Source organism: Moorena sp. SIO3A2, assembly GCF_010672265.1.
Lineage (GTDB): Bacteria > Cyanobacteriota > Cyanobacteriia > Cyanobacteriales > Coleofasciculaceae > Moorena > Moorena producens.
This window is the reverse complement of sequence record NZ_JAAHHC010000002.1, coordinates 1-57,671: the sequence shown is the minus strand read 5'-3', so window position 1 is coordinate 57,671 and position 57,671 is coordinate 1. Positions and strand designations below refer to the sequence as shown.

Genomic DNA, 57,671 nt, shown 5'->3' with positions numbered 1-57,671 from the left:
AAGCCACTCTCACAACCCCCCAATCGCATTCTTGGCAATTAGCAATCTGGCACTCCATAGCGCTGCTGAATTTCCAGCAATTTTACCCTGGCCTGCCCAGCATTATCCGCCAACTCAGCAAACTCCAAAAATCGCTTCAATTCCTTTTTCAACAAACTCCGTTCCACTTCCCAAGTTTCCCGTCCCAAATCTGGGGGCAAAACAATCATGTCAAATAACGTTGCCCGTTCCTTACCTGGGTGCGGTCGCAACACTCGCCCCCGCCGCTGAATAAATTGGCGGGGATTGCTACTACTTGCCAGAATTACCGCAGTTTCAATGGATGGAATATCCACCCCTTCATCCAAACATCGAATTGCTACTAACCCCTGCAACTCCCCCCGCTCAAATTGACGACGTAATTCCTCCCGTTCTGCCAACGGTGTCTGGGCAGTGTACGTGTTGACCCGATACCCCAGTTGAGAACCTAGTAACTGGGTTACTGCTGCTAACTGACGGTTGCTTTCATTACTCACTTGCCCATCTACCGAACCATCCCCACAATAAAACAAGGTATGGTAGGTGTTCAGTCGCTTAGCCATTAACCGCTGCAACGCCCTTAACTTGTTTGCCGCCGCCCCAACTAACCGAGCTCGTTGCATCAATAACGATGTTAAAGTAGTGTCATTTTCTATATCGTCTGCTTCCCCTAATGCCCAACCAATCCGTTGAGTTAACTTAGCATAGGCAATATTTTCCGCCTCTGTTAATTCCACGAACACCGGATAGTAGAGGTAACGCACTAGCGCTCCTTGGCGAATAGCATCGGCTAAGGTCAGTTCTGGTTGTAATACCGAACCAAAATAGTCAAACAATGCTTCTGTTCCAGCTTCATCAAAATACCGTTCCGGTGTAGCTGACAGACCAAGGCGCAGTCCAATGTTACGGGGTAAACTCTTTTCGATGCGGGTAGTCCCGAAATTATGGGCTTCATCTCCCACTATCAGGGTTTTTTCAGGAAAATACTTCAGCTGAGACTGGAAACCCTCCTTGATCAGGGTAGAATTGGTAGTGATTATGGTAATAAACGATTGTTTCCCAACCTGGAGGTTGTATAGCTGGGCAGATAGTTGACTCTGCCAGCTGTAGACACTCTCGAAGGCTAATATCGGTTCTAGATTAAAGTGTTCGCATTCTCTTGCCCACTGGGTGACCAAGTGGCGGTAAGGGCAAACTACCAGCAACAGCTGTAAACCAATTTTTTGATACAGTTCCGTTGCGATCGCTAAAGCAGTAATAGTTTTACCACTACCCGTTGCCATTTTCAGGGTTCCTCGTCCCCGATGGGCAAACCAATTTGCCACCGCTTGCCGCTGATACTGCCGCAGCTGAATATCCGGTGGTATCCTAGGGCATCCCTTGGGTGAGTGAGTCTCAAAGGAGAGCGGTAATTGGTAAGCTCCCCCCGATTCAGCTACTGTGATGTTAGGGGAGGGCTGATAGTATCCTCGTGCTGCTACACTTTCCCAGTCCTCTGATACCACGAATGGGAATTTGTTGTTCCTCATTGGTCATTGGTCTTTTGTTATTTGATAATTGGTATTTAGTATTTGCTATAGCATTTTTATTTGAGTTGTGAACATAGGATTAAAGTAACAAGGGAGCAGGGAGCAGGGAGTAGGGAGCAGTAGGAAAGAGCTTGGAGGATTTTTTTGTGTTCTTAAAAATCAGCAATATTGTTCGTGTCCTATTTATAAATCCTAGATTTCCTAGTTGCTATTTCCTAGTTGCTATTTTCTATTTTGATGTAAGCAAGTCTTTTTAATTTTACTTTTTACCGTTTTCCTTGGTCAGCAAACACCTCAATTTCCCCTGTCCTAGAGGGTTGGCATTCCACATTACCAATTGCTTGAGAACCTAACCCTGATCGCCCATCCACCTGCTTAATTCGACAAGACTTGGTGAAGGAATAATACTCAGGTTTGGTGTCAGGGCTTGAACGGGGACCGTTCCAATTGGCCTGCAAGTCTAAGTTATAGTCATACCCAGACTCCCTGGATGAAAATTTATAGGTTACTTTCCATAGAGGATCTTCAGCAACCGGTGAGCTTTGCTTGGCTTGATATTCAATCTCCTTCAGTAACTTTTGGTGATTTACCTTAAGCAGGGATTTCTCAACCTCTGACCAAGATTTTGCATTCAACTCTTCTTTCAATTGAACTTCCATCCCCTCTAATATCGATACACCTCTAGATAGCATAGTGACTTGGGCAGAGGGCAATTTCCAGACAAAGGAACTATGGATAAAATCATCACTCAGTAAGCTAGGATATTGCACTAGCCAGTTTTGAATCACGAAATAAAACTGTATCCAGCAGCTAATCAAGAGCTGGCTACCGAATAATATAACTAGATATTGACGTTCTGCTGGAGATGGTTTTTTTAGCTCCAATCTTACTGCTAAAATATAAGGTAAAGTCGCAATTACGGCTGATATCAATGGCCAACTAATGAACGTCCAGGATGATACGTCCCTTGAGTCGATGCCGAATAAATAGGTACTGATACCCTGAATTTCGGGCTGGTATTCTCCAAGGTTTAAATTGATGCCGAATAGATAAATACTAGTTAATGCGCCGGTAATCCAGGGACCCAGGGGCAAGCCTGTCTTGGCGTCTTTGTTCTTCTTGGCAATTCTTAGCTTAGCCGCCGCTGCCGTTACCCAGTAGACAAATAAAATAAACAAAATACCACCACAGCTTGCTATCAGCCGTTGTACAAATCCCGTGGCTAACCCTGCCATTACATAGGAAAACACAGTTAGCCACATTAGAGCCTGCCAGGAAAATGCCTTGGGAGGTTTCAGTACCTTTACCACCCAGTCTACCACCGCTAAGCCAATGACAAATTCGAATAGGGATGTGAAAAATTTCACGACGCTAGTTATCCACTAATGGGGTTGACATAAAGGAAACGCAGAAACAAAAGCAGTAAGATAGCGCTATAGCTACAGGAATTAGCAATGAGGACGACCATAGCTCGATTTTCCCCACCCGATCCTCTCTGACCAGAGCGCCTCAAGGATAATGACTTTTCCTCGTCGGAAGCCGATGTGGAACCAGTTGCCTGATCTTCAGCTAGTTCTAAAAAGATTTTGAGTAACCTCAGCCCTGCCAGCTTAATAATAAAGGAAAGAAAGAAAATTGTGATCACACTCATAGCAATAAGAGTATAAAAATTGTCAGGCTTATCCTCTGAAAAGTGATCGAAAAAGATATAACTAATCATCTGGCCTTGAAATTCCGTAGGGAGTTGGTCGTGAAGGGCAAAAAAACAGCACCAACCTACAATAGTGGAAAGTAGATTAATCGATGCTGCTTGCTGCATGCTGGTTTTGCGGTTGAGTTTTAGCCCTCGTTGTAAGACTATCCCTTCCACCGCAATTACCACCAGCAGGAAGAGAGTTTGAAACACGACCGTCTTTAGGGGCCATACAGGTGCCATAATTTTAAGTTTGCTCCAACGTAAGAATTTGCATTAAAAACCCGTTTGAGCCACATTTTACCTGCACGATTCGGTGAAACTTGGTTTTGTTGACACTTTATGTTGACACCTTATGTTGACACTTTATAGTTGCTTATTTAGTGCCAACCGTCAACAGAAATGGAGCAACTAAACGGGAGCAGGTCTAATGTTCATTAAATTAGACTACCAGTAATTTTCGGATACTGGTAGTTAATTTGAATGAGGGGTGTTACCCCTAAGCCTCTTCGGGCGGGTTTCCTGTTAAACTCCTTAACCACAGGCTATACATTGAAGCACTACAAGGAACATCTGTAAAGATGCGATTGACCGTAGGCCACGCTACGCGATGCTCCTAGGTCGCCGCTAAGCGATCGCATTTTGTTACATATTTTGTTTTTTAGATACCTGTTTGACCTGCCGTCACCCTTCGCGAACATAATTTAGGGTTTAGGCTCTAGGGTTTAGGGTTCTGTTGAAACTTGGCTAGCTCTCTTAGGACGGAGGTGCTCAAGTGCCCCTGTTGTAGCTCATACCTAATACGATTAGCCTAATACCTATAATTTCTCGATTATTGCTCTATGGCTTTGCCGTCAGTGTCTGGTAGTTGACTCCTGGGGCAATGCTATGGTTGATGGGTGTACCCCACACCTGACAGACAAGCCAAAACTTTATCTTTACTGTATCTTTGCAGATCAACTCCCATCACCATAGCGCAAACCTATGACACGAAATCACTATGAACCTGAACTCAAACTGCGTTCTGAAAAAGGAGTAGACTACACTAAACTGCGAGACTTACTAGCAGCAGGCAAGTGGAAAGAAGCTGACCTAGAGACAGCCAGGGTACTCTTGGAAGCAGCAGGTCGAGAAGCTGAAAAATGGCTAGATATAGAGTCGCTCAAAACATTTCCCTGTGCTGACCTGCTGACCATTGACCAACTTTGGGTAAGATACAGCCAAGGACACTTTGGGCTTAGTGTTCAGCAGTCCATTTATCAAGAGGTGGCAGGAGACTGCGTCAGGCTAGGTGAACGCATCGGTTGGAGAGTGAGGGGAGATTGGATAGCCTATAGTAAAATCAAATGGAATCTAGATGCCCAGATGGGACACCTACCCGTCTGTATGGCATTCATCTGGAGTAATCATCGGTCTGTATCCGGTATCGTGTGGTTATCTCGGGTAGGGTGTGAGGCGTGGTATACTTCATTTATGCAAAGACTTGTAGAGTGTAGCATATAAGCGTTACAGCCCAAGGAAATAATTCTTTAAACAAAAATTTTAAACAAAAATATTTGCTACGAATTCTATAAACATTTTAGGGATTTCAAGGTTAGTTTGATAACTCAAAACTACCAGGTCTATTGTTTGGAGCGCGCTTTGTACAAACTAGGGATGATTTGTTAGTCTATGGGTTACTCCCCATGCCCTACTGCTGGTGCTGGAAGTCGATAAATCTTTTGGGTAGTTTACCATAAATAAACATAATTCTCTACAGCTATGAGATAGGCTGTATCTGGATAGACAACAATGCAGTATTGAAACTCTGCGCTCTTCCATAGGCGCAGATTCTTCGGAGGAGTTAACTAACAAATGTTAGCCATTGCTCGAAACAACCACATCAACCTCACCTTCCGTAAAACCAATAGGCTTGCAGTCCATCAGGCAGTGCCAATTACCGCTACTCTCTCACGGTGGTGGGGGTTGAGGTTACCTTTAAGTATGTGGTTTGTAAGTATGTGGTTTGTAAGTATGTGGTTTGATTCACTAGCCTTAAAGCCTTTGCTTGCAGGGGCTAAAACTAGACTACGTGGCTGTAGCCAATCAATCATTTCGATTGATTGTCTTTTCAGTGGAATTTCCCACCACTGGGAGTCCCAGCCAACCTTAAAGTTTTTTTTGTATAACTATTATTGTAGTACTTTGACAGCAGTTAAAATCGCCTCCTCGCGTTTCCTCCACCACATAAATGACCACATAAATAATAGTAGTTTCCACTCTCCCGTGAGGCTTTAGATGACCAGCGCTTATATCCTGATTGCCTCAATTTTGGTGTTGGGGGGGTTACTCGCTACCTTAGGCGATCGCATGGGTACACGAGTAGGAAAAGCACGGCTGAGTTTATTTAATCTACGTCCCCGTACTACTGCCACGGTAGTAACAATTATCACCGGTGGCTTAATTTCTGCCTCGACCTTGGGGATTTTGTTTGCCACCAGTGAGTCTCTACGAGATGGGATTTTTGAGCTTGATAATATCCTCAAAAAACTTAGAAGTGCTCGCCGGGAGGTCAGCCAATTAGAGGATGAGAAAGATCGAGTAGAGCAGAAGTTAGCCGAGGCCAAAGCAGAGCAAATAGAGGTTCAGAAGCGTCTGGATGAAACTAATCGAAATTTCCAACAGGCTCAAAATCAACTGAAAGACGTCTCTGCTCAGGTTGGGGTGCTGCGTACTGAAATTAAGTCACTCCTCAGGGAACGTCAGCTGCTAATCCAACAGCGGAATCAACTCAATGAACAAATTACCCAACTCCAGAGCCAAATCACTCAATTAAAAGAATTGGTGAAGAAACGGGATCAGGAAATGCTGGAGCGAGACCAAGCTATCCAAGAGCGAGACCAAGCTATCCAAGAGCGAGACCAAGCTATCCTCAAACAAGACCAAACGATCCAACAGCGGGATCAGGAGCTGGCTGAGAAAGACCAAGCTATAAAACAATTTGACCAGAAAATTGCTGAACGAGATCAAGTCATTGCTCAGCGTGAAACTTTCCTAAAAGAACTCGAACAAGAACTTAAAGAACTTGAACAAAAACTTAAACAAAAGGAGAGTCAACTTGCTAAACGTAATAAACAACTTGAATCACAAGAAAAACAACTGGCTTTTTTAAAACGGGAACTCGCAATTCTAGAACAGTACTATCAGAATTATCGAGTACTGCGTCAGGGAAATGTTGCTTTATTTCGTGGTCAGGTACTCACCTCTGGAGTAGTACGAATTGTCGATCCAACAGCCGTAAATCAAGCTGTTGATCAACTGTTGAGCCAAGCTAATAAGACAGCTGTAGACATTACCCGTGCTAGTAGCAGTAATTTCCAAGAGCCACTGGTGCAAATTACTCAAGCACAAGTAGATCAGTTAATCCAGCAGATTAAAGATGGTAGAGACTACGTGGTGCGAATTCTCTCAGCGGGTAACTACGTTGAGGGGGAAAAATCAATACAAGTATTTGCAGATGCAGCCCTCAATCAGGTTGTCTTTAAGGGGGGTGATGTCCTTGCTACCATCTCAACTAATCCCTCAACTATGACCAATGAGCAAATTCGGAAGCGGCTCGATCAGTTGTTGGCAGCCTCTGAGTTCCGTGCTCGTCGCGCTGGGATTTTGGGTGATATCCAAGTCGGAGATGGTCGGCTGACCACCCTAACCAACTTTATTGAGCAGCTGGAGCAGTATAGTCAACCCCTTAATGTCAAAGCTATTGCGCAAGAAACTGCCTACACAGCTGGTCCTTTAAAAATGCAGCTGGTAGCGAGCTACAATGGAGAAGATGTTTTTAAAACTATTGTTAACTAGCTAGGTTGTTAACGTAAGCATTCAGCGGTCAGCGCTCAGCGGTCAGCGCTCAGCCGTCAGCGGTCAGCCGTTGGCCACGCTACGGGAATGGCCAAGCTACTTGAGCTGCTTAAAATAAACCTCTTTTATTCAAAAGCTATTCAAAAACTGATAGCTGATAGCTGATTGCTGATTGCTGATTGCTGATTGCTGATTGCTGATTGCTGATTGCTGATAGCTGATAGCTGATAGCTGATAGCTGATTGCTGATTGCTGATTGCTGATAGCTGATAGCTGATAGCTGATAGCTGATAGCTGATAGCTGATTGCTGATTGCTGATAGCTGATAGCTGATAGCTGATTGCTGATAGCTGATTGCTGATAGCTGATAGCTGATAGCTGATAGCTGATTGCTGATTACTGATTACTGATTACTTACTTGTTAAGTAGCTAGCTCCTCCACAATTTGCCAATCGGGATTGTTATTAACTGCCTCTTGAAGTAGCTCAAACATTTGCCGACAATGGTTATTAACCTGTAGAGGTAACTCTTCATTTTTGACGACAAAATTTATGGGCACTTGTTGCTCAGTGGCTTTCGATTTGTCAATCAATACGTCCACTGTAACCAGCTTGGTAAAGGATATATTATCCGGACTCTCTCTTGCCATTATATAGTCATCACTCTCGTAGAGAATCTCAAAATGGCAGGATTTTAGAACCTCAATCAGTAACGGTAGAAGACGATCAAGGGAAATAGTGATTTTAATGGAACGAGTGTAGCGAGCCATATAGACTTGGGGCTTGCTGATAGCTAAATTTTTCTATCTTGACATTCCCCCGTGCGAGGGATTGCTCGCACGGGGGATTCTCGGTTCATCGACTCGCCATAAGCTGATAGGTTTATACCAACCAAGCACTTAGGGCAAATCTCCCGAAGGGTTTTAGGTCTTATTGACCCAGTTTTCCGCATTCCCTGCTGTAACTTGTTTCTCCGGCTGTTGATAGCTAACTAGTTGTTTGCTTCTAAGCCGACCTAGGTGACCAAATTGTTAGGCAAGGATTACGCAGTACCCTATCTCTGGCGATACTTTTTACTTTACTCTACGGAGGAAGGATTTGGGCAATAATTTATTGTTTTTTTAACTTATTTTTAAATAATTGGGCTCTTCGGTCCCTGTGGTGATAAGCTAAGCTTATTTATAGCGTTTATCGCAGTTATGAGGTACAGTATTCTTTGACGTTGATTCCCTGTCTTGATGTAGCGCATCGCTATTCCTTATTCCCTCTTCTCTCTTCTCAGATCCGCTGTTCCCAGATCCGCTGTTCCCTAAAATCCCGAAATTGTGTACCTCATAGCTATGATAATTGCTATAAACAAGCAAGCTAACAGCTTTTCCCTCAGATTATAAAAATTTCTAAACCCATAGCTTTGACGAATAATCAATTTCATCTTATTATTTAATACTGCCATTACTCCACTAGTTGTTTTATTGATCAAATAATGACAAATTTATGGTAAATTTTATTGGCCTTTGGCCACGCTACGCGAACAATAGTCTCAGCTACTTGACCTAAAATAATTAAACCGCCCTACACGCTCACGTTTCATCCCCCCTTGAAAAAGACGGGGTTTTCAAGGAAAGACCCAAGGGGTAAAGCGGGTGCATCTCATATTTGTAAAAAAGGAGGGGAGTGTGGGGCGGGGGCGCGGGAAGTGTGGGGCGGGGGCGCGGGAATTTTTGCCTAATTTCATGCATTGAGATACACCCGGGTAAAGCTTGCGCGAAGGTAAGATTTTTTATAATAATCGAATTTTAAAACATACGAGCTATGAATGTAGCAATCATTGGTTGTGGATACGTGGGTAGTGCTGTTGCTCACCTTTGGCATCAAGAGTTAGGGTTATCCACTACAGTAACCACTACTACCCCTGAGCGGGTCCGAGAACTAGAAACAATTGCTGACCGAGTGGTTGTGGTTAAAGGAAACGACCCTATTGGTCTCGAATCGGTAGTGAAAAACCAGGAGATTATTCTTCTGTCTGTGGGTGCTGCCAATGGCAAGGTCTATCAAGAAGCCTACTTAGACACAGCCCAAACCTTAGTTTCTGTGCTCAAAAACGCTCCTACGGTACGACAGCTAATTTACACGGGAAGCTATGCTGTGTACGGTGATCGACAGGGAGGCTGGGTAGACGAAACATCACCGATTGCTCCCGCGAGTCCAAATTATGAAATTCTGGCAGAAACTGAGCAGGTATTACTATCAGCATCCAATCCTAATCTGAAGGTTTGTATCCTGCGTCTGGGAGGAATTTATGGTCCGAAGCGGGAACTAGTCAAAATATTTGGTCGATTCGCAGGTACTACTCGTGAGGGTTCGGGTCAAGAAGTCACCAATTGGATTCATCTAGATGACATAGTGGGTGGGATAGAATTTGTCCGTTCTCACCAACTGCAAGGGATATATAATCTAGTAGATGATCAAATCCTGACTTATCAAGAATTGCTTGAAAAAGTATTTAAACAGCACAACTTACCCCCCGTATCCTGGGATTCATCCGTTACTAAAGCCCGACCTTACAATGCCCGAGTGTCAAATAAAAAGATAATTGATGCAGGTTACCAGTTTATTCATCCAGAAAAAATTTTCTAATCTGATTACTCGGTGGGTAAGCATTCAGCTATCAGCCATCAGCTTTCAGCTTGCATAGGTAAGCTTCGTTTAATCTCTGTACGGAAAGCTGTTAGCGTAGCGTGGGCCTATGGGCAATGGGCAATGGGCTTTTCCCCAAACTTTCAATTCTGTAAAATCTCGAACTATTAAATTCTCACGAAAGAGGTTTATTTTAAGCTCACGGCTGACAGCTGACGGCTGAATGCTTACCTCGGTGGGATTAGTTGACTGAAAACTAGCCTAAATATAAGTAACGAGGCGATTGGTGCATGAATCGCCTCTAGCCAAGATTCAACAAATACACTATCTAAAACAAGTGTGAATTTTTTGTGACTGAAGTTCCCCCGTTCATTTGTACTACTATACTAGTTAAAAGCTCTCCCCATAAGGGATATAGCGATTGAGCCCAAAAATTGTGTACCCATGTTGGTTCTTGAAGTATGTCTGCAATTGGAATATAATCCAACTATAGGCACTGGTCGCATTTTTATTTGAGAACCAAATCGCTTCTTGATGCAATAGCGAGTGGGGGAAACCACGCCAGTTGCTCATGGGGGAGACCCCCAAGACCGCACTGGCTCCCCAAGACCGTAATGGTGCGCTTTCCGTAGGCGAATTAAATTCGCCACGGGTCGCACCTCTGCATCGCTCAAACGCCCTTCAGATAAACGTTGTGAGCATTCTCAATAAGACTGTACCCAGTAGCAATAAGTACCGACAAGCCTAGGAACGCCACAGAGCTTGGGATTGAGGTTTCGAGTAGTTCAAACTTTGGGGGAACTTCAGTTGTGATATGTAGGATTTGGGATTTTAGGGAATCGGGAATTGGGAATCGGGAATCGGGAATTGGGAATTGGGAAAAAATCTTGTTTACCTGATTACTATGAGAACCGATAATTACCCTTAATAAAAATCTCCCCATCTCCCCGCTCCCAGCGCTATTAGCTGATCGGTGGTACCGTCAACCCCTTAAGGGCCACCCCTTCTGCTGATGGCGTTAATCCCTTACTTTGAATTAAAACCCCAAAGCCACCCAATCCGGTTGGATCGATCAACTGGTGTAACCGTTGGCGACGCTGCATAATCTTGATCACATCCTGTGCTGTTGCGTTCGCATTTCCCCCTTCTCTAGGCTCAGAAAGAGCAGCTATGCGATCGCCTAATCCCAATGCCATTAGAAACAACCCTTGCTTGGTCAAACCTACCTTACCCAAACCACATAACTCTCCTTGTTGCTCTAGGGCAGTAAAATCCACATGAGCCGTAATGTCTTGTTCGCCGATATAACTATAGGGGTTATTGTGGTGCCGGTGGCGATAATAACACTGTAATGTTCCCTGATCACGGGCTGGCAAATAATACTTTTGGGCTGGATAGCCATAATCAATCGTTAGGACAAATCCCTGGTTTAACCGTTTCGCAACAGTTTTAATCCAATCCAGTGCAGCGAGATTCACCTCACAGCGATAGCCCTCTGGATAGGAACCAGAGAACAAATCAATACCTACCAAATCAAAATACTCTCTCAGTTGGGGTGTAGAAGGGGTATCTAAAACTTCTACAAACTTAATGTCATCGTCATCCTGATCAACAGTTGCGATATAAATTTCTTTGAGATCTCCTGCTTGCAGCACAACTTGATGTACCGGTAATGCATCAACCAATTCGTTAGAGAAACAGCAACCAGTCAGGGAATTGTCTTGTATTTCTTCCCAAGAACACCACCGTACAGGTAACGAGGGCTGGTGATTGTCGAGTCTGGGTAGGTTTAGTTTCAACAACAGCTGCTTCTGTTGAGCAATCATTGCTGTTGCCTTTTCCACAATGATGTAATTTACCGCACCATAGCAATCTGGGTAGTGCTGGTGCAAGTAAACTAGAACATCTGCTGCTAGGAGGCCCTGTCCCGCTCCCACTTCCATCAGGGTAAAGGGATTAGGTTGTCCGAGGATATCCCACATTTGGGCAAACTGTTCAGCAAGTAATTCCCCGAAGTCTTTTCCTAAGTGAGGTGAGGTGAAAAAGTCTCCTGATGAACCAATGTTAACTGCACCAGAAGCGTAGTAACCTAGCTGTGGATGGTATAGTGCTAAGTCCATGTACTGGGCAAAGGTAATTCCCTGGTTAGGTGCTGTAGCAATGTGATTAGCAATTACCTTGGATAGAGGTTGAGTAGATGGAAGGTTTGAATTCAAGAAATTAGTCATTAGACTTCTTGCAGAAGGTAAGCATTCAGCAGTCAGCAGTCAGCAGTCAGCAGTCAGCAGTCAGCTTTGTGGCACAGGCTTTGGCCTTGGCCTTTTGGCCTTTTGGCCACGCTACGCGAACGGCCACGCGTGCGCGTTTGGCCACGCTGTGCGAACGACGCTGGGAGGTAACTCAGCATTATTCGAATGCTGACCTGTTGTCTTGATGCAAAGCGCGAGTGGGGGAAACCCCCGCAGGTCGGCGCTGCATCGCTTATTCAAAAGCTGTTCGCGTAGCGTGCGCGTAGCGCATTAGCACCTCAAGTAGCGTGCGCATAGGCTGATAGCTGATAGCTGATAGCTGATAGCTGATAGCTGATAGCTGATAGCTGATAGCTGATAGCTGATAGCTGATAGCTGATAGCTTACGTCAATTTTATTCTCCCTACTCCCTTTTCTATAGCTTACGTAGACACTTTTTTATTAGCCGTGAATACGCCATTGGGTTGAGTAATCACTGCTTGAGTCACAACCCCACCATTATCGGTAGTGAAGTTAATACTATATCCTGCTGGGGAATCCTTAAAATTAAATTCGGTTCCTTGGTAACGAACTAACTCTATCTCTGGCTGACCAGCTAATGACACAAATAGTTTATTATCTTTGATAAAGATAGTCATAGATTGACCAGAAATGTCATATTCACCCACAAATTTTTCCATAAAACTAGTGGTTAAAATGCTTTGGTCAGGGATTCGTTCAAATACAATATCCTTCACCTTCGGTTCTAGAGGTATGGACAGTCTCTGAATAATTCCTTTGGGGTCATTAAAGAATGATAATAGTTGAAAATTATCAGAACCCTCTGATAGTAATTCAAAACTATCATAGTGGTAGTGCTTTAGTTCCGCAACGATGGAATTATAAGTTGCCGTTAACTGCTGATCTTTGAGCGCAATGGAAACTATTCCGTATCCGGGATGCTCAAAATCTCCTGTGTAATCTTCTAGGGGATGTGATGGTTGAGTGCCAGTTTTAGGCTGTGGTTTGGTGTTCTGTTTGCCTTGTTCAGCCGCTTGTTTAGCTTCCTCAACCTTACTCTTCTGCCTTTCATTCCAAGGAACTTCGTCGAGACCAAGCAAGCGATCGCAAATGTGATAAGTTATAATATCTGGCAATGGGGTTCCTTGGAGATTGGTGAGAACTACCACACCAATTTTATCTTGAGGCATCAACGTTGTCAGGGCAGAAAATCCGTCAATACCACCCCCATGCTGGACGTGATTATGACCTCGGTAGGCAGTGAGAAACCATCCTAATCCATAAGAGTAATGCCAGAATTCCGGATACTCAAGGGATGACGGCTTCACGATTTGTGGTGTATACATCTCAGTCAGAATACCAGGGTTGATAATCTGCTTATCCTCATAGTTTCCCTGGTTTTGATGGAGTAGAAGCCACTTCGCCATATCAGTAACATTGGAATTAATAGAGCCAGCAGGACCAATAGTGTCGATATTGCGAAATGGGATGGCTTTAACTACGTCATCTTTCTCTCGATAAGGAAGGGAAAAATCCTCAGTCTCCTGGGATTTGACAACGGAAAAATTGCTGTCTGCCATCGACAAAGGATTAAAAATTTCCTGCTGAACAAATTCTTCCCAGCTGCTCTCGGCAATTTGACCGACTAAGTAGCCAGCGGTCATGTACATCAAATTTTGATACTGATAGACACTCCGCAATTCATGATTAGGTTCGAGATACTGTAAGCGCTCAACTATTTCTTTACGAGTGAAAGGACTGTTATACCACATGAAACCGTGACGGGGTAAGCCAGAACGATGAGTGACCAGGTCACGGAGAGTCATGTGTTCACTAGCATAGGCATCGTATAGTTTAAACGTGGGCAGATAATGTCGAACTGGTTTATCCCAATCTAATTTTCCTCGCTCAGCCAAGATGCCCATAGCCATTGTGGTAAAGGCTTTAGTGCAAGACCCAATCGCAAATAGGGTTTTAGAGGTTACTTTTAAGCCTTTTTCTACATCCCTAAAACCAAAGCCTTCACAAAAGATGATTTCGCTATCGTGAACAATAGCGACTGCCAGCCCTGGGACTTTCCACTCTTCCATTCTCTGGTTAATAAAATCACTAAGACCTTCCATTAGTTGCTCTCCATTCATGTGAATTTCAGAAGTTTCGACGTAAGCATTCAGCCGTCAGCCGTCAGCCGTCAGCCTTGGCCACGCTACGGGAATGGCTGAAAGCTGTTCGGTGTAGCGTGCGCGTAGCGCATAAGCTTACGTTTCGACGCCAGTTGCTGATCTGACTCCCCACGCTTACCACACTTACCACGCTTACCATGCTTGCCACACTCCTGCCACACTTCCTATACTCTTCCTTGTCCTGTTTATTGATAATCACTTAATTTCCCCATGGCAAATTAAGTGAAGCGGGTCACCATTGGCGGTAAAATCAGATAAGATAGGTATATCTACTAGAGAAAAATTACTTATGGCTAGTGGTAAATCCCAGAATCATGCAACTCTGTCTTACCGCGAATTGCAAATCATCGAACATGTAGCGGCTGGTTTAACCAATCTCGAAATCGCCCAGGAGCTGGCAATCAGTAAGCGCACTGTTGATAATCATATCAGTAACATTCTGACCAAAACTTCCACTGATAACCGGGTGGGTTTGGTTCGTTGGGCCTTAAAGTGGGGCAAAGTTTGCTTGAATGATGTCAATTGCTGTCCTTTACCAGCCCCTGGTCAAACTCAGTGATACCACTGACTTATCCAGTCCCGGAGATTATTGAAATTACTGATAGTTTTCAGAGTCGGCTTGAAGCTAGGATTAGGCAATTTTGCTCAGGTTGCTTTGCTCAGGTTGCTTTGCTGAAGCCACCAAGCACCTCAGTGGCACTGGCAACCCCCCAGCTAAACACCAAGAAACCCATGATTATCTAAGTCCCACTGGCATAATTAGTTTAGTTGTCCAGAGTGACTTCTAGGCTTTTGGCTGACTGCTGATAACTCAAAGCTGATAACTCAAAGCTGACAACTCAAAGCTGACAACTCAAAGCTGACAACTCAAAGTTGACCGCTCAAATTATATCTTAAGTATATCTTAAGATATTTTTAGCATCTTTAGCGATCGCAGGCAATCTTTCTCTAGGATGTCCCATACCTGTTTAGGGGTTAGGGTAGATATCTACGATATATCGACCGCTATTCCTTTCGTTCTACCACTACTTTCAATCGAGCCGCCAATGCCCCGATCGCTCCCAGGGGGAGTAACCAAGGAGCCCAGAAAATAGCAGTAAATCCTCCTAATACGCCAAAAGTTAGCGGAATCTCCAACAAAATCCGATCCTGGTCATTTTTGATCATAATTCGGCGAATATTCCCCTGATTAATTAGGTCTTTAACTTTGTCAATCAGGTCATTACCACTAATACTGAATTCTTCGACACTGACCTTTGGCTGAACATCTGTCTCTACCGAATTGGAGTGATTGTTTATTTGTTGATCAGTTGGTTCATTCATGGTAAGCTGCTAAGGCACCGGCTTGGTAATTATGGTCATTACTTTTCTACAGTAGCTCAAAAATAATTGTTAATGTTGATACAAAATCCTATGGGACTGGTGGTAAGGGATTTTGGGTTTTATAATAAATAGTCGAGATGTTCGTTCTATAATTGCTTGACACCGCTGTGACTAAAACCCCCCTACCCCTTAGTATCGGTGACCATAGGGATCACCACACCCAACAACCGGACGCTTTGGGACGTTTTGGGAAATTTGGTGGTAAATATGTTCCAGAAACCCTGATGCCTGCTCTGAGTGAACTAGAGCAGTCTTTTGAGCAATACCGTAATGACCCGGATTTCCAACAGGAACTACAACAACTACTGCGAGACTATGTGGGACGTCCTAGTCCTCTGTATTTTGCTGAACGTCTGAGTAACTACTATACCAAATCTGATGGTAGTGGACCACGAATTTATCTAAAACGGGAAGATTTAAATCACACCGGTGCTCACAAAATTAATAATGCTCTGGCTCAAGTATTGCTAGCCAAGCGCATGGGTAAGGGGCGCATCATTGCTGAAACGGGAGCGGGTCAGCATGGTGTGGCTACCGCAACAGTATGTGCTCGATTTGGTCTCGAATGCGTCATTTATATGGGCGTTCAGGACATGGAACGGCAATCCCTGAATGTGTTTCGGATGCGGCTACTGGGAGCAACGGTGCAACCGGTATCGGCTGGAACCGGTACTCTCAAGGATGCGACCTCGGAAGCGATTCGAGACTGGGTGACAAATGTCGAAACCACTCACTATATCCTTGGGTCAGTGGCAGGTCCTCATCCTTACCCAAAAATGGTACGGGATTTCCATGCTGTGATTGGCCAGGAAACTCGCGCTCAATGTTTGGAAAAGTGGGGCGGTTTGCCGGATATATTGTTAGCTTGTGTGGGAGGTGGCTCCAATGCCATGGGCCTGTTCCATGAGTTTGTTAATGAACCCACTGTGCGGTTGATTGGCGTGGAAGCAGCAGGCGCTGGTGTGGATTCTGCTAAACATGCGGCTACCCTCACTCTTGGACGACCAGGAGTGTTGCACGGGGCAATGAGTTATTTGCTCCAAGATCATGATGGTCAGGTGCTCGAAGCTCACTCGATTAGTGCTGGATTGGACTATCCTGGTGTCGGTCCAGAGCATAGCTATTTGAAAGATAGTAGTCGGGCAGAGTATTATAGTGTTACAGACCAAGAAGCGGTGGCTGCGTTTCAACGGTTGTCTGAGCTGGAGGGAATTATACCGGCACTGGAAACATCTCATGCGATCGCATATCTCGAAACTCTGTGTCCCCAACTCAGTGGTAATCCCCAGATCGTGATTAACTGTTCCGGTCGGGGTGATAAGGATGTGCAAACTGTTGCTAAATTTATGTCAGCTCAGACCTCGAAAGATTAAAAAAATAAAAAATAAGTAGGACATGTGGACTGTCAAGGGTAAATTGTAAACTACGATACAGTAATTCCCAGAAATTAGAAATTCCCAGAAATTAGAGCCCAGGGTTTAGCCAGCCTGCTCATGCCAAAAGCATTGCTCAAGATTAGTTTGGGAATGCTTATCTTTACTGTGGAATTAACTCAAGTTTTGATCAAGGGTCCTTAACTCTAGTAACCACTGTGATTTAGTTGCTAGTTATGGTGCTATAACATCGCTTTAAAGCGATAACTAACACTACCGCTAGTGGTTAGTATCAGTGGTGACTGTCATCTTCACGAATAACTGTGCCTTTTCCGTTCTCCTCATGGGAACAGAAACGGTACCCCATAGGAGCATCGAATCAACCAAATCCTGGGAGTTCTCCCTAAGAATATTATCCCATCAAAACTATCGCATCAAACACTATCCCATCCAACAAACTTCTAGAACCTACAACCTATAACCTTTGAACCAATGACCAACACAACTGTAATTGAAGAATTGAAGGATTTTCAAGTTTGCGATCGCGATTTACCCGAATCTATATGCCAAGAGTATCTAAGGGCAGATTCCCTCGCCGTGGATACCGAAACCATGGGACTGATTTACCAACGCGATCGCTTATGTCTTGTACAGCTGTGTGATCCACTAGGACGAGTCACCTTTGTCCGCATTGACAAAGGACAAACCGAAGCACCCCGATTAAAACAGTTGTTAGAAGCGACTAATGTGCTCAAAGTATTTCACTTTGCTCGGTTTGATGTTGCTATGCTCAGGCAAAATCTCGGTATTGAAGTCAATCCTGTATTCTGCACCAAGATTGCTAGTAAGTTAGCCCGCACTTATACTAGTAGCCATGGTCTCAAAGAATTGGTCAAAGAGCTAGAACGGATAGATTTGGATAAAAGTGCTCAGAGTTCTGACTGGGGTAATGTCGCTAACCTGTCCGATGAGCAGTTGGAATACGCTGCTAATGATGTACGCTACTTGTTGAATGTGCGGCAAAAACTGATCAATATGCTGCAACGGGAAGACCGTTGGCAACTAGCTCAACAGTGCTTTGAAGCGTTACCGACTATGGTATCTCTCGATTTGTTGCACTATCGAGATGTATTTGAACATTGAAGAATCAGAGACTGGTAAGTAAAGTTTAACAAACAGTTTCCAAGCTCCAAAATCCAACTTAAACTAGTAGAGGAGGGGTGTTACCCATAGCCCCTCCAGGAGATACCAGTGAAACGTATGTTTAGTTGGAAACGTGCCCAAATCCCCTTGTGTTTGGGTGCTTTTTTGATATCAGTACTGATTAGCCTATTAACCATAGCACCTAGTCAAGCACAATCTCAGGCATCTAAAACCTTGCCACCATTGAAGATTACCCAAGGATGGCACTATCTCTGGGGTGATGTTTCTATGAATAACCTCCGTCATGCCAAGCTTTGTACTAAGGTCGAGATTGCCAAGGGCGAGCCTTGCTGGAAAGAATTTACGTTTCCAAAAAGATTATGGAAGTCACCGGCAGATCAACAGCAAAACAATGTTTGGTTAAAGGTTAAGTTACCAGACGGTAAATGGCAATCTCCCACTCTTTATCTCGGAGCAGTTCCGAATATACTAGAAGCTTATTTAGATCAGGAACTGATTTATACCCGATTATCCCCTAACTCATTGCCTCCAGCTAATGGTGACGGGTATCAATGGCCAATTGTTCCTCTTGATTCAAATTTTTCCGGCAAATCATTGTTCATTAATGTTTATGTAGGGACTGAACAGTCTATTTACATCGGATTTTTCGACCGGATAGTTATTGGTTCTAAACTTAAGGTAATTCGGTGTTTGTTCAAAGACGAAATAAGCACCGTTTTAGGATGTATTTTTATTTTAATTGGCCTATGGTTTAGTTTAACCTGTTTATTCCGGTCTCAAGATAAACGATTAATTCTAGCCTTTGGATTATTAGCCATAGCTGGTGGGGTTTACAACATTAGCCAATCAACCATTATTCCCTTATTATTTAAGGATTCACTGAATTGGGAGCATATTCGATATACGGCTTTTTGTTTTCTTCCTATTCTCACTCTTATTGGTTTTGAAGAAATATTTGGCTCAGGCTACTTTTCCATCATCCAGCGGTTATGGCAAATTCACCTAATTTATTCGGTCATTTCTTTAGGATTAATTGTTATCTACAAAAGTTCCTGGTTGTATGAGATATCTATTGATCACTACTTGCTCCTGGGTAGTACAATAATTTTATTGCTCCATGCGATTCCTATAGCTATCACTCAGAAAAACTATTATGCTAAACTATTTAGTTTCGGATTATCTATCCTGGCTATAGGAGGAATGCATGATATTTTAGTTTATCGCTTTGAACCGGAAAATTGGTATCAACGATTGTATCCTTGGGGAATGTTGCTGTTTATCCTATCCTTAGCATTAATTTTAGAACGACGATTTGCTGAAACCAGGCAACTGCTACAGGAGTATAACCAGAAACTAGAAACTAAGAATGCTGCTCTTCAGGAAATGGATCAGCTCAAAAATGAATTCTTAGCCAATACATCCCATGAACTTAAAACACCTCTGAATGGCATTATCGGCATTGCTGAATCCCTGATTGATGGAGCAACAGGTAAGTTATCCCAGTCAACAGCATCTAATCTTTCTCTGATTGTCTCTAGTGGCAAACGGTTAACTCAGCTTGTTAACGATTTACTGGATTTTTCTGCCCTCAAGCATAAACAAATCAACCTGAGAATTAAGCCAGTGGGGATGCGAGAAATAACAGAAGTTGTTTTATTGCTATCCCGTCCCCTTGTGGTTAATAAAAACCTACAACTGATTAATCAAGTTTCCTCATCGATTCCCCCAGTCGATGCTGATGAAAACAGACTCCAACAGATTCTCTATAATTTAGTGGGTAATGCCATTAAATTTACTGAACGTGGTACGATTAAAGTGTCAGCAGAGGTGGTAAATTCTTATCTAAAAATTACCGTTTCTGATACAGGTATTGGTATACCACCTGATAAATTAGACCGAATTTTTGAAGCTTTTGAACAAGGGGATGGCTCCATTAATAGGAAATATGGAGGAGTGGGGTTAGGTTTAGCGGTTACTAAAAAACTGGTGCAGCTCCACGGCGGAGATATTGATGTGGAGTCTACCCCAAACCTTGGCTCACAGTTTAGTTTCACCCTACCGATATCAACAGGTAAAGTAGAGAGGAAACAGCAAGAGGAAGTTTCCCAGGTTCAGAATTATTTGGCGATGGCAAATGACTCTGAACCCCTGATATCTGATCACCTGATGTCTAATCACCTGATATCTGATCACCTGATATCTGATCACCTGATATCTGATCAGAACCTATCATCACCAACCGTCGAAGCATTTAACATCTTGATTGTAGATGATGAACCAGTAAATCTTCAGGTTTTGGTCAACCATCTTTCTCTGCACAACTATAATATTATTCAAGCAGTTAATGGCCTAGATGCATTCACAAAAATTTGCCAAGGATGCAGACCAGACTTGATTTTACTGGATATTATGATGCCGAAAATGACCGGCTATGAGTTCTGCAAAAAAATCCGTGATAAATTTCTACCGAATGAACTACCCGTAGTATTGTTAACTGCTAAAAATCAGATCTCAGATTTGGTAGCAGGATTTGCAGCAGGAGCGAATGATTATTTAACTAAGCCCATATCCAAGAATGAATTGCTAGCAAGAATTAAGACCCATCTTCAGTTAGCCAAAATTAATGTAGCTTATGGACGCTTTGTGCCTCGGGAGTTTCTGCAATTTTTAGAAAGGGAAAGTATTCTTGATGTCCAATTAGGGGACTATGTCCAAAAAGAGATGACGGTACTTTTTTCGGATATTCGCTCCTTTACTAGTTTATCAGAGAGGATGTCACCGCAAGACAATTTTAATTTTATCAATGACTATTTAAGTCGAGTCAGTCCAGTGATTCGTAATTATAACGGCTTCATTGATAAATATATTGGTGATGCGGTGATGGCGTTGTTTCCCGAAAAGGCTGATCATGCCCTAAAGGCAGCCATTGAGATGCAAAAGCAAGTTTATAGTTATAACTCCCATCGGAACAATAGTGGTTATGAACCGATTGCGATTGGTATTGGTTTGCACAAGGGGAGTTTAATTTTAGGTACAGTGGGGGAATCTGAACGGATGGATACAACCGTGATTGCTGATACTGTAAATTTGGCCTCCCGTTTGGAAAGTTTAACCAAGATTTATGGAGCAGAGATTTTGATTAGTAAACCCACCTTGACTGATCTGGATAATCGAGACAGTTATCATTATCGGCGTCTAGGGCGAGTCAATGTGAAGGGTAAAAGTCAACCAGTGGAAATCTTTGAAGTGTATGATGCTAATCCTGAGGATTTGATTGCTTTCAAGTCCGACACGACTCCTCGGTTTGAGGAAGCAGTTTCCTATTATGTAGAAGAAGACTTTGCTCAGGCGCAACAGATTTTTGAGGAACTTTTACAGAGTAATCACCAAGACCGGGTGGTTGAACTTTATATTGAACGGTGTGCTAAAGCCCGGGAGTATGGGGTTTCGGAATTGGATATTGTGATTACTTGAATTGGTTATTAAGGGAATAGGGAATAGGGAGTCGGGAGTCGGGAGTCGGGAGTCGGGAGTCGGGAGTCGGGAGTCGGGAGTCGGGAGTCGGGAGTCGGGGGAGAGATGTAGGGTGGGCAGTGCATCAGACAGGAACTTCCAGGACAACTATTCCCTGGTAAATCTCGGCAGATACTAGCAAAAGCTATAAGTGTATCCATCTTTTCGGTATATTGCCGATATATCTTGAGGTTTGCAACTTTTGTAGCCCTTGGTTCCTAACGGGGTAAATCCAAAGCTTCCTTTGCTTCTAGGGGTGACTTTACCTATTCCTAGTTTTTGATGCTTGGCTATGTCCCCAGTAACCCAGCCTTTGATTGGTTTTAATGGATTGTGTCTGATGGGGTAACCGTATTTGTTAAGTGCTGCTTTCTGTCTCCCTCCCTGTCCCTTGCAAGTGACTAACAGCGGCTGAGAGGTTCTCAACACTAAGGTCTCAATATCCCCAACACAAGCGGCATCAATCCAGTGCTGCTTAGGTAGTTCTAATCTAGTCCGGTTGTATTTGGTTTGCGCTCCCGTTCCGGTGACCACAACCTTGATTAATTGAAGTACCTTAACTAACTTGTTCCGAGTTGCATTTACTGCTGTTGCATCTTTTAATGGCTGCTTAGCTTTAGATTTGATTTTTTGCAGTAGACTTGGCTTCTTTTTTAAGAAGTCTTCTATAGGCTTGTTACCTTTGCGTTGATTACACTTTTCACAAGCCAAACAAAGATTACTTACGCGTTCGCGTAGCGTCGGCAAAGCCGAATCGCTTCCACCAAGTGACCTTGGGTGAATGTGTTCGATTTGCAATGGAACGGATTGCTTACCACAGTAAGTGCATTCTCTTCCCCATTTTTCAAGTAAGTACTCTCTAACCTCATATCCGGCTAACTCTCCTTGCTGGTACTGAATGCCACTGATTTCAGGATTTTGCATTTTTTGGGTGTCAAACTTAACCCTTTCGACCCAAATCTCATTGACTGGGCAGAATTTAATCAATCGTTTTACCCAAGTCTGAATAGTCAAAATTCTGTGTTCTAGACTAGGTGGAAGCCATCCCTCTGGACGCTTACGGTTAAGGAATATGGGTTTCCTGTAGCGGGTGTTGCGGTTACGTCTCCCACGCCTTACAGCGCCTCTAGACTCTAGTTTTTTCTTAATTAATCCTCCTCTGTGCTCTAATTCCATTCCCCAAATAACTTGGTTGTTTTGGACTAGGGCAAATCCAGTTACCTTACTACCAGGGTCAATCTTTATTTGACAAGGTGAGATGCTTGGATTATTGTTCGCGCAGCGTCGGCTTTGCCGAATCGCAGTCTTTAAGATGATTGTGAACGGGTACATCCTAAAAACGGCAGCCTTACCTTTGTTTAATAACCGGCGAGCTTTCTTTGGTGGAATAGGGTTTAATGGTTGCTTGTTTGTGTCAATAACGAATACGTAATTCTGCATGATTAGTGCAACTCAATTCGGTAATGTGTTCCGGACTTCGTCCCGCTACGCGAACGACAATGTTGAAATGGCTTGTTAGGCTAATCACACATTTTGCCTTTGTCTTAATGATTAGCGACAGAGCCAAGAGCTGGAGTTCACTCTTGGGTGTCATAACCAAACCAACGTAGAAAACTAAGTCTGCATCCTAGCTGGCGATTTCCAGGAGTTACCGGGAATTGCCTAGGCTTTGACTAGGAGATTGATGTGCTTACCATCGGGTTGCTAGGCACTGCCCACCAAGGATTAATCACTGTTAATAACCGATACTTTTTAGCTACCAAAACCTACCAAAGGCAAATTCTGGCTCGCCAATGCCAGATGCAATAGCATCCAGGGGGTATCTCCGCGCTTCTCTGACGGAATATCCCGCGAGCGCCATAAAAATGTCAAAAAAGTCTAACACCGGGATAGAGAGCGCAACTACTAAACCCTTGGTTTTCGGCTTTAATTTAAGTTACATAATAATCCCTGTCGGTGTTACCCTAATTTAAGTTTAACAAATAATCAGAGTTTTTGGTAGACTCTGCGACATTTTCTCTAGCTGTTTACTAACCTTCAACTTACTAACCTTAAACCTTCAACTTACTAACCTTGGCCAAAAGGCCACGCGATCGCTGAAAGCGGGACGCGCGTCCATCGCGTTCAACTTTCAACCTCATAATCTTCAACTTACTAACCTTCAACTTACTAACCTTCAACCTGATAACTTTCAACCTGATAACCCCAAAAAAAAATAGCCGCAGAAATCATTTCCACGGCTAGGAATTTTTACTTATGTCTCAACGTTGTAAACCCATCCAGATGTGATCCGATGTGATTAGACCGTAAGCTATCAGCTATCAGCTATCAGCTATCAGCTATCAGCTATCAGCTATCAGTTTATGCGCTACACGAACAGTTTTCAGCTATTAGCTATAAGCCAAAGGCCAAACGCTGACCACTGACCACTGACCGCTGACCACTGACCGCTGACCGCTGACATCAGACCTGATGCTTTGGCCAGGGGGCAAAGCCCCCTGAAATTTAAGCCCTTAATCCAGAATTAAATACTTCGTCATTACCGTGATGAATTCGCCAGGAATGTCAGTCGGCTGAAGGGGGCTCCACTCGTCAATTTGGGCGTAACCCCGTGCATAAAGGGTATGCATGGTGTTGGTTATTGCCCGGCGGGAGCCTTTCAAAATGTGCTTAATGGGGTATTTTTTTGGGGAAGGTTCCTGAGGAGTATTACTAGGAGTAATCTCATCAGGATTGTTTTCTGGGTTAGGGCGGAAGTTGTCAGACATAGTAAAAAAAACGTTTTAAGGCTTACAAATATAATCATAACGATTATAAATTAACTTGTCAAGGGTTTTTAGATTTTTTTTTGAGAAGGGTAATTGAAAGAAAATGTACGGATTAAGGAATGCGATCGCGTTTTTTTAAAGGCAACAGGCAACAGGGAACAGGGAACAGGGAAAATCGTAAATATTAGTTAGCGTTCCCGTAGCGTTACCATAGGTCAATCGCATAGATATATTTCAGAGAGTACCATTTTTTTGGGAGTAATTTTATCGATAGCGCTGGTAATATTAAATCGGTAAAGTAATAAATTGTGATATTTTTTTTCCCTACTCCCTGCTTCCTACTCCCTGCTCCCTGCTCCCTGTTCCCTACTCTCTACTCCCTGCTCCCTATATTTTCCTGTGTTAGAATAAGTCCAGATTGGGTTTGATGCATCTACATAGATTAAATACTATTTAGTTAAATAAAATATATTCGGTGAGTTATTCAACGGAATTAAACCAAACCTCAGATCACAGGGAGGTGATCTTTAGGTGGTTACATCTGACTGACCTCCATTTGGGTATGGATGGCTTAGAGAATCTCTGGCCAAATGTTGAGGAAATTTTCTTCAATGATTTAGAGTACCTTTGTGAACAGGTCGGCCCTTTGGATTTGGTAATGTTTACTGGGGATATCACCCAGGGCGGCAGTGAATCAGAATTCCAACAGGTAGACAAACTGTTAACTAGTAAGCATTCAGCTATCAGCCAAAGGCCTTTGGCCACGCTTTCGGCAAAGCCGACGCTTCGCGAACGCGAACAGCTATCAGCCAAAGGCCTTTGGCCACTGGGCATAGCCCACGCTACTTGATGTGCTTATGGGCTATGGGCAAGCTACACCGAACAGCTTTTGAATAAGCGATGCAGCTTCGGAACAGGGGAGGCAGTGCCGACCTGCGGGGGTTCCCACGGGGCAAACAGCGGTGCGGACGCAGGTTCCGCACACAGACCCATGCGCCACTCGCGGTCTGCCGTGGTTTCCCCCACTCGCGCTTTGCATCAAGAAAACAGGTAAGTATTCGTTTAATCTGTGTTACGGAAAGCACCTCAAGTAGCGTGAGCTTTTAGCTCACGGCTGACCGCTGACGGCTGAATGCTTACGCTCATTATTGTTACTGTACTTCTTAGTTATACAAACCGCCGTAAATTAAATTAACTTAATTTTTATGAATAAAAATTAAGTTAATGGTACTATAAATGAAATCTAGATTCAATTAGATATTATATAAATGTGTTGGTCATCTATCAAACACGGTGTGCCACACGGAAACAGGATTCAATATCTAAATACTGGCGGAGATTTGACCTCTACTGTGCTTCGTGTAAACCTGTCATAGCAAGTCGAATCCTTGAGCCAAAAATCCCCGTTTTTTAAGAGCGGGGAGTATCAAAGTACGATTGCCGTACTGTATTTATCGTGTCAATCATATGACAGGAGTGCAAGTTAAATGTTTTCTCTAGGTTCAACAACTCCAGTCGGGGACTTTCGAGTCGATACTAATTACTTAGTTACCGATGTAAATGGTGATGGTCAGTCTGATCTAGTCGAGATTTGGAATAGTAACAATAGTTTCTTTGCTGCGACTTGGATTAGTAATGGTAACGGTGGATTTAACTTCGGCGGTAATACCAGAGTCGGGGATTTTCGAGATGATACTAAGTACTTAGTTACCGATGTCAATGGGGATGGTGACTCTGATCTAGTCGAGCTTTGGAATAGTAACAATAGTTTCTTTGCTGCGACTTGGATTAGTAATGGTAACGGTGAATTTAACTTCGGCGGTAATACCAGAGTCGGGGATTTTCGAGCCGATACTGATTACTTAGTCACCGATGTCAATGGCGATGGTGATTCTGATCTAGTCGAGATTTGGAATAGTAACAATAGTTTCTTTGCTGCGACTTGGATTAGTAATGGTAACGGTGGATTTAACTTCGGCGGTAATACCAGAGTCGGGGATTTTCGAGACGATACTGATTACTTAGTTACCGATGTCAATGGCGATGGTGATTCTGATCTAGTCGAGCTTTGGAATAGTAACAATAGTTTCTTTGCTGCGACTTGGATTAGTAATGGTAACGGTGAATTTGACTTCGCCGGTAATACCAGAGTCGGGGATTTTCGAGAGGATACTGATTACTTAGTCGCCGATGTCAATGGCGATGGTGATTCTGATCTAGTCGAGGTTTGGAATAGTAACAATAGTTTCTTTGCTGCGACTTGGATTAGTGATGGTAACGGTGGATTTAACTTCGGCGGTAATACCAGAGTCGGGGATTTTCGAGACGATACTCAGTACTTAGTTACCGATGTCAATGGAGATGGTGACTCTGATCTAGTCGAGGTCTGGAATAATAACAATAATTTCTTTGCTGCGACTTGGATTAGTGATGGTAACGGTGGATTTAGCCTCGGCAGTAATACACAAGTAGGGGATTTTCGAGAGGATACTGATTACTTAGTTACCGATGTCAATGGTGATGGTCAGTCTGATCTCGTTGAACTTTGGAATAATCAAGATAAGTTCTTTGCTACTACTTGGTTAAGCTAAGTTAGTAGGTACTGCCCACCGAGGATTAATAACAATAGTAGTTCACGTAGGGTGGGCAGTGCACCAGACAGATCAAATCAGCCAGCCAATCAAGTTACTAGACACTGCCCACCTAAGATTAATCAAAATAGTAAGCTAACGTAGGGTGGGCAGTGGTTGAGACAAATCAGATCAGCAAACCAATCAAGTTAGTAAACACTGCCCACCTAGGATTAATCCCAATAGAACAGTAAACAAATCTACGGTGGGCAAACAACATTTACTGTAAGCATTTAGCTAATGCGCTACGCGCACGCTACGCGAAAAGCAGTCAGCAGTCAGCTAATCAACGGGAGGTAGTAAAAAAGCTGCGGGATGCTGCTACGGCTGCTTGAAAATTCCTGCTCCTTTTACTAATCCGACCCCCTGGAGTTCTCTCGCCTGATAGCTGATAGCTAATAGCTGATAGCTGATGGCTTAAAAAACAAACGATAAAACTAAATACTACTCCCGACTCCCTACTCCCTACTCCCTACCCTAATGCTATAATACTAAAAAGCCAAAGGAGTAAAAGAGGCGAAAGCGATGACTAAATTAGAAATTGGTCAAGAAAACGTACCGCCCGAAGAAGACGAAGCTACTCGTGAAATTGCCCAAATCAGTGAACGACTTATTGACAAACATCCTCCTGTAAAACGGGGAGAACATCCCAAAGCTCATGGTTGTGTTAGAGGAGAATTTATCATTGACCCTAACCTCCCTAAGGATGACAAGATTAGAGTTGGTATTTTTAAAGAACCAGGTAAGCGTTTCCCCGCTTGTATTCGCTTCTCAAATTTCAGTGAGCAGAAGGATACCAGAGGTGATGCCCATGGTATGGCGGTTAAACTGATGGGTGTACCAGGAGACAAAGTCTTGGAGGATGAAAAATATGAGGAAACCCAAGATTTTTTGCTAATAGACCACCCGCTTTTCGTAGTTCGCAATGCCAAAGACTACATTGAGTTTTTTGCAGAAATTGAACGTTCTGGAAGCCGGAACCCCTTAAAGTTTTTCATAACTGGACTTAATCCATTTAAATGGCGCTGGCGTGAGATCCAGATCGGACTACGGATTCGGTTGTCCAAGATTCGCAGTCCATTAGAATCTCAATATTGGAGTACAACTCCATACAAATATGGATCAGGAGCGATTAAATTCTCCCTGAAGCCTTCTCCTGATAATATCTCAACTAGTTCTAAGTCGATTCCTAAAACAGAAAACTATCTCCGCGACGCAATCCGAGAACATCTCAACAATAAAGAAGCTTGCTTTGATTTCTTAATTCAGTTTCAGACCGATGCCGATAAGATGCCAATTGAAGACCCCACCATCGATTGGAAATCACCCTATCAAAAAGTAGCTACTCTCAAGATTCCTGCTCAGGCTTTTGAATCTCCTGAGCAAATCAAATTTTGTTAAAATTTGTCCTACACCCCATGGCATTCTCTACCAGAGCATAGACCTTTAGGGGGAATTAACCGTCCTCGCAAGCAGGTTTACGAGTTAATTTCTCGGCTACGAAACCAACTGAATAATGTCCCCCATAAAGAACCGACAACAGAAGAATTTTTCTCGATTTTTCCCCTAGATGTCTTGCCGAAGTAGGGAGCAGGGAGTCGGGAGTCGGGAGTCGGGAGTCGGGAGTCGGGAGTCGGGAAAGATAGAGAAGTGTGGGAAATGTGGGGAGCAACTGGCTTGGAAACCCCCAAGACCGCACTGCATCGCTGCTCCGAAGCTCCCTTTTCCCTCTTGCCTATTGCCTATTGCCTATTGCCTATTGCCTATTGCCTATTGCCTATTGCCTATTGCCTTCCCCTCCTGGGAGGGGTTAGGGGTGGGTTCCTCTTGCTAGCATGCCTCTTGCCTTTTGCCTACTCCCTACTCCCTATTCCCTCGATCTGGGTGACCAAACCATGTCCATTGGCGATCGCTAGGCATATTGTCTTCTATTGTTTGTACAACGTCTGCCATGGTGCCGTCTTTGGCAACCCAACCGCCATCGATATCTGGGAAATCGAGCCGACAGTTCTCGCACTTTTTGTCATTGTAAAAGCGGATCGGACACCAGAAAGATTCCACATTCCTCAACATTTCAGCACCAAGGGAATACACCCCAGTCATCCAGTCACAGTAAAGGCACCAAATTAGATCATGACCAACTAAGCCTTCAAACTTCTGGCGACTGACATTGACCCATTCACTGTGCTTGTAAGTTGGGAAGCCCAGTAACCAGATTAGGAATGGATACAAGGCTATTTCAGCAAGGCGAATCAAAAAAAACACTGGCACACTGACAGCTGTCACCCATAATGCCAAGTGGTTTCGCCACCAGCCAAACCGCTGATTGAGGTAGCTAACAATTCTCGGTCCTTTTACTGCCTCAGAATGGACTAATTCATGAGCAACAATCCACAACTGTAGCGCTAATAGTTGACCCACTAGGGCAGCCAAAACCCCCACCCAGCCTACAAGTAGTCCACTGATCAGCCAAGGAATCCACACTATTACTGATAAGATCACGTCCAGCCCAGGGGCTTGGGTAAAGGATTCCGAGATAGTCTTGCCTAGCTTACCGAGCTGAGGCATTACAGTTAACACGGAGATCAACCCAATTTCCAGGGAAAAAACTGCTGCAAAGGTTAGAGCAAATGGAATCATCATAGTTTAGATGCACTATTTAGATGCACTGTAGTAGTTTTGAACAGGTCTGGCATTGGACAATTTAACCACAATTAACCATAAATTGCATGGCGGTGATACTTGGCATAAAAAAGTATCCACCCCCCTTGACGGTTACAAATCGAGGTAGGTTATTAATTCGTTTACGAATCAGTGAACGCTGAATGGTCATATGACCAGAACCGTCATTATCTCCGATGATCGGGTCTTTGCTATCATATAAACTGTTAAATCGAGGATTGTTACACCAAGTTTCCTGAAGAAACTCAAATTGACGCCTAATATTAGCATTAATACTGAAGAAATGTAGTCCTCTGGGCTTGCCATCATCCTGAATATCCACAGGCAACTGACCGTTTTCGATATCGCCGATGGGGAATAGAGGTTCTCCGTAAAGGGCTCCCCGTCGAATAATCCGATGCCGATTGGATAGTTTGAAGGAATCCTCTGGGGTGGCATCTAGAAAGGAATCCCTGGGGTTGCTACGACGGATGTGAGCACCGATGGGGCAACGATAACCCTCCTTATCTTCTGGTAAGTACTTGAACTGATTCTTATCCTGAATCTCTGGGTTATCCTGGTCTGGGGCAAGCACTAGGGGGGTACCACTGGGCCAACGTCCTACGAACTTAGCGGCAAGCAAGCTCATGGTTGGAGCATGGGGACAACCCTCGCCATCATGTCCTTGTTGGGCAATATATTGCCAAAAGCCAGCTACATCCTGGGCTAGCTTCCGGTATACCAGGTAAGTTCCATGACGCCCGAAATCTTTCAACTCTGACAGCTCTGTACCTGGAAAACTGGGCAAGATATTATCACTATCCTGGTCTACTGGCACAGATGGGGTAGCAGGCAAGAAATCGTATTGATTTGGATAGCCCAGGATAAACTCCCCAGTCCTAACCACATCTGGATTAGGGTTTTGGTTGTTTCGACTCCCCTCAATGATCGGCTGAGAAATACTGTCGTTAAAGCCGAAATGCTCCTTATTACTAGTACCTCTAAAGCCAGGCTCTTCTGCCACAACCACTAGACTATCCTCTTGATCTTGAAGCAATTGGTTGCGCCGCTGGGCGAGGCTTTCGGGGTCTAATCCATAAAGGATCAACAGCATATGAATCTCTTCATTATTTGAGCCACCGACATCCCATTGATCTGGAGCACTTTCTTCGGTATCTCCTAATAAACGAGAACGTTTTGAAGTAGCTATCCCTTCTATTAATTCCCTGGAAAAGGTTTCGAGAGTGTGCTGTGGTAGGTTAAGAGCCTGCAATCCTTTGTGGGTAAAGGCAATGTTCAAGGTAGATTCAGGTTTTTCGGTGGTTCCATCTGGTCGTTTTGGCCACAATTTACCTGTGGTGATTTCCGGGATAATAGTATTTAACCATGCCTGAGCTTGTTTAGGGTTCTTGATTTGAACAAATAAATATAAGGCATAGCGCAGATGCCCATAACCACTCAATATAATTCCCTGAATATCTTCCCGTGCTTCTGGCGTTAATTCTGACATGGTCACTTCCCTCGTTTCTGGGTTTAGAGTTACAGAGTTATCTCTGAGTTATCGCTGCATCCAGCTGACGATTAATTCTTCTATTCAGTACCTGTTTCAACAAACCGTTATCAACAAACCTTTAGAGCAGTTTTAACCATTCTTCAATCGCAGCTCGCTCAAAATTTGTCCCGATCATTTTGCTGATTTTTTGGTCTCTCAAACTAGTTTGTACAGTTTGCTCAGGATAAGCGCTGTAGTAGACTAGGGATGGGGTTTGGTAATCGCGGAAATATTGTTTGAACGCCCCAATATCCTGAGCGCCTCCCTCTGGATAAGTCATTGTGTTGTTCCAAATGGAGTTTAATCCGTCGCTGGATCGATCAACAAAATCATTCAGATAATTATCCCAGGAGCCATCATAATTACTTAAAAATAGTAAACGCTTCCCTTCATCAATAATCAGCCAACGGGCAAAATGAATTGTAGTGATATTAACTAGGGATGCTGGTGGAAATAGATATTGTCCAGCCCAATTAACTAGAAACAAAACTATCTTCAGACGCTGCCTTCGCTCAGGCTTAATGTCTACAAGGTGATTCATTGAGTTCTGGACAAAACGATCTTCTGCGTTGGCCAGAAGCTGACTTTGAGCGAGATCAGCTTTTACACTAGTATATTGTCCAATTTCACTTCTATTTTCCGGTTTGCCCAGTATGCTAGCCAGAAAATTTATTATAACCAACAGGATTTCGCGAATTAGGTTCAAGGGATATTGAACCATATCTACCAATCCTCTCAATATCTTTAATCCATTCAATCTCACAACTTCCCACCAGGTATTAGTTTGAGAAACCTGGGCAACTTTATCTGAAAATGGATTTACTCCTGAACAATCTAGGTAGTTAGCTACATCCTTAAGATCTAATAAATTTTCAATATGTTTCCGAATTGCGATGTAGTTCTTGAGGCTCGCGACTGTTTCGTTACGGAAGGCGATGTAGAAGGCTTCGGGCTGATAGGAGTGTTGGTTATTGACACTCCCCGGTCTAAAGACGCGGGGATTCTTCGCTCAACGACCCGACTTGCTGAACCTGGTCGGAACCAAGAACAGTAGAGGCCAGATCTCCCGAAGCGTTGGGATCTATGATCCAGGTTCCGGTGTGCCCCACCGTACCCAAGGCTCTTTTTAAGATATTGACTGCGGCGTTGTGGTCTCGGTCTAATTTACAACCACACTTACAGACGTGAGTTCTAGTTGATAGTGACTTCTTCACGACCTCGCCGCATTCTGAGCAGTTTTGGCTTGTATAGGCAGGATTCACTGCAACCGTGACTCTGCCAAACTTAGTTCCAAAATGCTCTAACCATTTCCTAAATTGATACCAACCTGCATCATTAATAGACTTAGCCAGACAATGGTTTTTAACCAGGTTTTTAACCCTCAAATTTTCATAGGCGACCAGGTCGTTAGACCGGATTACGCAACGTGCCAGTCTCTTGGCATGTTCTTCACGCTGCCTACTTATTTTAAGGTGCTGTCTACCTAATCTATTGACGGCTTTTTTACGGTTAGATGAGCCTTTCTTTTTACGAGAAACTCGGCGTTGATAAAATCTTAGTCGCTTTTCTCCTTTGCGGTAAAATCTGGGTAAGGGTTCAGTGTTACCCCTAGAATCGGTGTAGAACTCTTTTAGGCCTACATCTAATCCTACAGTGGCGTCAGCCGGATCTAGTTGTTCATTCACATCGACAGAGATGCAAAATTGAACATAGTACCCGTCAGCTCTTTTAACAATACGAACCCGCTTGATGTGCTTCTTGTCGAAGCGCCACAAGTCCCAAGTACCCTTGAGTTTTAGTTTTCCGATTCCTTTCTTGTCACTGAAAGTGATTGATTTCTTGTCAGGTGAAAGCTTCCATCCTGATTGCTTGTACTCAACTGATCTACAGCGCTTCTGAAAGCGAGGATAGCCCTTCTTTCCTGGCACCTTCTTCTTGCAGTTTTCAAAGAAGCGAGAAATTGATGACCACGCCCTTTCAGCCGCAGCTTGTCGAGCAGTAGAGTTTAGTTCATTAGCAAACGGGAACTCTTTAGCCAGTATCTTGCAATATTTATTTAGGTCATATTTGCTTAGACCTTTGTTGTCCATCCACAGACGAAGACAGCTATTCCTAACAAATTTAACTGTCCGAATCGCTTCGTCTATTGCTTGATACTGGGAAGACTTAACGTACGCTTTAAACTCTAATATTATCATCAGAAATCGACCTCTTCTGTTATGTTATTATGCTAACAACTTTAGCACAAATTAGCAAGTTTTTGATTATATTTTTTTCAAGGCGACTAAAGTCGCTAGGCACTTTCATCTCCGCTCTAAAGAGACGGAGTTTTCAGTGTTGGCATTTCTAATAAACTCAGAGAATTGTGGCTTTCCAGTATAGCCTTGGCATTTTTCCCATAGGCTATCCATTCCTGGTGATATCTGAATTATTTCATTTAGGTAGCTATCTAAGTCACCATCATAATTGCTCGAAAAGAGCAAGCGCGGTCCATTATCGGGATCATTGAGGATGGCAAAACGCGCCAAGTGGGTGTTACGGCTCTCAGGAAAGCGAACATAAGGATTATTTTCTGGATCCGAGTCAATTGCTTCGAGAATTGATTTTAGTTCTGCCTCTTCTCCAGGCTTTATCTTGACAATAACAGTCAGGGGGTTTGGGGACATTTTGCCCTCCATTTAATTAATAATGGGGTTTTGGCGAAACTAAGTTTATGGTTTAGTTTACGGTTTAGTTTACGGTTTAGTTTACGGTTTAGCGATCGCGTTTAACCCTATGTAGCTTTAGACTATAGAGCATTGACGGGTTGGTGTGACTGTAACTTGATGACAATCATCATTAATTATACCCTATTTATTTTATCAAAATTAGTTTTCACTGTCAAAATATAAACATTGTTTACATTACTGTGCTCTGGTCCCTGCCCTCTCCTTGCTAGGGCTCCATTTTCTACATATTTCTTAATATGTTTAGTTGATTGTTTCTGCTATAGTGGGTAAAGTTTGTGGAAAATCCAATGCTCTCAAAGAGCCGCTACTGGATGCTCTAAAGAGACCCTAAGCGAACGCATGTTTCACTATCAAACCAGTGAATCAACTGGGGTGATATAGCCAGGGTCACTTCTTCGGTTTCCCAAGTTAAATTATTAGGTAATAACCCTCGGATACTGAGAGAGTCTGACCCCTTCACCCGAACACTAATTAAATTATGCATGCCTAGATTTTCCACGAGGTAGATGCGACCCTCAATCCTATATTTATCCTCTGGTTGAGCTAAGGCCACATCTTCTGGGCGGATACCTAGGACAATCTGTGGCGGCACTTTAGGCAAATTTGGCAAAGGAATTTTGACCTCACCCAAGATGGCATAATTCCCCTGACAGTGAAGTGTCAGTAAGTTCATTTGGGGAGAACCGACAAAACTAGCCACAAACTGATTTGCTGGCTGCTTGTAAATGCCCTGGGGTGTATCTAGCTGTTGCAGCTTACCCTCAGATAACACCGCAATCTTGGTTGAGAGGGTCATCGCTTCGGTTTGGTCATGAGTAACATAAACCACTGGTGCCTTTTGAGCAACAAATAGCTGCTTCAAATCCGCCCTAACTTGCTCTCGCAGCAAAGCATCCAAGTTACTCAGAGGTTCGTCTAACAAAAACACAGCCGGTTGCCGCACCAATGCCCTGCCCAGAGCAACCCGCTGGCGCTGACCACCAGATAGCTGACTAGGCTTACGCTCCATCAAATTTTCCAGTCCCAGTTTACCAGCTACTTCCTGCACCAGGCTCCGAATTTGGTCAGAAGGGACTTTATGGAGTTTCAGACTAGCGGCCATATTGTCATATACGGTCATATGAGGATAGAGAGCATAGCTTTGGAAAACCATAGCGATATTGCGATCGCCTGGTCTAACATGAGTAACATCCCGTCCATTGATAACTACTTTGCCATGGGTGGGTTGCTCTAACCCAGCAATTAGTCGCAGCATCGTAGATTTACCACATCCCGATGGCCCAAGTAGGGTCAGAAATTCTCCTTCATCCACTTCTAAGCTAATGTCGTTAACTGGGATGACGTTACCCTTGTTAGTCTTGTAGATTTTATTAATATTATGTAGTTCTAGTTTAGGCATACTATCTGGAGGTTTGGAGGTTTGGAGGTTATTTGGTTGAAGGTTATTTGGTTGAAGGTTGAAGGTTATTTGGTTGAAGGTTATTTGGTTGAAGGTTATTTGGTTGAAGGTTTTTAGGTGAAAAGTTGAGCGTGGATATCACTGTCTTGATACAGTCGCTGATGATTTTGGAGCTGTGTGCGAACGCGATCGCATTACCTTTCCAAGACCGCACTGCCTCCCCAAGACCGCGCTACATCGCTTTTGCAATTAGGCAAAATTCGCGGTAAAATTCCCCTCTCCCTCCATCTACCCATCAATGTTTACAATTCAGATGCAAATAGAAACGATCTTAGGGGGGTCAAGTTTCAAAACTGTCAATCAATACGATAATCTCCTTCATCCTCGCGGAGTCGGTTTTGCTCAGGGTAGGTTTTTAGATATGCCATGAATCCTGTAATTTGTCGGCTGCACTTCTGGCATAGATCAAATAGTTGTGTAAACTGAGATTGATGAATGTAACCAGCATCAAGAGCAACATAGGCTTGAGAACGTAATTCACCCGCAGAGCCTCTAGCTCGACCTAAAAACTCAATAAAAAGACGTTGTGTCCGACTCTCAAAGCCCTCAGCAATATTTGACATGATAGAAACCGCTGCACGACGCATCTGGTTGCACAAACCAAAATCACGGGAAAACGCTCCCTCCTTTGAAAGTGCGTAAACCAACCTTGTCAACTCCCGTGCTGTCTGCCATCCCTGAATTTCTTCAAATCGTTTTATCGTTCCCATACTCTTCCAAACTCAAAAGATTCAATCTTAAAAAATTCAATCTTAAAACCTTCCCTACAAAGAACGCCAAGGCCGAACAACCTCCAACCTCCAACCTCCAACCTCCAACCCTCCAACCCTCCAACCCTCCAACCCTCCAACCCTCCAACCCTCCAACCCTCCAACCCTCCAACCTCCACCCCTCCAACCCTCCAAACCTCCAACCTCCAACCTCCAACCTTCAACCCTCCAACCTCCAACCTCCAACCTTCAACCTTCAACCCTCCAAACCTTCAACCCCCAAAGAGTCAACCCTTAACTGCTCCCGATGTTAAACCTTGGACAATTTTACCTTGGAAAAACATTACTAATACCACTAGGGGAAATGTTCCTATAACTGTCATAGCCGCAATGGAACCGTAGGGAATCTCTTTTCCCAGAGAACCACTTAACTGAGCCGCAGCAACGGGCAGGGTTTTCAGAGATTCTTGGCTAATGAAAGTGAGGGCTAAAATAAATTCATTCCAAGCAAAAATAAAGGTAAGTATTCCTGTTGTTACTAAAGCTGGAACGGTTAGGGGTAATAGAATTTGGATTAGCATTTGCCAGGTGCTATAGCCATCGACTTTAGCAGCATCTTCTAGCTCTGGCGGTAGCTGTTGAAAAAAGCTGCGCATCACTAATAGGGTGAGAGGAAGGTTGATAGCTGTATAGGAAATAATCAGGCTTAGATAATTATTCCCTAGTTTAATAATTTTGATAAGTTCCAGGAGTCCTAGGAATATCAAAATAAAGGGAAATAATGTGATAATGATAATCCCAGCAATGATGATTTTTTCTCCCCTTAGGGTTAACCGTGCTAAGGCGTAAGCAGCGGGAGTTCCTATCCCTAAACACAATAGTGTGGAAGCGATGGATACAAAGGTGCTGTTGAAAATATAGTGGACTAGGGGGCGCAGGGTAAATAAGTTTATATAGTGGTCAAGTGTATACCGCTTAGGGAAATAAATATTGGGAAGGGAAGAGATATCTTGGTTGACTTTGATGGAAGTGAGGAATTGCCAAAGGAGTGGTGCTAGGCAGAAAATTATCAATAAGATGATTCCTAGGGGCAGGATAATTAGTTTGATAATGTTAATTTGTTTTGTTTTCGGTTGAGGGGATGATGAGTTAGGCATAGGACTTACGAAGTTGAGTTGGTTTTGCCCCCCTAACCACCCAATTTGGGGGGGAATGATGTCAAAGTCCCCCAGAATTGGGGGATTTAGGGGGCTTTGCGTAACTCCTGAGGCAGAATAGTCATTAGTTGCGTGAGCCTAGGGCTATAATTACCACCGTGGTTACCAGTATCAAAAAGGTTACTACCACAAGGGCAGCACCATAACCAAAGTCTAGATAATCCATGACAGTGGTATAGATGTAGAGAGATACAACTTCTGTAGCTCCTCCCGGACCACCTCCAGTCATCACTTTGATCAGGTCGAAGACTCCGAAAGCTTGGGCAAAGCGGAACAGTAGGGAAATTAGGATTTGGGGCGTCAATAGCGGTAGAGTAATTTGCTTGAAACTTTGCCAGGGGGTAGCACCGTCTAGGGCATGGGCTTCGTATAGGTCTTGGGGAATAGACTGCAAGCCAGCTAGGAGCAAAATGCTGATGAAGGGTGTAGTTTTCCAAACGTCTGCGGCAATCACTGCCATCATCGCTGTTGTAGGGTATCCTAGCCAGTTGATTCCGTCTTGAATAATACCTAGACGCAGTAAGATATCATTCCAAACCCCAAACTGGTCATTAAACATCCAAGCCCATACTAGACCGATCAAAGCAGTTGGCAAGGCCCAAGGCAGGATAGCGATGGTGCGCACAATACCCCGTCCTTTAAAGGTTTGATTTAAAATTAATGCGATCGCAATTCCTAACACCAGTTCCAGAGCAACAGATACTGAGGTAAAAATCACAGTATTCCAGAGACTCTGCCAGAAGCGACCATCCCCAATCATTCGCCCATAATTATTCAGACCAGAAAAGACCGGTTGTAGCTGTGTTCCTAGGTTCTTAGTGAACAAACTTAACCAGAACGAACGCAAAATAGGATAGCCATAGACTAGCAGCAGTAGTAGCAAGGCTGGTGTTACCAACAACCACCCTGTCCTTTGCTCCTGTGCTGCTATCGGATCAGTTTTCATTCAACAATTTAGAATTTAGAATTTAGAATTTAGAATTTAGAATTTAGAATTTAGAATTTAGAATTTAGAATTTAGAATTTAGAATTTAGAATTTAGAATTTAGAATTTAGAATTATACATTCTGCCTTCTGCCTTCTGCCTTCTGCCTTCTGCCTTCTGCCTTCTGCCTTCTGCCTTCTGCCTTCTGCCTTCTGCCTTCTGCCTTCTGCCTTCTACATTCTACATTCTACATTCTTCCTTCTACATTCTTCCTTCTACATTCTTCCTTCTACATTCTTCCTTCTACATTCTACATTCTACATTCTACATTCTTCCTTCTTCATTCTTCCTTCTTCATTCTTCCTTCTTCATTCTTCATTCTAAATTCTACTGACAACAGTCTACGGGTTTGATCAGCTGCTGCTTTCATCATTTTTTCAGCACTGAGTTTGGGATTAGTTAGCACAGCATTGAGGTACCGTTGTAAAATATCAGATACCTGAGAATATTGGGGAACTGGTGGACGCAAGACAGCCCCCTCTAACACCTCTAGCATTTTTGGATAGTGGGGATATTTCGCAACAATCTCTGGGTCTGCAAACAGCTTCCGTCGGGTTGGCAGATAGCCAGTTTCCAGAGTATACTGACGCTGGGCTTTCTCACTGGTGAAATACTCAATAGCTCTCCAGGCTTCCTCAGGATGTTTGGAAGATTTAGCAATTCCCAAACCCCAACCTCCTAAGCAAGCACCAGCTTTGCCACCAGGACCATGAACCATAGGGCTAATGCCAATCTTGCCTTTGACCTTTGAACCCTCTTGATTTGCCAATGACCAAACATAGGGCCAATTCCTCAGAAATACTGCATCCCCATTTTGAAACAACAGTCGTGTTTCTTCTTCCTGATAGGTAGTGACGCCAGGGGGTGAAATCCCTTGTTTGATGGTGCTGCGCAGAAATTCTACAGCTTTAATCGCTTCCGGTTTATCCAAACCCACTTCCAAGGTTTCCGGGTCAACCCAGAAACCACCAAAGCCTGCAAGTATCTCCACAAACATGGCTGATAACCCTTCATATTGACGACCTTGCCAAAGATAGCCCCATTTGGGATCATGGTTTTCCTGCAATTGTTGGGAAATGTTGACCAACTGCTCAAAGGTTTTTGGGGCTTGGAATCCAGCTTGCTCTAGCAAATCCTGACGATAGTAGAGGATACCACCATCGGAACGGAATGGTATGCGGTATAGTTTCCCCTGGTAGCGTCCTGAATCAACTGCTTTATCCAGAAATTCGTTTAAATACTCCTTACTAACTCGCTCCGATAAATCTAGTAACCACCCTGCAGCGGCAAATTTAGGAGCCCAAATCACGTCCATGTTAATCAGGTCATAGGGTGAGTCTCCTAAAATGAAAGCAGAGGTATAGAGGTCTTCTGTTAAGTCAGAGTTTAATGGTCCTTCGATCAGTTCGATTTGAATATCTGGATTCTCTAGCTCAAAATTCTTGACCAGTAGTTCCTGCCAATAAGCAAATTCCCCCGCTCCCATCAATAGGGTGAGTTGAACAGGGGGCTGGGTCAGTGCTGGTAGTGCCCAAAACTGGGACAGGAGCACACTGGCAACCAGCATTCCCAAAAGAATCAGGATTACGAAAGGTCTAAGCAGTTTAGTGAAACCTTAATCAGCGCGTCGCAGCATTCATCAGTTTAGCATCAACTATCCGACTCTCTAGGAACTTCATACAGATCGGCTTTGCCCCGAGCATAACTATGGGCAAGCTCAGAAGAGCAAAGATAATTGTAGATAACACGATTGGTCTCAGGAAAGATTTATCGATTGTAGATTGGTTCATGATTAAATGCTTACCTTAAACAAGTTCTAGTACTGGTGGTGAACTCAATGGCTAGGTAACGTTACAGGCTCCGTAGCCGGTATTGTTCCTGTTTTTGCTCCGTACACAAATAATCTACCGATCTCACCAAGAGCAGTCGATAACTAAAAGTTAAGGAAAGTTATGGAGTTGCCCTAGGATTGGACTTAAATCAAACATGAGGTATACCCAATCGCTAACATAACGCAAATGCGATCGCAAACCCCTGAGGTTCAAACTAGGACAAAACGCTGGAAATAAAGCTACCGTTCAAAACAAACGAAAAGCTGACATGATCAGCGTTTTTAAGTGCCACAAAGCGGTACTAGTCATTGAGTTTTAAGTAGCTATCCTAAGGGAGTAATTGTGAACGGATCTACAATCCAAAAATTAATCTTGGCACCAGTCTTCATTTCAACTACACTCTTTTGTGTCTTCACCTTACCCGTAGCCCTATTTGGTGAAGAGTCCCTCACCATCCGCATGCAAGATGAACTATTTTTTCATGGTAAAGTCAGGGATTCGGCGGCTCCTTACTTGGGACTAGCGATGTTAATCAGTTTGGGAGTAGGTATCTCTAATGCTACTTTAGCTGGGTGGCAGGACTCTTCCCGGAAGTCAGCTACCATTGAGTCTGAGTTAGACACTATCGAGCAAGCTCTTCAGGAGAAGGAAAAGTTAATTCAACAACTACAAGTTTCAACATCCGAGCTGAACACAGAGAAGCAACAGAAGCTAGATAATGTGGTTGCTTATGAAGAAGTAAAATTTGCTGCTGCCAGCGTACCGATGGCAAAGAAGGTTTCTCGGACCGTGGTCATGGAGAAACCGATAACAGTTATGGAACCGTTAATAGTTACCCAGGAACCAGTGCTTGAAAACCTAGGGATGTCATGGCAACAGAGTAAGGTAAAAGCTGGAATCTATCAGTTTGCCTCTGCTCAAACGTTCTTAGGCTACACCAAGGGATGCAGTCGGCCAAAGGGAGTTTCCCCCATTCGCGACGGCATCAAGAATACTTCTTCTGCATCTGAACAATCCACAAGCATCAGAAATCCTCAAGTTCTGGCGAAAAAAATTGTGCTAGTTGAAGCACTCCAAAGTCAAATCCAAAACCTATCGGTTCAGCTAGAATCTCTCCAAACATCTTTAAAAGCAGCACCCCAAGTATCTGATCAAGCTCAAGTTGCAGCTTAGATAATAAGTAAGCTATCAGCATTCAGCTATCAGCATTCAGCTATCAGCATTCAGCTATCAGCATTCAGCTATTGGCCAAGCTACGGAAACAGCTTTTTAATAAAAGAAGCTGACCGCTGACCGCTGACCGCTGAATGCTGACAAACTATCAGCAGCACTTTATAGGCGGTCTTTACTTTAAAAAGACCGCCTATGACTATAAGAAGCATGTTATATTATTAAGTACAGTTAATCACTTTTAAAATCGGTTATCCTCTGAAAGTTAATTGTTAATTGTTAATTGTTAAGTTTTAATTTTTAATTTTTAATTAACAATTAATTTTATTTTTAGGAATGATATAGCGTTGATCATAATTTGATCATACTTACAGCGTTTTTCATAACTATGAGGTACACAGGATTTTTTCCCTGTTCCCTGTTCCCTGTTCTGTTCCCTGTTCCCTGTTCCCTGTTCCCTGTTCCCTGTTCCCTGTTCCCTGCTCCCTAAAACCTACTCCCTGCTCCCTAAAACCTAGCATTTTGTACCTCACGACCTTGAAAATTGCTAGATTAAACTTTGCTCAGAGGCATTTTCCCATCCTTAACCTCAAGCAGATGTGACCTAGAGGATTCCACTAGGTCAATTTCCAGACCTTCCCGCGCCATAATCGTATTAGAAAACTCCTTAACAGCCTGTTCTCCAAGCTGATCCAAGAAATCATCGTTATGGAGGGGGTCATGATGGAAGATGACTAATTTTTTAGCATTAGCAGCTCGAGCAACTTTGATAGCTTCCTGCCAGGTGGAATGTCCCCAACCAATTTTGCTCGATATCTCAGAGTAGTATTCTTGATCAGTGTAGGCAGCATCATAAATCATCAGGTCTGCATTACGGGCCAGCCGCAGGACATTTTTATCGAAACCTTCTTCGAGGTGTTCTGTGTCAGTGATGTAGGCAGCTGAATAGCCTCGCCAGTTAACTCGATAGCCAACGGCTTCACCTGGATGGTTCAAGGGTGCATTTTCTACCGTAATCTCACCAATATTGACTGTTTCTCCAATCTCAAGGTCATAGAACTTCTTTTTCGATTGCATAATTTGCAAGGGCACCGGAAAATTTGGGTGGGTCATCTGATCAGTTAGACGTTTCTCGATGGTGGCACCATTAGGGGCGCGGGTGCCATAAATATGGAAACAATTCCTTTTAATAAAGGCAGGGGTAAAGAAAGGGAAACCCTGAATATGGTCCCAATGGGAGTGGGTAAAAAATAGATGAGCTTCTACGGGCATCTCTTTCAGGAGAGACTGTCCCAAAACTCGCAACCCTGTGCCACCATCAAAAATCAGACGCTCACGACCAACTCGGATCTCTATACAAGGTGTGTTGCCTCCATACCGAACTGTTTCTGGTCCTGGACAGGCAATACTACCTCTGACGCCCCAAAAACGAATAGTGAATAAGTTGTGGGTATTAGACATAATTTTTCCTTGCAGGCTTTTGCAGTTAGTTCATCAGTGAGGGTTTTCTGACGAAGAGGGTGTCAGTGTATGGTAATCCAGGAAGGGGCAAAGGTAAAGCTAGAATAGTCAAGTACCCTTGGCCCAATTCCTATTTACCCTTAGCTTTTCTAGCTAGAATTCAAGCACATTGCACAGCACGCCTTAGCACAAGAGTCACACTAATAATTAGCAACGATCTCACCTGGATGTTACTGGTTAGAGGTGATTAGCGGACTGAATTCCCCTGTTGTTGTAGGGTGTGTCGATTATACAAAGTAGCTCAAGTTTACCAGTATAGTTCATCAATCTGGAACTATGATGGCTCATAGCAAGTACTTCTTATTCCTATGATTCCCAAAAGCTTAGCAATATTCACCTGAATGTCTTGTAAGTTACACAACCCAAGTATGTGATCAAAATCACATACTTGGCAGTGGTACCAGAGGAAAACTACACCTGACATAGATTCCCCCTCGAAGGTATGATCAACAGAAACCAGATTAATGACCAATGACCAATCAAAAGATAGTTGTCAAAGTCGGCACATCTAGTTTAACCCAACCAGCAACAGGTCAGTTGGCCCTATCCACTATTGCTGCCCTAGTGGAAACCCTGAGTCGGCTCCGTTCTGAAGGTCATCAAGTGGTACTGGTTACATCTGGCGCTGTGGGGATTGGCTGTGGGCGACTGGGCTTAACATCACGACCGAATACACTCCCTCTCAAACAAGCGATCGCAGCAGTTGGTCAAGGACGGCTGATGCGGATATATGATGACTTATTTAGTAACCTCAACCAACCTATTGCTCAGATTCTCCTCAGCCGCCGAGATTTTGTACAGCGTAGTTGCTATGTCAATGCCTATGCTACCTTTCGGGAGCTACTCCAGCTGGGGGTGATCCCTGTGGTGAATGAAAATGATACGGTAGCCGTAGATGAACTTAAATTTGGGGATAACGATACCCTTAGCGCCCTAGTCGCTAGTTTGATTGAATCGGATTGGTTGTTTTTACTAACTGATGTGGATAGACTTTACTCAGCAGACCCCCGTAAGGTACCGGATGCTGAACCAATTATTTCAGTCAATAGCATTGAGGAGTTAACTGAACTAGAGGTACAAGCTGATGACTCAGGCTCTGGTTGGGGCACTGGTGGGATGGTAACTAAAGTAGCTGCTGCCCGAATTGCTACCAATGCTGGGGTTAGAACTGTAATCACTGAAGGACGACGTCCGAATAACATAGAAAGAATTTTACAGGGAGAATCCCTGGGCACCCAGTTTGCCCCCCAAGCTCAAACCAATAAAGCCCGCAAGCACTGGATTGCTTACAGTTTAGTGCCAGCCGGGAAACTTTATCTTGATAATGGAGCGCTAAAGGCAGTTTGTGATGGGGGCAAATCTCTATTAGCAGCTGGTATTACTGCCATAGAGGGGGATTTTCGCTCATCAGATGCCGTAGAGCTATGTGACAGCAATGGCATGGAAATTGCTAGGGGACTGGTGAACTACAACAGTAATGAATTACATAAGATTCGAGGGCATAAATCCGAACAAATCCTGACTATTTTGGGTTACAAGGGGGCAGAAACTGTGGTTCATCGGGATAACTTGGTACTGATGAATTAGGGAGTAGGGAGTAGGGAGTAGGGAGTAGGGAGTAGGGAGTAGGGAGTAGGGAGTAGGGAATCGGGAATCGGGAATCGGGAAAAAATCCTGTATACCTGATAGCTCTGATCAACGCTAGATAACGGTGTTTTGAGGATATTTTTAATTCGTGGCTGCCTTTTTTGCTGATTCTACCCAACTATCAAAGAGTTGCTGATTTTTCTTTATCCATTCTTCGGCATGGCGGCGAATATCTTTTGGGCTACTTTCACCATCTTGTACCAGTTTTTGTTGAGCATTCACATCGTCAATTGGAACTGTCATCAACTCAAACAGGCGTTTGGCAGCTGGATTTGCTGCTAAAAATTTCTTGTTTGCCATCACCCGAACTTTATCCACAGCAAAACCCACATTTTTTCCGTTAATAGTAGTATCTTTTTCGGTTATATTTTCCTGTTCTTTAGGTAGTGAAATAAAAGGAACCTCTAATCTAATGGTATCTTCTCCTGGCTTTAATACTGTCACTGACCAGTGGGGACTATAGCTATAAAATAAAATAGGTTGTCCTTGTTTATAGCGACCCAATGTGGCGGCCAAGAGAACATCATAGTTGCCTTGGTCATGTTCAACGGTATCGCGCAACTTGTAAGCATCCAGCTGATGTTCAATTACCAACTCACACCCCCAACCTGGATTACAACCAGTTAAGTTAGCTTTGCCATCTCCATCAGAGTCAAAAAGCTTGGCAATTTTGGGGTCTTTTAGTTGTCCGAAATTAGTAATTTTGTATTGTTCAGCAGTTTTTTTATCTATCTGATAGCTTTGCAAACCATCAGCAATAATTACTCCCACCTTTTCTAATTTTTGGTCACCACCGTTTTCTAAAAAGAATTTTTTGTGTATATTTTGCCAATGAACACTGTAGAAATCTACGTCGCCATTCCTGACAGAAATGTGTGCCAGGGGAATACTAAGTTGTTTTATTGCTGCAGGTTTATAACCAACCTTTTCCAAACCAATATTGATGATTTCGGAAACAAATAAGGCATAGGTGGAAACCGAGGATGCAGAACTGACCTTGACTCCTTTACCTGCTGTGGATTGACTCCCATTTGGGGTCTGTGCTTCACAGGCGATTAAACTGAGGCATAGAGCTGCTGCTAGGATAATACAAATAAATTGATTGATTTTCCTGATGGTCATTTCTTGGATTCTATTTGATCAGGTGCTATCGGGATGTTACAGCTAGATTTTGCCTGAAATCCTGGTAAGGCGCAATCCCGACTACGGATCATAGGGTGGAATGGGCTGTTGGTGGCATGGGCATGTTGCCTGTTTCATTTCCGGGCAGGCAGGATGCCCACTCTACTGGTCGGGCGGGCAGGATGCCTACTCTACTGCTATTTCGCGCAGCGGGCAGGATGCCCACTCTACTCCTATTGATTCGTTGATTCAGCAACGCCCAATTTCTTGCTTAAACACTGGTTTCCAATGCTATCTTACGGAATGAAGAGCCGACCGACTCCCATATAATTGTCAATTTCAATCACAATTTCAAGTAGCCTATCTACACATTTATCCCGATAGGCTCGTTCATCCAAGACCCGATCAGCATTGCCAATTGTGATGACAGGAAGGGAATTGGACTTGTTTTCTTCACGCAAAACCTTCTCTAATGCATCCTTACCTTTCATCTTTCGATTGGCTGTCAATAGAATCATCTGATTGGCTTGAGCAAAGCGCCAAACAATTCGATCATTGCTATCGATTGGTAGCTCAACTTCTTGAAAGGAGACGAAACGGATGGGGAGAGTCTCAAGCCAACCTTGATTAGCAATGTTGCCTAACAAAACTACTGCATGTCTCTCAAGATTGTGATCAATCAAGAAAATCATGCTTTCTGTGCGTGTCTTGCTTTCTGTTCCTGGAGTTTTGCCCACAACGCTTCTCGACCGGGTTTAGGGGGCATTTTTGCAATGCGAGCAAAGTGTTCTCGATTCCGCTGTTCCCAGTACTGTCGGTTTTCCTGTTCCTCCTGCAAAATAGTTTGATACTCGGCTTCGACTTGGGTACGATTGTCTTCGATGTATGATAGGGCTGCGCTTACTTGTTCCTTAGTTAGGTTAAGAACATCCCCAATTAATTTTGGTGGATACTGAGCTGTGACATAATCCATCACATCGTAGAGGGTGATGCGTGTTCCGGCAATGGTTAATCCCCATTCTGTGCGAATTATAGCTGTATTGCTATTAGAAACTGGAGCCATATCTATCGCTTTCTTAATGTATCTCTATTTTACGAAGTATTTAAGTATTCAGCGGTCAGTGGTCAGCTTAAAATCAGGCGTTGTTTAATAATAGAATGATTTTAAGAGTTTTTTAGAATGGGCATGTTGGTGGAACAGGCATCTTGCCTGTTTCATTTCCGGGCGGGCAGGATGCCCACTCTGCTGATATTCATCCCGCCCCTCAGCAATGGCACATCTGTTCCTAATGCTGCAAGGTCTAGTCACAAAACTAGGGTTTTAACGCAAGACACGCTCGATATATACCCGTCCATAAAGGAGAGCGCAAAATTTGCAGATTTTGACGATAGATTCGAGTATCAGGATCATTTGGCCCTAACTTCTGTTCGGCAATCTCCAATGCCTGTTGATAAAGGGGTTTAGCCTCATCATAGCGCCCGATTGAGTAGTAGAGTAAACCCAGGTTGTTGAGAATGGTAGCCACATCGGGATGGTTCTCACCCAAGCGGCTTCTAGTTATCTCTAAACATTGCTGATACAAGGGTTCAGCCTGGTCATAGCTACCTTGACCGTAATAGAATCTTCCTAAGCCAACAAAGGGCCAGATTAAATCTTCATCCCTGAGCCAGTCAGTTAGGACTGTGGCAGCTTCGGCTAAATGAGGGATGGCGGGGGTAACTGCTGCAATCTGATCGCGAGTTGGTGTCTTGGGAATTTTTTTGGCCACAGCCACCATTCCTTGACAAAAGCGTTGCTTGTAGCAATCGGCCTCTGGTAATTGAGCCAGCTTGGTCTGGAAAAATTCTCGCATTAGTTGATGAAGCCGATAGGTTTGCTGTTCGGTCAGTTGCAACAAATTACGATTTACCAGAAAGCGATTGGCCGTAGGCCACGCTACGCGAACGCGTAACTCTTCCAATACTTCTTGTTGTTGATACCATTGTTCCTGATTTTCATCGATAACACAAGTCTCTACCAGTGACCACTGAAAAGGAGCAGGAGCAAACAAACTCAGAAGACATCCTAACTGTTGGGCTTCTGGTGGCAAACTGTTCCAAGATAACTCAAACGCTTCTACAGAGTAGGCCCTAGCATGATTAATAATGTTACTGGGGTGATTTAAGCTTATCTCTTTTTTTTTGAGGCATTCCTTGATAAATCTCTTGACACCAAGATAGACCTGACTATCTTGAGATTCTGGTTTACATAGGTCAATGTGGTTCTTTGCTATCGCAACCGGTTTCACTTTTTCAATGCCTGGGTTGGCACTATCTGGGTCTACCACCAAAATCCCTTTGACAGGCTGAGTTTCATAGTAGACCTTTGTGGCAATTTCTAAACTCCGAACGTTTTCTCTATACCACTCATTTAATTCCCGTAACTGAGGGTGATGAGCTTTTAGTTCGTCCACACTTACGGTGGTTTGTGCGAGAACACCAATATTATCAATTAAACTAGCTAGATGAGACCCAGTGTGGGGAGTAGCCAGAAATACAACCCCTTTCGTCTGCTCAAGAATAGCTTGCTTTTGAAAGGTCAAGGCACTGTTGAGCATCTTTTTGACTAAAAGCCCGCCCATACTGTGAGCAATAAAGATTAATGGACGTTGGCCGAAATCGTTGATATCTAGCCACTCTAATAAATTACTGGCTTGATCGAAAAGGGGCATACTGCTGTGGCTTGTCCAGTTTGTCGCTTCAGCGTCATACCCAAAAGACCAGATGTTAACGCATAAATTATCTTTTCCTAACCAACCTAGCCAGCAGTCATCATCATCCCGTTTTCCCTGGGGATGCCAGGTGCTGATAGCATCCCCTCCCAGCCCGTGAACAAACACCACATCCGCACTGGGCAATAAGTCCTGATAGCTTGAGATTTCGATTAAGCCGGTTAAATCCCTCAACGGTTACCCTCAAGTTAATTATATAGCATTAACTAGTAGATGCCTGAAACCCAATCTCGAATTATTTTAACACAGGAAAATATAGGGAGTCGGAAATTCTAAATTCTAAATTCTAAATTCTAAATTCTAAATTCTAAATTCTAAATTCTAAATTCCATAACCGTACAATTTCTTTCAATTATCCCTCCGAAAAAAAATTATAAAACCCCTTGACAAATTAAAATGTTATCGTTATGATTATATTTGTAACTTAACAACGAATTGTTAACTATGTCCGACAATTTTCGCCCTAACCCAGAAAACAATCCTGAGGAAATTACTCCTAGTAATACGCCTCAGGAACCTTCCCAAAAAAAATACCCCATTAAGCACATTTTGAAAGGCTCCCGCCAGGCAATAAACAACACCATTTATACCCTTTATGCACGGGGTTACGCCCAAGTTGACGAGTGGAGCCCCCTTCAGCCGACTGACATTCCTGGCGAATTCATGACGGTAATGACGAAGTACTTAATGCTGGGTTAAGGGCTTAAATTTTGGGGGGCTTTGCCCCCCCAAAGCATCAGGTCTGATGTCAGCGGTCAGCGGTCAGCCGTCAGTGGTCAGTGTTTAGCTGATAGCTGAAAACGGATAGCTAATAGCTAATAGCTGATACGCGACACGCTGATAGCTTACGGTCTGATCGGATTATGTTTGATTAGGTTTACAAAGTTGAGACATAAGTAACAATTCCTAGCCGTGGAACATAGTTCTGCGGCTACTTTTTTTTGGTTAGCAGGTTGTTCGCGTAGCGTGGCCTTTTGGCCAAGGTTATTTGGTTGTTCGCGAAGCGTGGCCTTTTGGCCAAGGTTAGATGGTTGTTCGCCTTTGGCGTTCGAGTAGGGTAGGTTTAAGGTTATGATGTTGTAGGTTATTAACAGGCTCAGCTGATCAACACAAGACCTCTTGAGGTGATCAACAAGTGTTCTATTGTGATTAATCCTTGGTGGGCAGTGCCTAGCAACCCGATCGCAAGCACATTAATCTGTCTGTTGCACTGCCCACCCTACATCTACTTAATAAAATTCTCCTTGGTGGGCAGTGCCTAGCAACCCGATCGCAAGCACATTAATCTGTCTGTTGCACTGCCCACCCTACATCTACTTAATAAAATTCTCCTTGGTGGGCAGTGCCTAGCAACCCGATCGCAAGCACATTAATCTGTCTGTTGCACTGCCCACCCTACATCTACTTAATAAAATTCTCCCCATCTCCCCATCTCCCCGACTCCCGACTGTTGTGCCATTTCAAGACAACGGCCCAGGGGAACTTATCTGTAGTATTTGGGAGCATCCCAATTTGGCACGTTAGCTCTTTTTAGGGGGCTGAAACCCTTGAAATATCGTTGCTTTGGGTAATATTGTTTCCAAAATGGGATGCTCCCTAGTATTTTGAACAAATAGTATAAGAAAGGGAATAGGGAACAGGGAATAGGGAATAGGGAATAGGGATAATAGTTGACTATTTCAGCTGTTTGACCGGCGTTGCTTAATAATGGAATGATTTTAAAAGTTTTGTGCAATGGGCATCTTCCCGTAGAATGGGCATCTTGCGTGGAACTGGCATCTTGCCAGTTTCATGCTTATTTTCGAGCGGACAGGATGCCCACTCTACTCCTATTCATTCAAAGATTTAGCAACGCTGTTTAACTCGATGGTGCGTTACGGGGCGGACTATCGGAACACGGGTTACGAGGCGGAAAATGAGGGCAAGTCCGCCCCTAACACACCCTAAGCACTAAATTCTAAATTCTAAATTCTAAATTCTAAATTCTAAATTCTAAATTCTAGCTAATCAAAATTGCCATTTATATCTAACTTGTACCTCATTAAACACGTAGTCGTAACTCAATTCAACTGAGGAAGTTTGTCCCAAATCATAAACGGCATCGAAGGTTGGGTAAACCTGTAAATCAGCTAAACCGATGGATCTCCCGACATTACTGACTTGTTCTTCAACAGTAAATAAAATATGTTTGATAATTGGTCGAACAACATACTGAGTAATCACTAACTCAGCTATTTCTCGTTCATTGCTGTTAGCGATAGTTTCAAATTGGGTAATAAAACTGTTACCGAGCAGAGCGATAATTCCACTTTCACTGCGGGGAGGAGTACTGGTTAAGGTGACAATGGGAGAAAATAGAAACGCTTTGTCCTCACTATTAGCTATAGCTTCCCCATAAACACACTCAGAGAGCTGTTGGAATTGTTGCCGAGACAAGATGGTTGTTTTTGAACCAAGTTTAGCTAGTCCCCTATCTTGTCCACTACTGGTAATTTGCTGATCAGCACAATAATCTTTCTCTCCTCCTAGGGCAAGGATTTTACTAGTTTGACCTTTGATGGCGAGGGTTACCTTTACTTGGTCGGGTCGAGAAGACTGCACGACATTCTCAAGGATTTCGTTATCAACCCGTCTTTGACGTAAGGCACCAGAAGGCTCAAAGGCTATGGTGATAAACTTAAGATCTAAATTGGGATTGAGTAATCCCTGTTCTGGTACAAATACAATGGTGTTATTGTGCCGCCTGTCTGAAACAAATTCGGTTTCTAATACATCAACTTCCCAACGTCGTAGCGTAATTGTTCCCAATCCTTGTAAGTTTTGGAGATTGCCATTGATAGGACCGTTGAGGGTTAAATCACCAGCTATTCGAATATCATATATGGGAAACTGTTGTACTCTTAACTCATTTACCAAATTTATCTGAAAATTCCTTAACCTAGGCACAAACAGATTATTTATTCTACTACGGACTACTGAGGGAGTCTGATTAGACGTATTCTTAACGGGTTTTTCGTCACTTGCTTGGGTCTTGGTTTCCTGTATCTTCGGTATAAAGGCTTGCCCATTTTCTAAGTTAATGTTTCCTCCAATAACTGGACGCAATGCTGAACCCGTAATCACGATATTACTTGCTACTCCCCCTTCATAGAGCCCTGCTAACTTTAGGTTATCTTTAGGAATTGTCAGGGTTAGGGGATTGGAGGAGTTTGTCGTATTTGACGCTATCCTATTTGACACTATCGGCAATTGCCCAGACAGGGAGAATCCAATCCCTGCTAGGTTACCCTCGATAGTTTTTTGACCTTCTCTATCTGGATAGTTTACTACTTCCAGGCGCTGCTGATCTAACTTAACCTTGCCTACAACATTGAGGGTAAAGTCATCTTCTAGGAGCTTAGTTTTGAGAGTGCCATTCTGGATATTAACCTCAGATGTTCCTGATAAGTCTTTAATTTTGATACCATCTGCTAACTCCAAACTTCCACTAACATCCAGGTCTATATCAGCGGTTCTATCCTCTCCATTCACCCATTCCACTTGTTTTTGAGTCACTACACCAAGGAGTGCCATTGCTGGAGTTGCCAGCTTGAGGTTGATATCTATGCGATCGCTATCTGGTTTGGGGGGAAAGGGGACTTTACCAGAGACTTGTAGATAATCTGGTTTGTTGGTGTCAAAGTCAAGACGAGAATCAACATAGTCGAAATTGACTTCAATATCATCGAGGGAGGTATTATTGACGGAGCCATCTACAACAGCGACTTGCCCATTGGTGACTTGGGGATTGGTGAGACTACCACCCAGCTCGCCTTTGGCATTCAAGTTACCTGCAATGTCAAAGGGAATAGTGACAAAATTGCTGGCTAAATTGCTAACGGTCTCTAGAGATAGATTCTGGAGGAGGAAGTTTCCTGAGTTGCTTTCTTGGCCAAGCTGTCCTTGAAATGCTAAGACTGTTTCCCCCAATTCCATTCGGGCTGGCTGCACAGTAATTACACCTTGGTCGTAACTGCCTTTACCAACCAATTGGTTGAGCACAATTACTTGATTGGGAGAATTAGCATACCACTGCCAATTGTTGCCTTCAACATTAAAATCGACTTTAGGATTAGTCAAGATTCCAGCAACAGCAATTTCTCCAGTATACTTACCTCGAATATCTAAATTAGTCAGGAGTGTAGTGGGATTAAACGGGTTAGCAACAGCGTCGTCTTGGGCATTTATTTTGGCAAACCGTCGTAGGAGAGTAGCTAGGGAGCCATGTATAATACTAGGGAATGGTCGTAATTGGTCAGCGTTGCCAAATTTCTTGTTACCAATTTTATCACTAGAGGAATTAGTAGTAGAGGAATTAGTAGTTTGGAATCCTTGAGCGATGTCGATAATATCAACACCTTTGACAATAGTCAGGATGTCTTCAATATAAGCTTCTGGAATAGTCAGCTTGCCATTTATTTGTTGAGACTTGAGATTAAATCGACCATTTTTGAATAAATATCGACTGTTACCTAAGATTAAAGCAGCTGATGCAATCTGGGCAATATGATCTTGATAGGAGAAGTTAGCACTAACTTGTTTAGCGTTTATTTCTCCTATAGCAAGTTCCTTAATTTCGATAGTATTACGACCAGAGGTTTCTAGGGTGAAAAGATTCAGGTTAGCTTGCCCTGTTACCTCGCCTTCCAATCTACCGGGAATACCGTAGATCAAACCAGGGGTCAGATTAAGGATAGCTAGGGAAAAATTCTTGATCTGAGCCCTTAAGTTATCTCCCCGGCGTACTCCTGTGATCAGAATCGGGAATTGTGACCCTTGTCCCTGTTGGAGTGTAAAGGATGCAGGCAGATAGGGAGCAAGACATTGGTCTCCTCTAGTACAGGGTTGGAGGCGAGTTGCGATCGCATCTTTCTTTCCTCGTAAATCTATGGCTAATTCTTGTCCTGGCGCAACGGTTACTGGCCCAGCTAACACTGGCTCAAAGGTTAAGTCGTTAACCTTCAAATTCGATAGCTGTAGATTCCCGGTCATATTCAAATTCCCAGGTAGGAAAGGGGCTGAGAGTAAATTTTTCCCTTGGATGCGACCGTTCAAGTCAGCTTGACCCTTGACCTGAATTTGATACCCTGGGGAAATTTGCTCCAAAGGTAACCGACTCAATAGCAGGTTATAGGGCAATTTACTGAGATCAGAACCAACCTCTAGGTTTAGATCAGTTCCAATCTCCCATGGCATCTGACTAGGGTTAGTTTTGGTGAGATGGGACAGTAGGATTACTCCCTTAGCATTAAAGGAATGTTTTGGCAACTCTAGCGATAGGGTATTTGCTTTAATGGTAGCAATAGCACCAGGATTGAGCAGAGGATTGAGGTTTCCGGATAAATTCAGTTGACTGTTCAGCGGTCCTAGCTCTAGTTTTTGGTTACCCAGCTCCGGTAATAACTGACTAACCAGTAAGGAGGAATCAAGATTAGTGGTATTAATTGCCGCTTGCCATAGACCCTTGCTAAGGGTGCTATTTAGGTTAAGTTTCCCTTGGGCTAGTACTCCGTTAAGGTCTGCTTGTAGGTCAGTCTGATTCAGTAGAGTTGGGGGGTCTAGGGTGTTAAGTCGGCTCTTTAACTTGACTTTTCCCCCGATTTCTGTATCGATAGTTGGGAAGTTAGCTAAGGCCATTTGGGATGCGATTTCCCCTACATCCAGGCTGTTTGCGATCGCATCCGCAGTCAGCACCCCAGAGCTTAACTGACCGATAGCATTAACGTTACCACCACCTACACCTAGGTTTCCATCAAAGCTAGCCTGAATTGCCTTGAGTAGGTCAAGGTTAAATGATGAGCCGAAAGCCAGTAGAGACTCTAAAGAACTAGAAAGGTTAGCTTTACCTGACTTGAGAGCTATCGGTAGCGCTAGATTAGGAATACTATTACTCAAGCTAATTTGACCAGCTAATGCATTAACATCCAGATTCCCTGACTTTAACTGACCTTTGGCATTAACTTGACCATCAGCCACCCCTAAGTTTCCCTCAAAATTGGCGTTGATAGTATTGAGGCTATTCAAGTCCCGATTCAAGGCAGAGGCGAGCAGAGATGCCAGGCTTCCGGAAAGATTAAGCTGACCTGACCGTAGCGCTACTGGTATCGTTACATCTGGCACTAGGGGATTGAGCTGAATTTGACCAGCTAATGCATTAACATCCAGATTTCCTGAATTTAATTGACCTGTAGCGTTAACTTGACCATCAGCCACCCCTAAGTTTCCCTCAAAATTGGCTTTGATAGTATTTAGGCTGTTGAAGTCCCGATTCAAGGCAGAGGCAAGCAGAGATGCTATCGTTCCGGAAAGATTAAGCTGACCCGACCGTAGCGCTACTGGTATGGTTACATCTGGCACTAGGGGATTGAGCTGAATTTGACCAGCTAATGCATTAACATCCAGATTCCCTGAATTTAACTGACCTTTGGCATTAACTTGACCATCAGCGACCCCTAAGTTTCCCTCAAAATTGGCCTTGATAGTATTGAGGCTATTGAAGTCCCGATTCAAGCCAGAGGCGATAAGAGATGCTAGGGTTCCCGAAAGATTAAGCTGACCCGACCGTAGTGCTACTGGTATGGCCAAATTGGGAACTAGGGGATTGAGCTGAATTTGACCAGCTAATGCATTAACATCCAGATTCCCTGAATTTAGCTGACCTGTAGCATTAACCTTACCCCCACCCACCCCGAGCAACCCATTAAAATTGCCATCGATAGTATTCATCAGGCTATTGAGGTTGGGAGTTGAGCTAGAAGATAGCAGAGACTCCAGGGAAGCAGAAAGGTTGATTTTGCCAGAATCTAAACCAATCGGTAAACCCAACTTGGGCACTACCTTATTCAGTTTAATTTTAGAGGCTCTGGCGTCCAACTCCACCATGCCCCGATTTACCTGACCTGTAGCCTTCACCTTACCCCCTTCTACCCCCACCTGCATATCTCCTGTTGCCTCAATAGATTTAGGAGAAAAGGATTTGAAACTACCAGAGAGGTTGATTTTTCCTTGGGTTAACTGTCCCGACAGGGGTAAGAAGGGGTCTAGAGGCACAGCGTTAGCCACTACAGTAGCTTCCCACTTACTGGTTTTAAGGTTTCCTGTACCCGTAGCAGTGATTCTCCCTTTACCGACCTTGACCTGGGTGTTACGCAGTAAAATATTCTGATTGAGCAACAGGAGTTCTCCAGCACCAGAAACCCCGATATTCTTTGAAGATGAAGTGGATACCGCTGGTGCTTGCCAAATTAGACTCCCTTGGGGGTTTTGAGTGTTTCCTCTGATGGTAGCTTGGGCGTCGAGGTTGCCCAGGGTAATCTGAGATGGCAGCTTATAGGGAGATGCAATGGCATCCACCGGAAGGGCAGCGATAAAATCGAACGCTAGGGGCATTCCCTGAGGTTTAGTTCCCCCTTGCTGGTCACTAGCCAGTCTTACTTGACCACGCCCAGTAATTTTCCCACCTGCCTCAGGTTTTACTAAGAAATCCGTCAAGACCACTTGGGAAAAATTCCCAGCCAAGTCAGCCCGAATCTGAGCCAACTTAACCTTGTCGATGGTGGTCACTTTAGTATTCCGTAGTGTGCCAGTCACCTCTGGCTGGTTAATCGGACCGGTAATCGATAAGTCCGCTGCCATTTCCCCATCTACTGGCACTGGGGATTTCAGCGGAACAGTTTTCAGCAGTTTCGCCAAGCTAAAGGGCGTGACCTCAACATTCAGGTCAAACCCTTTTGTCCAACCGACTTGACCAGATACCAACGCTTCAATTGCTCCATAACTCCCCTGAGTTTTTTCCAAGCGCACCTGGTCTCCCTGGAAGCGCAGTCTAGCGTTAGCCTTCACCGGTGCCTTCAACGGGTTTACTTGCACCTGAATCCCTTTAAATTCAGCCTTACCCTTAACATCAGGGATTTCCTTAACCGAAGGCAGGGAAATATTCAGTTTGGCATCTAATTCACCAGATTGGAGATTAGCTGGGATATTGGGAATAACCGCTCTGATTAACGGCATCAGCTCCGCCAATGCCAAGTTTTGGACGTTGACCCTAGCTTGACTTTGCCCAGTTGTCAGCCATGTCTTGCCCTCCAGTTTGGTCTTACCCTCAGCAATAGCAGTTGTGATACTATACTTGAGACGCTTATTGTTGTTGGATAAGCCAGCAGTAGCATCAAGTTTGAGCTTGAATGGATTAGTCTGACCATAGGGTAAAAGGGCAATTTTACCATTCCACACCCGCACCTTAGCATCCAAATCAATCGGAGGAGAGAAGGAATTATCGAAATTCAAGTCTTTTAAGTTAATCCATTCCCCATTCGCTTCCTGTTGGGCATACACATCCACATTTACCAAGTTAATGGTCACAGGCAAAGAGCGTTTGACAAGTAAAGGCAAGGGATTAAAACCTACTTTGATCGCTTTGATAGCCACATGGTCAGGGTCAGTGGTGGTAGCTGGGATAGAGGATGGTCCCAACTCCAGGCTAGTCAGGTATAAGGCTTTCAGTTGTCCAACCCGTACATCTCGCTTGATGACATTACTCAGTTCAGTTTCAATCCAGCCAGGTAAGTTTTGGTATAGCCACATCCTGACCCCAAAATATCCCACCAGACCAATGGTCAGGGAGATCATGGCAAAGGTAATAGTAGAGGGACGTTTTCCCCATTGGAGTATACTGGCTACAGCACTCCGGCTTTGATTTGCCTCTGGTTCAGGGGGAGGATTTTGGGAAGACTTGGTCATATCCGAATATCAGGATGATTAGAGGATTTGCTGAAAATTATTCCAGATCGGCTGCAATATATTCCGGAAATTGACTGATACAGGGTCGCTAAAATTTTATGGAATTCCCCAAGCCAAAACCCCGTGTTTTTAAACCACCGGATATAGGCTCGTAGCGACTTTAGTCGCCGTGGAAAAATATCTTGAGGAATTCCGGAATCATCGTTAAAGCCAATATCGTCAAAGCCAATGTAGACTTAAATATAGAGTACAGGCTGCAAAACCGTTGGCTCAACCGGGAAAGAGACCCGCAATTTGATTGACCATAAAGTAGTAATGCTCGGAGGGTAGGGAAACTCCTCCTTAAAAACCCAACCGTCAATTAAAAGTTGGCGTGTGAACCTAGAAGAATCACCTTTGAGATAAAAACGGTGCGCTTGACCTTGGCGAATTAAATTCGCCAAGGTCAAGCGCACCGCAAAGTACGGTGGGGCACACCGGAACTTGAGGAAAAGGAAGGGAAACGGACTTTTAAGGCACTTCCAGGAAGTACTCCAACGCA

The 57,671-nt window shown here is 43.7% G+C and carries 52 protein-coding genes and 1 pseudogene; 19 read left to right on the top strand and 34 right to left on the bottom strand.

The features are described from left to right. Positions 1–38: 38 nt before the first annotated feature. The 3 genes from F6K64_RS03430 to fraC all read right to left on the bottom strand — a co-directional run bounded on the left by F6K64_RS03430 (position 39) and on the right by fraC (position 3,483). The gene (locus F6K64_RS03430) at positions 39–1,547 is read right to left on the bottom strand and encodes a DNA phosphorothioation system restriction enzyme (RefSeq protein ID WP_008187704.1); all 1,509 of its coding nucleotides are present in this window, start codon (positions 1,545–1,547) and stop codon (positions 39–41) included. Between the two features lie 266 nt (positions 1,548–1,813). Beyond that, positions 1,814–2,914, bottom strand: coding sequence for a DUF5357 family protein (locus F6K64_RS03425; protein ID WP_008187703.1), 1,101 nt, complete (start codon positions 2,912–2,914; stop codon positions 1,814–1,816). A gap of 8 nt (positions 2,915–2,922) precedes the next feature. Next, on the bottom strand, positions 2,923–3,483 hold the full coding sequence (gene fraC / locus F6K64_RS03420) for a filament integrity protein FraC (protein WP_008187702.1): 561 nt from the start codon (positions 3,481–3,483) through the stop codon (positions 2,923–2,925). Between the two features lie 741 nt (positions 3,484–4,224). Here fraC and F6K64_RS03415 point away from each other — a divergent pair. Together F6K64_RS03415 and F6K64_RS03410 are read left to right on the top strand one after the other, a co-directional pair. Continuing rightward, positions 4,225–4,743 (top strand): GUN4 domain-containing protein, encoded by a 519-nt coding sequence (locus F6K64_RS03415; protein WP_287264851.1) that lies wholly within the window; start codon positions 4,225–4,227, stop codon positions 4,741–4,743. Between the two features lie 774 nt (positions 4,744–5,517). Continuing rightward, complete coding sequence (locus F6K64_RS03410) at positions 5,518–7,077, top strand: DUF3084 family protein (protein ID WP_287248559.1); 1,560 nt, start codon at positions 5,518–5,520, stop codon at positions 7,075–7,077. A 421-nt stretch (positions 7,078–7,498) separates the two neighbouring features. Here the strand turns inward: F6K64_RS03410 and F6K64_RS03405 are convergent, their stop codons facing one another. Together F6K64_RS03405 and F6K64_RS03400 are read right to left on the bottom strand one after the other, a co-directional pair. After that, entirely contained in the window at positions 7,499–7,846 is a 348-nt protein-coding gene (locus tag F6K64_RS03405) for a hypothetical protein (RefSeq protein ID WP_008187699.1), read from the bottom strand. A gap of 539 nt (positions 7,847–8,385) precedes the next feature. After that, positions 8,386–8,568: pseudogene (locus tag F6K64_RS03400) on the bottom strand (transposase); the annotation flags it as partial. A 320-nt stretch (positions 8,569–8,888) separates the two neighbouring features. Between F6K64_RS03400 and F6K64_RS03395 the strand changes: the two are divergent. Further along, positions 8,889–9,713, top strand: coding sequence for an SDR family oxidoreductase (locus F6K64_RS03395; RefSeq protein ID WP_008187698.1), 825 nt, complete (start codon positions 8,889–8,891; stop codon positions 9,711–9,713). Positions 9,714–10,383: 670 nt separating this feature from the next. On the opposite strand, the gene F6K64_RS03390 is transcribed toward F6K64_RS03395, so the two are convergent. Further along, positions 10,384–10,656, bottom strand: coding sequence for a hypothetical protein (locus tag F6K64_RS03390; protein WP_008187697.1), 273 nt, complete (start codon positions 10,654–10,656; stop codon positions 10,384–10,386). A 19-nt stretch (positions 10,657–10,675) separates the two neighbouring features. Beyond that, positions 10,676–11,941: a class I SAM-dependent methyltransferase gene (locus F6K64_RS03385; protein WP_008187696.1), complete on the bottom strand. Its 1,266-nt coding sequence runs from the start codon at positions 11,939–11,941 to the stop codon at positions 10,676–10,678. 8 nt (positions 11,942–11,949) lie between these two features. Here F6K64_RS03385 and F6K64_RS03380 point away from each other — a divergent pair, with 8 nt between their 5' ends. Beyond that, entirely contained in the window at positions 11,950–12,147 is a 198-nt protein-coding gene (locus F6K64_RS03380; RefSeq protein ID WP_131827042.1) for a hypothetical protein, read from the top strand. A gap of 237 nt (positions 12,148–12,384) precedes the next feature. On the opposite strand, the gene F6K64_RS03375 is transcribed toward F6K64_RS03380, so the two are convergent. Together F6K64_RS03375 and F6K64_RS03370 are read right to left on the bottom strand one after the other, a co-directional pair. Continuing rightward, entirely contained in the window at positions 12,385–14,103 is a 1,719-nt protein-coding gene (locus F6K64_RS03375) for a serine hydrolase (RefSeq protein WP_287264849.1), read from the bottom strand. 43 nt (positions 14,104–14,146) lie between these two features. After that, positions 14,147–14,344 (bottom strand): hypothetical protein, encoded by a 198-nt coding sequence (locus tag F6K64_RS03370; RefSeq protein ID WP_137985533.1) that lies wholly within the window; start codon positions 14,342–14,344, stop codon positions 14,147–14,149. A gap of 90 nt (positions 14,345–14,434) precedes the next feature. Here F6K64_RS03370 and pedR point away from each other — a divergent pair, with 90 nt between their 5' ends. Continuing rightward, the gene (gene pedR / locus F6K64_RS03365) at positions 14,435–14,704 is read left to right on the top strand and encodes a photosynthetic electron transport-dependent transcriptional regulator PedR (RefSeq protein WP_008187694.1); all 270 of its coding nucleotides are present in this window, start codon (positions 14,435–14,437) and stop codon (positions 14,702–14,704) included. Positions 14,705–15,150: 446 nt separating this feature from the next. Here the strand turns inward: pedR and F6K64_RS03360 are convergent, their stop codons facing one another. Beyond that, positions 15,151–15,468: a DUF4342 domain-containing protein gene (locus F6K64_RS03360; RefSeq protein WP_071104800.1), complete on the bottom strand. Its 318-nt coding sequence runs from the start codon at positions 15,466–15,468 to the stop codon at positions 15,151–15,153. A 167-nt stretch (positions 15,469–15,635) separates the two neighbouring features. Between F6K64_RS03360 and trpB the strand changes: the two genes are divergently transcribed. The 3 genes from trpB to F6K64_RS03345 all read left to right on the top strand — a co-directional run bounded on the left by trpB (position 15,636) and on the right by F6K64_RS03345 (position 21,539). Further along, positions 15,636–16,901, top strand: coding sequence for a tryptophan synthase subunit beta (gene trpB, locus F6K64_RS03355; RefSeq protein WP_287264847.1), 1,266 nt, complete (start codon positions 15,636–15,638; stop codon positions 16,899–16,901). Positions 16,902–17,393: 492 nt separating this feature from the next. Next, the gene (locus F6K64_RS03350; protein ID WP_287264845.1) at positions 17,394–18,044 is read left to right on the top strand and encodes a ribonuclease H-like domain-containing protein; all 651 of its coding nucleotides are present in this window, start codon (positions 17,394–17,396) and stop codon (positions 18,042–18,044) included. Positions 18,045–18,161: 117 nt separating this feature from the next. After that, entirely contained in the window at positions 18,162–21,539 is a 3,378-nt protein-coding gene (locus F6K64_RS03345; protein WP_287264915.1) for an ATP-binding protein, read from the top strand. Positions 21,540–21,547: 8 nt separating this feature from the next. Here F6K64_RS03345 and F6K64_RS03340 read toward each other — a convergent pair whose 3' ends face one another. The 3 genes from F6K64_RS03340 to F6K64_RS03330 form a co-directional block, all read right to left on the bottom strand. Next, complete coding sequence (locus tag F6K64_RS03340) at positions 21,548–21,739, bottom strand: hypothetical protein (RefSeq protein WP_287248508.1); 192 nt, start codon at positions 21,737–21,739, stop codon at positions 21,548–21,550. Beyond that, positions 21,714–23,018 carry an RNA-guided endonuclease IscB gene (iscB, locus tag F6K64_RS03335; protein ID WP_287264843.1) on the bottom strand — a complete coding sequence of 435 codons (1,305 nt, stop codon included), beginning with the start codon at positions 23,016–23,018 and terminating at the stop codon, positions 21,714–21,716. Before iscB ends, F6K64_RS03340 begins: the two co-directional genes overlap by 26 nt. Before the next feature lie 1,073 nt (positions 23,019–24,091). Next, on the bottom strand, positions 24,092–24,346 hold the full coding sequence (locus tag F6K64_RS03330) for a hypothetical protein (protein WP_287247561.1): 255 nt from the start codon (positions 24,344–24,346) through the stop codon (positions 24,092–24,094). Between the two features lie 475 nt (positions 24,347–24,821). Between F6K64_RS03330 and F6K64_RS03325 the strand changes: the two genes are divergently transcribed. The 5 genes from F6K64_RS03325 (at position 24,822) to F6K64_RS03305 (ending at position 28,810) form a co-directional block, all read left to right on the top strand. Beyond that, positions 24,822–25,196: a metallophosphoesterase family protein gene (locus tag F6K64_RS03325; RefSeq protein ID WP_287251542.1), complete on the top strand. Its 375-nt coding sequence runs from the start codon at positions 24,822–24,824 to the stop codon at positions 25,194–25,196. A 637-nt stretch (positions 25,197–25,833) separates the two neighbouring features. Next, positions 25,834–26,937, top strand: a complete 1,104-nt coding sequence (locus tag F6K64_RS03320) for an FG-GAP repeat domain-containing protein (protein ID WP_287264841.1) — start codon at positions 25,834–25,836, stop codon at positions 26,935–26,937. Positions 26,938–27,501: 564 nt separating this feature from the next. After that, positions 27,502–28,377 (top strand): catalase family protein, encoded by an 876-nt coding sequence (locus tag F6K64_RS03315; protein ID WP_287264839.1) that lies wholly within the window; start codon positions 27,502–27,504, stop codon positions 28,375–28,377. Between the two features lie 3 nt (positions 28,378–28,380). Then, positions 28,381–28,563 carry a hypothetical protein gene (locus F6K64_RS03310; RefSeq protein ID WP_287264837.1) on the top strand — a complete coding sequence of 61 codons (183 nt, stop codon included), beginning with the start codon at positions 28,381–28,383 and terminating at the stop codon, positions 28,561–28,563. After that, positions 28,547–28,810 carry a hypothetical protein gene (locus F6K64_RS03305; protein ID WP_287264835.1) on the top strand — a complete coding sequence of 88 codons (264 nt, stop codon included), beginning with the start codon at positions 28,547–28,549 and terminating at the stop codon, positions 28,808–28,810. The genes F6K64_RS03310 and F6K64_RS03305 overlap by 17 nt, the downstream gene beginning before the upstream one ends. A gap of 26 nt (positions 28,811–28,836) precedes the next feature. On the opposite strand, the gene F6K64_RS03300 is transcribed toward F6K64_RS03305, so the two are convergent. The 8 genes from F6K64_RS03300 to F6K64_RS03265 form a co-directional block, all read right to left on the bottom strand. Beyond that, the gene (locus F6K64_RS03300; RefSeq protein WP_287264834.1) at positions 28,837–29,619 is read right to left on the bottom strand and encodes a hypothetical protein; all 783 of its coding nucleotides are present in this window, start codon (positions 29,617–29,619) and stop codon (positions 28,837–28,839) included. 61 nt (positions 29,620–29,680) lie between these two features. Next, on the bottom strand, positions 29,681–31,147 hold the full coding sequence (locus tag F6K64_RS03295; protein ID WP_287264832.1) for a Dyp-type peroxidase: 1,467 nt from the start codon (positions 31,145–31,147) through the stop codon (positions 29,681–29,683). A gap of 121 nt (positions 31,148–31,268) precedes the next feature. Continuing rightward, the gene (locus tag F6K64_RS03290) at positions 31,269–31,910 is read right to left on the bottom strand and encodes a hypothetical protein (RefSeq protein ID WP_287264830.1); all 642 of its coding nucleotides are present in this window, start codon (positions 31,908–31,910) and stop codon (positions 31,269–31,271) included. Positions 31,911–32,175: 265 nt separating this feature from the next. Then, positions 32,176–33,387, bottom strand: a complete 1,212-nt coding sequence (locus tag F6K64_RS03285; RefSeq protein WP_287264829.1) for an RNA-guided endonuclease InsQ/TnpB family protein — start codon at positions 33,385–33,387, stop codon at positions 32,176–32,178. A 105-nt stretch (positions 33,388–33,492) separates the two neighbouring features. Then, on the bottom strand, positions 33,493–33,855 hold the full coding sequence (locus F6K64_RS03280; protein ID WP_287264828.1) for a hypothetical protein: 363 nt from the start codon (positions 33,853–33,855) through the stop codon (positions 33,493–33,495). 379 nt (positions 33,856–34,234) lie between these two features. Continuing rightward, positions 34,235–35,317 (bottom strand): ABC transporter ATP-binding protein, encoded by a 1,083-nt coding sequence (locus F6K64_RS03275; RefSeq protein WP_008187679.1) that lies wholly within the window; start codon positions 35,315–35,317, stop codon positions 34,235–34,237. Between the two features lie 43 nt (positions 35,318–35,360). Further along, positions 35,361–35,531, bottom strand: a complete 171-nt coding sequence (locus F6K64_RS03270) for a hypothetical protein (RefSeq protein ID WP_287251547.1) — start codon at positions 35,529–35,531, stop codon at positions 35,361–35,363. Positions 35,532–35,673: 142 nt separating this feature from the next. Then, a complete protein-coding gene (locus F6K64_RS03265) occupies positions 35,674–36,024 on the bottom strand; it encodes a four helix bundle protein (protein ID WP_287264826.1) in 351 nt (116 codons plus the stop codon). Between the two features lie 2 nt (positions 36,025–36,026). Here F6K64_RS03265 and F6K64_RS03260 point away from each other — a divergent pair, with 2 nt between their 5' ends. Then, a complete protein-coding gene (locus tag F6K64_RS03260; protein WP_287264825.1) occupies positions 36,027–36,401 on the top strand; it encodes a hypothetical protein in 375 nt (124 codons plus the stop codon). Here F6K64_RS03260 and F6K64_RS03255 read toward each other — a convergent pair. From F6K64_RS03255 to F6K64_RS03240, 4 genes are all read right to left on the bottom strand, one after another. Continuing rightward, positions 36,375–37,244 carry a carbohydrate ABC transporter permease gene (locus F6K64_RS03255; RefSeq protein WP_287264823.1) on the bottom strand — a complete coding sequence of 290 codons (870 nt, stop codon included), beginning with the start codon at positions 37,242–37,244 and terminating at the stop codon, positions 36,375–36,377. The genes F6K64_RS03260 and F6K64_RS03255 overlap by 27 nt on opposite strands. A 124-nt stretch (positions 37,245–37,368) precedes the next feature. Continuing rightward, positions 37,369–38,250: a carbohydrate ABC transporter permease gene (locus F6K64_RS03250; protein WP_287264821.1), complete on the bottom strand. Its 882-nt coding sequence runs from the start codon at positions 38,248–38,250 to the stop codon at positions 37,369–37,371. A gap of 319 nt (positions 38,251–38,569) precedes the next feature. Beyond that, a complete protein-coding gene (locus F6K64_RS03245) occupies positions 38,570–39,856 on the bottom strand; it encodes an ABC transporter substrate-binding protein (RefSeq protein WP_287264820.1) in 1,287 nt (428 codons plus the stop codon). A gap of 52 nt (positions 39,857–39,908) precedes the next feature. Beyond that, positions 39,909–40,079: a hypothetical protein gene (locus F6K64_RS03240; RefSeq protein ID WP_008187672.1), complete on the bottom strand. Its 171-nt coding sequence runs from the start codon at positions 40,077–40,079 to the stop codon at positions 39,909–39,911. Positions 40,080–40,463: 384 nt separating this feature from the next. Between F6K64_RS03240 and F6K64_RS03235 the strand changes: the two genes are divergently transcribed. After that, positions 40,464–41,294 (top strand): hypothetical protein, encoded by an 831-nt coding sequence (locus tag F6K64_RS03235; RefSeq protein ID WP_044494144.1) that lies wholly within the window; start codon positions 40,464–40,466, stop codon positions 41,292–41,294. Positions 41,295–41,677: 383 nt separating this feature from the next. Here the strand turns inward: F6K64_RS03235 and F6K64_RS03230 are convergent, their stop codons facing one another. Both F6K64_RS03230 and F6K64_RS03225 read right to left on the bottom strand, forming a co-directional pair. Next, positions 41,678–41,824 carry a hypothetical protein gene (locus tag F6K64_RS03230; protein ID WP_287253573.1) on the bottom strand — a complete coding sequence of 49 codons (147 nt, stop codon included), beginning with the start codon at positions 41,822–41,824 and terminating at the stop codon, positions 41,678–41,680. Positions 41,825–41,843: 19 nt separating this feature from the next. Further along, positions 41,844–42,752, bottom strand: a complete 909-nt coding sequence (locus F6K64_RS03225; RefSeq protein WP_008187668.1) for an MBL fold metallo-hydrolase — start codon at positions 42,750–42,752, stop codon at positions 41,844–41,846. 531 nt (positions 42,753–43,283) lie between these two features. Between F6K64_RS03225 and proB the strand changes: the two genes are divergently transcribed. Next, positions 43,284–44,399, top strand: coding sequence for a glutamate 5-kinase (gene proB, locus F6K64_RS03220; protein WP_008187667.1), 1,116 nt, complete (start codon positions 43,284–43,286; stop codon positions 44,397–44,399). Here the strand turns inward: proB and F6K64_RS03215 are convergent. Both F6K64_RS03215 and proX read right to left on the bottom strand, forming a co-directional pair. Continuing rightward, complete coding sequence (locus F6K64_RS03215) at positions 44,335–44,511, bottom strand: hypothetical protein (RefSeq protein ID WP_154659874.1); 177 nt, start codon at positions 44,509–44,511, stop codon at positions 44,335–44,337. The genes proB and F6K64_RS03215 overlap by 65 nt on opposite strands. A gap of 29 nt (positions 44,512–44,540) precedes the next feature. Continuing rightward, a complete protein-coding gene (proX, locus tag F6K64_RS03210; protein ID WP_008187666.1) occupies positions 44,541–45,581 on the bottom strand; it encodes a glycine betaine/L-proline ABC transporter substrate-binding protein ProX in 1,041 nt (346 codons plus the stop codon). A 95-nt stretch (positions 45,582–45,676) separates the two neighbouring features. Here proX and F6K64_RS03205 point away from each other — a divergent pair, with 95 nt between their 5' ends. Continuing rightward, a complete protein-coding gene (locus tag F6K64_RS03205) occupies positions 45,677–45,829 on the top strand; it encodes a hypothetical protein (RefSeq protein WP_154659873.1) in 153 nt (50 codons plus the stop codon). Between the two features lie 48 nt (positions 45,830–45,877). Here F6K64_RS03205 and F6K64_RS03200 read toward each other — a convergent pair whose 3' ends face one another. The 3 genes from F6K64_RS03200 to F6K64_RS03190 all read right to left on the bottom strand — a co-directional run bounded on the left by F6K64_RS03200 (position 45,878) and on the right by F6K64_RS03190 (position 48,526). Next, positions 45,878–46,273, bottom strand: a complete 396-nt coding sequence (locus F6K64_RS03200; protein WP_008187665.1) for a DUF5615 family PIN-like protein — start codon at positions 46,271–46,273, stop codon at positions 45,878–45,880. After that, on the bottom strand, positions 46,270–46,644 hold the full coding sequence (locus tag F6K64_RS03195; protein WP_008187664.1) for a DUF433 domain-containing protein: 375 nt from the start codon (positions 46,642–46,644) through the stop codon (positions 46,270–46,272). The genes F6K64_RS03200 and F6K64_RS03195 overlap by 4 nt, the downstream gene beginning before the upstream one ends. Before the next feature lie 250 nt (positions 46,645–46,894). Beyond that, a complete protein-coding gene (locus tag F6K64_RS03190) occupies positions 46,895–48,526 on the bottom strand; it encodes a tetratricopeptide repeat protein (RefSeq protein WP_287264818.1) in 1,632 nt (543 codons plus the stop codon). A gap of 270 nt (positions 48,527–48,796) precedes the next feature. Here F6K64_RS03190 and F6K64_RS03185 point away from each other — a divergent pair, with 270 nt between their 5' ends. Both F6K64_RS03185 and F6K64_RS03180 read left to right on the top strand, forming a co-directional pair. Continuing rightward, the gene (locus F6K64_RS03185) at positions 48,797–49,051 is read left to right on the top strand and encodes a hypothetical protein (protein WP_008187661.1); all 255 of its coding nucleotides are present in this window, start codon (positions 48,797–48,799) and stop codon (positions 49,049–49,051) included. Positions 49,052–50,064: 1,013 nt separating this feature from the next. Further along, positions 50,065–50,214, top strand: a complete 150-nt coding sequence (locus F6K64_RS03180) for a hypothetical protein (protein WP_287251148.1) — start codon at positions 50,065–50,067, stop codon at positions 50,212–50,214. 145 nt (positions 50,215–50,359) lie between these two features. Here the strand turns inward: F6K64_RS03180 and F6K64_RS03175 are convergent, their stop codons facing one another. Further along, the gene (locus F6K64_RS03175; RefSeq protein ID WP_287264816.1) at positions 50,360–57,130 is read right to left on the bottom strand and encodes a translocation/assembly module TamB domain-containing protein; all 6,771 of its coding nucleotides are present in this window, start codon (positions 57,128–57,130) and stop codon (positions 50,360–50,362) included. A 236-nt stretch (positions 57,131–57,366) separates the two neighbouring features. Next, positions 57,367–57,671: hypothetical protein (locus F6K64_RS03170; RefSeq protein WP_287264815.1), on the bottom strand; the 305-nt coding region annotated here is incomplete at its 5' end.

What these genes read in the sequence shown, in the direction of transcription:
- F6K64_RS03255 (WP_287264823.1), bottom strand. Translation starts at nt 37,244, where the DNA reads ATGCCTAACTCATCATCCCCTCAACCGAAAACAAAACAAATTAACATT.
- F6K64_RS03180 (WP_287251148.1), top strand. Translation starts at nt 50,065, where the DNA reads ATGATTTTAAAAGTTTTGTGCAATGGGCATCTTCCCGTAGAATGGGCA.
- pedR (WP_008187694.1), top strand. Translation starts at nt 14,435, where the DNA reads ATGGCTAGTGGTAAATCCCAGAATCATGCAACTCTGTCTTACCGCGAA.
- F6K64_RS03295 (WP_287264832.1), bottom strand. Translation starts at nt 31,147, where the DNA reads ATGTCAGAATTAACGCCAGAAGCACGGGAAGATATTCAGGGAATTATA.
- F6K64_RS03195 (WP_008187664.1), bottom strand. Translation starts at nt 46,644, where the DNA reads ATGGCTCCAGTTTCTAATAGCAATACAGCTATAATTCGCACAGAATGG.
- F6K64_RS03200 (WP_008187665.1), bottom strand. Translation starts at nt 46,273, where the DNA reads ATGATTTTCTTGATTGATCACAATCTTGAGAGACATGCAGTAGTTTTG.
- F6K64_RS03410 (WP_287248559.1), top strand. Translation starts at nt 5,518, where the DNA reads ATGACCAGCGCTTATATCCTGATTGCCTCAATTTTGGTGTTGGGGGGG.
- F6K64_RS03240 (WP_008187672.1), bottom strand. Translation starts at nt 40,079, where the DNA reads ATGAACCAATCTACAATCGATAAATCTTTCCTGAGACCAATCGTGTTA.
- F6K64_RS03275 (WP_008187679.1), bottom strand. Translation starts at nt 35,317, where the DNA reads ATGCCTAAACTAGAACTACATAATATTAATAAAATCTACAAGACTAAC.
- F6K64_RS03300 (WP_287264834.1), bottom strand. Translation starts at nt 29,619, where the DNA reads ATGATGATTCCATTTGCTCTAACCTTTGCAGCAGTTTTTTCCCTGGAA.
- F6K64_RS03395 (WP_008187698.1), top strand. Translation starts at nt 8,889, where the DNA reads ATGAATGTAGCAATCATTGGTTGTGGATACGTGGGTAGTGCTGTTGCT.
- F6K64_RS03390 (WP_008187697.1), bottom strand. Translation starts at nt 10,656, where the DNA reads ATGGGGAGATTTTTATTAAGGGTAATTATCGGTTCTCATAGTAATCAG.
- iscB (WP_287264843.1), bottom strand. Translation starts at nt 23,018, where the DNA reads ATGCAGAATTACGTATTCGTTATTGACACAAACAAGCAACCATTAAAC.
- F6K64_RS03225 (WP_008187668.1), bottom strand. Translation starts at nt 42,752, where the DNA reads ATGTCTAATACCCACAACTTATTCACTATTCGTTTTTGGGGCGTCAGA.
- F6K64_RS03315 (WP_287264839.1), top strand. Translation starts at nt 27,502, where the DNA reads ATGACTAAATTAGAAATTGGTCAAGAAAACGTACCGCCCGAAGAAGAC.
- F6K64_RS03345 (WP_287264915.1), top strand. Translation starts at nt 18,162, where the DNA reads ATGTTTAGTTGGAAACGTGCCCAAATCCCCTTGTGTTTGGGTGCTTTT.
- F6K64_RS03185 (WP_008187661.1), top strand. Translation starts at nt 48,797, where the DNA reads ATGTCCGACAATTTTCGCCCTAACCCAGAAAACAATCCTGAGGAAATT.
- F6K64_RS03405 (WP_008187699.1), bottom strand. Translation starts at nt 7,846, where the DNA reads ATGGCTCGCTACACTCGTTCCATTAAAATCACTATTTCCCTTGATCGT.
- F6K64_RS03415 (WP_287264851.1), top strand. Translation starts at nt 4,225, where the DNA reads ATGACACGAAATCACTATGAACCTGAACTCAAACTGCGTTCTGAAAAA.
- fraC (WP_008187702.1), bottom strand. Translation starts at nt 3,483, where the DNA reads ATGGCACCTGTATGGCCCCTAAAGACGGTCGTGTTTCAAACTCTCTTC.
- F6K64_RS03320 (WP_287264841.1), top strand. Translation starts at nt 25,834, where the DNA reads ATGTTTTCTCTAGGTTCAACAACTCCAGTCGGGGACTTTCGAGTCGAT.
- F6K64_RS03330 (WP_287247561.1), bottom strand. Translation starts at nt 24,346, where the DNA reads ATGTCTGACAACTTCCGCCCTAACCCAGAAAACAATCCTGATGAGATT.
- F6K64_RS03385 (WP_008187696.1), bottom strand. Translation starts at nt 11,941, where the DNA reads ATGACTAATTTCTTGAATTCAAACCTTCCATCTACTCAACCTCTATCC.
- F6K64_RS03280 (WP_287264828.1), bottom strand. Translation starts at nt 33,855, where the DNA reads ATGTCCCCAAACCCCCTGACTGTTATTGTCAAGATAAAGCCTGGAGAA.
- F6K64_RS03305 (WP_287264835.1), top strand. Translation starts at nt 28,547, where the DNA reads ATGTCTTGCCGAAGTAGGGAGCAGGGAGTCGGGAGTCGGGAGTCGGGA.
- F6K64_RS03175 (WP_287264816.1), bottom strand. Translation starts at nt 57,130, where the DNA reads ATGACCAAGTCTTCCCAAAATCCTCCCCCTGAACCAGAGGCAAATCAA.
- F6K64_RS03430 (WP_008187704.1), bottom strand. Translation starts at nt 1,547, where the DNA reads ATGAGGAACAACAAATTCCCATTCGTGGTATCAGAGGACTGGGAAAGT.
- F6K64_RS03285 (WP_287264829.1), bottom strand. Translation starts at nt 33,387, where the DNA reads ATGATAATATTAGAGTTTAAAGCGTACGTTAAGTCTTCCCAGTATCAA.
- F6K64_RS03375 (WP_287264849.1), bottom strand. Translation starts at nt 14,103, where the DNA reads ATGAATGGAGAGCAACTAATGGAAGGTCTTAGTGATTTTATTAACCAG.
- proB (WP_008187667.1), top strand. Translation starts at nt 43,284, where the DNA reads ATGACCAATCAAAAGATAGTTGTCAAAGTCGGCACATCTAGTTTAACC.
- F6K64_RS03360 (WP_071104800.1), bottom strand. Translation starts at nt 15,468, where the DNA reads ATGAATGAACCAACTGATCAACAAATAAACAATCACTCCAATTCGGTA.
- proX (WP_008187666.1), bottom strand. Translation starts at nt 45,581, where the DNA reads ATGACCATCAGGAAAATCAATCAATTTATTTGTATTATCCTAGCAGCA.
- F6K64_RS03350 (WP_287264845.1), top strand. Translation starts at nt 17,394, where the DNA reads ATGACCAACACAACTGTAATTGAAGAATTGAAGGATTTTCAAGTTTGC.
- F6K64_RS03250 (WP_287264821.1), bottom strand. Translation starts at nt 38,250, where the DNA reads ATGAAAACTGATCCGATAGCAGCACAGGAGCAAAGGACAGGGTGGTTG.
- F6K64_RS03245 (WP_287264820.1), bottom strand. Translation starts at nt 39,856, where the DNA reads ATGCTGGTTGCCAGTGTGCTCCTGTCCCAGTTTTGGGCACTACCAGCA.
- F6K64_RS03340 (WP_287248508.1), bottom strand. Translation starts at nt 21,739, where the DNA reads ATGGATACACTTATAGCTTTTGCTAGTATCTGCCGAGATTTACCAGGG.
- F6K64_RS03290 (WP_287264830.1), bottom strand. Translation starts at nt 31,910, where the DNA reads ATGGTTCAATATCCCTTGAACCTAATTCGCGAAATCCTGTTGGTTATA.